Origin of the sequence: Streptomyces diastatochromogenes (assembly GCF_002242805.1) — a bacterium.
Lineage (GTDB): Bacteria > Actinomycetota > Actinomycetes > Streptomycetales > Streptomycetaceae > Streptomyces > Streptomyces diastatochromogenes.
Genome location: NZ_MCGQ01000034.1, coordinates 283,748 through 327,241 on the forward strand (window position 1 = coordinate 283,748; position 43,494 = coordinate 327,241).

General features: G+C 71.3%; 35 protein-coding genes and 1 pseudogene (1 of these 36 running past the window's edge). 23 read left to right on the forward strand and 13 right to left on the reverse strand.

Annotated elements, in window-relative coordinates; genetic code table 11:
* From BEK98_RS34390 to BEK98_RS34410, 5 genes are all read right to left on the reverse strand, one after another.
* A protein-coding gene (locus BEK98_RS34390; RefSeq protein ID WP_167444322.1) for an outer membrane protein assembly factor BamB family protein crosses the window boundary here: on the reverse strand, nucleotides 1-1,116 show its 5' portion. It extends 417 nt beyond the left edge of the window; 1,116 of the gene's 1,533 nt are visible here — the first part of the coding sequence; its start codon is at nucleotides 1,114-1,116; the stop codon falls past the left edge of the window.
* Between the two features lie 238 nt (nucleotides 1,117-1,354).
* The gene (locus tag BEK98_RS34395) at nucleotides 1,355-1,963 is read right to left on the reverse strand and encodes an ATP-binding protein (protein ID WP_208643314.1); all 609 of its coding nucleotides are present in this window, start codon (nucleotides 1,961-1,963) and stop codon (nucleotides 1,355-1,357) included.
* A gap of 194 nt (nucleotides 1,964-2,157) precedes the next feature.
* Nucleotides 2,158-2,925, reverse strand: a complete 768-nt coding sequence (locus BEK98_RS34400; protein WP_094220684.1) for an enoyl-CoA hydratase/isomerase family protein — start codon at nucleotides 2,923-2,925, stop codon at nucleotides 2,158-2,160.
* 80 nt (nucleotides 2,926-3,005) lie between these two features.
* Entirely contained in the window at nucleotides 3,006-4,247 is a 1,242-nt protein-coding gene (locus tag BEK98_RS34405) for a L,D-transpeptidase (RefSeq protein ID WP_167444324.1), read from the reverse strand.
* A gap of 157 nt (nucleotides 4,248-4,404) precedes the next feature.
* Nucleotides 4,405-5,640 (reverse strand): L,D-transpeptidase, encoded by a 1,236-nt coding sequence (locus tag BEK98_RS34410; RefSeq protein WP_244202103.1) that lies wholly within the window; start codon nucleotides 5,638-5,640, stop codon nucleotides 4,405-4,407.
* A 234-nt stretch (nucleotides 5,641-5,874) separates the two neighbouring features.
* Here BEK98_RS34410 and glgX point away from each other — a divergent pair, with 234 nt between their 5' ends.
* The 6 genes and pseudogenes from glgX to BEK98_RS34440 all read left to right on the forward strand — a co-directional run bounded on the left by glgX (nucleotide 5,875) and on the right by BEK98_RS34440 (nucleotide 12,322).
* Complete coding sequence (glgX, locus tag BEK98_RS34415; RefSeq protein ID WP_208643315.1) at nucleotides 5,875-8,121, forward strand: glycogen debranching protein GlgX; 2,247 nt, start codon at nucleotides 5,875-5,877, stop codon at nucleotides 8,119-8,121.
* A gap of 122 nt (nucleotides 8,122-8,243) precedes the next feature.
* Entirely contained in the window at nucleotides 8,244-8,750 is a 507-nt protein-coding gene (locus BEK98_RS34420; RefSeq protein WP_094220645.1) for a SigE family RNA polymerase sigma factor, read from the forward strand.
* A gap of 11 nt (nucleotides 8,751-8,761) precedes the next feature.
* A complete protein-coding gene (locus BEK98_RS34425) occupies nucleotides 8,762-9,292 on the forward strand; it encodes a hypothetical protein (protein WP_094220646.1) in 531 nt (176 codons plus the stop codon).
* Between the two features lie 122 nt (nucleotides 9,293-9,414).
* Nucleotides 9,415-10,158, forward strand: a pseudogene (locus tag BEK98_RS34430) (dolichyl-phosphate beta-glucosyltransferase); the annotation flags it as partial.
* A gap of 23 nt (nucleotides 10,159-10,181) precedes the next feature.
* The gene (locus BEK98_RS34435; protein ID WP_094220647.1) at nucleotides 10,182-11,429 is read left to right on the forward strand and encodes a glycosyltransferase family 39 protein; all 1,248 of its coding nucleotides are present in this window, start codon (nucleotides 10,182-10,184) and stop codon (nucleotides 11,427-11,429) included.
* A gap of 137 nt (nucleotides 11,430-11,566) precedes the next feature.
* The gene (locus BEK98_RS34440) at nucleotides 11,567-12,322 is read left to right on the forward strand and encodes a choice-of-anchor D domain-containing protein (RefSeq protein WP_094220648.1); all 756 of its coding nucleotides are present in this window, start codon (nucleotides 11,567-11,569) and stop codon (nucleotides 12,320-12,322) included.
* 3 nt (nucleotides 12,323-12,325) lie between these two features.
* Here BEK98_RS34440 and BEK98_RS34445 read toward each other — a convergent pair whose 3' ends face one another.
* Together BEK98_RS34445 and BEK98_RS34450 are read right to left on the reverse strand one after the other, a co-directional pair.
* Entirely contained in the window at nucleotides 12,326-14,185 is a 1,860-nt protein-coding gene (locus BEK98_RS34445) for an ABC transporter ATP-binding protein (protein WP_094220649.1), read from the reverse strand.
* On the reverse strand, nucleotides 14,182-15,990 hold the full coding sequence (locus BEK98_RS34450; RefSeq protein ID WP_094220689.1) for an ABC transporter ATP-binding protein: 1,809 nt from the start codon (nucleotides 15,988-15,990) through the stop codon (nucleotides 14,182-14,184). Before BEK98_RS34450 ends, BEK98_RS34445 begins: the two co-directional genes overlap by 4 nt.
* Before the next feature lie 217 nt (nucleotides 15,991-16,207).
* Between BEK98_RS34450 and BEK98_RS34455 the strand changes: the two genes are divergently transcribed.
* The 7 genes from BEK98_RS34455 to BEK98_RS34480 all read left to right on the forward strand — a co-directional run bounded on the left by BEK98_RS34455 (nucleotide 16,208) and on the right by BEK98_RS34480 (nucleotide 23,507).
* Entirely contained in the window at nucleotides 16,208-17,116 is a 909-nt protein-coding gene (locus BEK98_RS34455) for an ABC transporter ATP-binding protein (RefSeq protein WP_244202104.1), read from the forward strand.
* A complete protein-coding gene (locus BEK98_RS34460) occupies nucleotides 17,113-17,847 on the forward strand; it encodes an ABC transporter permease (protein WP_094220651.1) in 735 nt (244 codons plus the stop codon). Before BEK98_RS34455 ends, BEK98_RS34460 begins: the two co-directional genes overlap by 4 nt.
* Before the next feature lie 26 nt (nucleotides 17,848-17,873).
* Nucleotides 17,874-19,127: a sensor histidine kinase gene (locus BEK98_RS34465; RefSeq protein ID WP_094220652.1), complete on the forward strand. Its 1,254-nt coding sequence runs from the start codon at nucleotides 17,874-17,876 to the stop codon at nucleotides 19,125-19,127.
* Nucleotides 19,117-19,752 carry a response regulator gene (locus BEK98_RS34470; protein ID WP_094220653.1) on the forward strand — a complete coding sequence of 212 codons (636 nt, stop codon included), beginning with the start codon at nucleotides 19,117-19,119 and terminating at the stop codon, nucleotides 19,750-19,752. Before BEK98_RS34465 ends, BEK98_RS34470 begins: the two co-directional genes overlap by 11 nt.
* A 109-nt stretch (nucleotides 19,753-19,861) precedes the next feature.
* The gene (locus BEK98_RS34475) at nucleotides 19,862-21,580 is read left to right on the forward strand and encodes an ABC transporter ATP-binding protein (RefSeq protein WP_094220654.1); all 1,719 of its coding nucleotides are present in this window, start codon (nucleotides 19,862-19,864) and stop codon (nucleotides 21,578-21,580) included.
* Nucleotides 21,577-21,744, forward strand: coding sequence for a hypothetical protein (locus BEK98_RS49195; RefSeq protein WP_167444325.1), 168 nt, complete (start codon nucleotides 21,577-21,579; stop codon nucleotides 21,742-21,744). The genes BEK98_RS34475 and BEK98_RS49195 overlap by 4 nt, the downstream gene beginning before the upstream one ends.
* The gene (locus BEK98_RS34480; RefSeq protein WP_094220655.1) at nucleotides 21,741-23,507 is read left to right on the forward strand and encodes an ABC transporter ATP-binding protein; all 1,767 of its coding nucleotides are present in this window, start codon (nucleotides 21,741-21,743) and stop codon (nucleotides 23,505-23,507) included. Before BEK98_RS49195 ends, BEK98_RS34480 begins: the two co-directional genes overlap by 4 nt.
* Nucleotides 23,508-23,542: 35 nt before the next feature.
* Here the strand turns inward: BEK98_RS34480 and BEK98_RS34485 are convergent, their stop codons facing one another.
* The 3 genes from BEK98_RS34485 to BEK98_RS34495 all read right to left on the reverse strand — a co-directional run bounded on the left by BEK98_RS34485 (nucleotide 23,543) and on the right by BEK98_RS34495 (nucleotide 25,772).
* A complete protein-coding gene (locus tag BEK98_RS34485) occupies nucleotides 23,543-23,917 on the reverse strand; it encodes an SgcJ/EcaC family oxidoreductase (RefSeq protein ID WP_094220656.1) in 375 nt (124 codons plus the stop codon).
* Nucleotides 23,918-23,926: 9 nt separating this feature from the next.
* Nucleotides 23,927-24,634, reverse strand: coding sequence for an SDR family NAD(P)-dependent oxidoreductase (locus BEK98_RS34490; protein ID WP_094220657.1), 708 nt, complete (start codon nucleotides 24,632-24,634; stop codon nucleotides 23,927-23,929).
* Between the two features lie 214 nt (nucleotides 24,635-24,848).
* Nucleotides 24,849-25,772, reverse strand: a complete 924-nt coding sequence (locus tag BEK98_RS34495) for a LysR family transcriptional regulator (RefSeq protein ID WP_094220658.1) — start codon at nucleotides 25,770-25,772, stop codon at nucleotides 24,849-24,851.
* Nucleotides 25,773-25,922: 150 nt separating this feature from the next.
* On the opposite strand from BEK98_RS34495, the gene BEK98_RS34500 reads away from it, so the two are divergent.
* Nucleotides 25,923-26,213 (forward strand): muconolactone Delta-isomerase family protein, encoded by a 291-nt coding sequence (locus tag BEK98_RS34500; protein ID WP_094220659.1) that lies wholly within the window; start codon nucleotides 25,923-25,925, stop codon nucleotides 26,211-26,213.
* 168 nt (nucleotides 26,214-26,381) lie between these two features.
* Here the strand turns inward: BEK98_RS34500 and BEK98_RS34505 are convergent, their stop codons facing one another.
* Nucleotides 26,382-27,416 (reverse strand): Lrp/AsnC family transcriptional regulator, encoded by a 1,035-nt coding sequence (locus tag BEK98_RS34505; RefSeq protein ID WP_094220660.1) that lies wholly within the window; start codon nucleotides 27,414-27,416, stop codon nucleotides 26,382-26,384.
* Nucleotides 27,417-27,523: 107 nt separating this feature from the next.
* Here BEK98_RS34505 and BEK98_RS34510 point away from each other — a divergent pair, with 107 nt between their 5' ends.
* From BEK98_RS34510 to BEK98_RS34525, 4 genes are all read left to right on the forward strand, one after another.
* Nucleotides 27,524-28,684 carry an alpha-hydroxy-acid oxidizing protein gene (locus BEK98_RS34510; RefSeq protein WP_094220661.1) on the forward strand — a complete coding sequence of 387 codons (1,161 nt, stop codon included), beginning with the start codon at nucleotides 27,524-27,526 and terminating at the stop codon, nucleotides 28,682-28,684.
* A 162-nt stretch (nucleotides 28,685-28,846) separates the two neighbouring features.
* Nucleotides 28,847-30,457, forward strand: coding sequence for a benzoylformate decarboxylase (mdlC, locus tag BEK98_RS34515; RefSeq protein WP_094220662.1), 1,611 nt, complete (start codon nucleotides 28,847-28,849; stop codon nucleotides 30,455-30,457).
* Between the two features lie 53 nt (nucleotides 30,458-30,510).
* Complete coding sequence (locus BEK98_RS34520; RefSeq protein WP_094220663.1) at nucleotides 30,511-31,272, forward strand: SDR family oxidoreductase; 762 nt, start codon at nucleotides 30,511-30,513, stop codon at nucleotides 31,270-31,272.
* A gap of 19 nt (nucleotides 31,273-31,291) precedes the next feature.
* The gene (locus BEK98_RS34525) at nucleotides 31,292-31,693 is read left to right on the forward strand and encodes a tautomerase family protein (protein WP_094220664.1); all 402 of its coding nucleotides are present in this window, start codon (nucleotides 31,292-31,294) and stop codon (nucleotides 31,691-31,693) included.
* Nucleotides 31,694-31,731: 38 nt separating this feature from the next.
* Here the strand turns inward: BEK98_RS34525 and BEK98_RS34530 are convergent, their stop codons facing one another.
* Nucleotides 31,732-32,343, reverse strand: a complete 612-nt coding sequence (locus BEK98_RS34530) for a TetR/AcrR family transcriptional regulator (RefSeq protein WP_094220665.1) — start codon at nucleotides 32,341-32,343, stop codon at nucleotides 31,732-31,734.
* Between the two features lie 336 nt (nucleotides 32,344-32,679).
* On the opposite strand from BEK98_RS34530, the gene BEK98_RS34535 reads away from it, so the two are divergent.
* The 3 genes from BEK98_RS34535 (at nucleotide 32,680) to BEK98_RS34545 (ending at nucleotide 37,222) form a co-directional block, all read left to right on the forward strand.
* Nucleotides 32,680-34,719 carry a M4 family metallopeptidase gene (locus tag BEK98_RS34535; RefSeq protein ID WP_094220666.1) on the forward strand — a complete coding sequence of 680 codons (2,040 nt, stop codon included), beginning with the start codon at nucleotides 32,680-32,682 and terminating at the stop codon, nucleotides 34,717-34,719.
* 251 nt (nucleotides 34,720-34,970) lie between these two features.
* Nucleotides 34,971-36,635: a M4 family metallopeptidase gene (locus BEK98_RS34540; protein WP_094220667.1), complete on the forward strand. Its 1,665-nt coding sequence runs from the start codon at nucleotides 34,971-34,973 to the stop codon at nucleotides 36,633-36,635.
* Between the two features lie 65 nt (nucleotides 36,636-36,700).
* Complete coding sequence (locus tag BEK98_RS34545; protein WP_094220668.1) at nucleotides 36,701-37,222, forward strand: DUF1990 domain-containing protein; 522 nt, start codon at nucleotides 36,701-36,703, stop codon at nucleotides 37,220-37,222.
* A 3-nt stretch (nucleotides 37,223-37,225) separates the two neighbouring features.
* On the opposite strand, the gene BEK98_RS34550 is transcribed toward BEK98_RS34545, so the two are convergent.
* Nucleotides 37,226-39,844 (reverse strand): glycosyltransferase family 1 protein, encoded by a 2,619-nt coding sequence (locus BEK98_RS34550; RefSeq protein WP_094220669.1) that lies wholly within the window; start codon nucleotides 39,842-39,844, stop codon nucleotides 37,226-37,228.
* A gap of 337 nt (nucleotides 39,845-40,181) precedes the next feature.
* Between BEK98_RS34550 and BEK98_RS34555 the strand changes: the two genes are divergently transcribed.
* Both BEK98_RS34555 and treS read left to right on the forward strand, forming a co-directional pair.
* On the forward strand, nucleotides 40,182-42,311 hold the full coding sequence (locus tag BEK98_RS34555) for an alpha-1,4-glucan--maltose-1-phosphate maltosyltransferase (RefSeq protein WP_094220670.1): 2,130 nt from the start codon (nucleotides 40,182-40,184) through the stop codon (nucleotides 42,309-42,311).
* Nucleotides 42,308-43,494: maltose alpha-D-glucosyltransferase (treS, locus tag BEK98_RS34560; RefSeq protein ID WP_094220671.1), on the forward strand; the 1,187-nt coding region annotated here is incomplete at its 3' end. The genes BEK98_RS34555 and treS, both read left to right, overlap by 4 nt.

The following is a 43,494-nucleotide window of genomic DNA, read 5'->3' on the forward strand; positions in this document are numbered from 1 at the left end:
GCCCTGGAACGGTCCGGCCACGCTCACCGGGTTGTCCGTGCCGTTCGGCCCTTGGCCCATGCCGCCCAGATGGTCCCGGTCCAGCAGGAAGATGCGGCCGTCCTTTCCGACCTGCACCAGCAGGCGCGGGTGCGCGGTGGTGCCGAAGCTGTTCGGCAGGGCGACCGGACCGCCCGAGCCGAGGTCGGTGTCGTGCGCGTCCAGGGTCTGGTTGTTGGTCGGGCTGAAGAAGTTCCTGGCCGAGAGGCTGCCGTCGCTGTTCACGCCGAGCCGCACCACCGACTCCCCGAGGCCGGCCGGGGGCTTGTAGCCGGGTCCGGCGCTCGGCGAGGCGCCCGTTCCGGCGCCGTTGCCGGTGGCGAGGAAGATCCGCCCGTAGCCGTCCGAGACCAGCCCGCCGCCGCTCTGCCAGATGCCGGCCTCCTTGTTGTCGGAACCGGCCTCGGCGGACCACAGGGTGAGCTTGCGGCTGGTGACGTTCACGCCGACCACCTGGCCGACGTACGGGCCGTGGTCGCAGTACGAGGCGAACCCGGCGTACACCGACCCGTTCAGCAGCAGCAGGCCGGGGCGCTGATTCGCCGTGAGCGGGTTGAACGGGTGCCCTGGGCTGTTGGTCGGCGTGCCCTTGACGGTCACCGGCCAGCCCGCGCGCTCGGCGCCGGTGGAAGCGCTCAACGCGTGGATGTACCAGTGCGGGTGCATCACGTCCGGACCGTCGTTGACCTTGCTGGTGACGTAGACCGTGTTGGACGACGCGTCGTACACCGGGGTGGCGGTGATCCCGGTGGTCCCGGAGTTGCAGTTGACGGCCGAGGTGGGCCAGCCCGGACCGAGCTGGCGGGTCCAGTTGGTCTTCCCGGTCACGGCGTCGATGCCGTAGACGTAGTTGGTCTGGGTGGCGACGACCACGTTCTGGCCGGTGACCAGTGGCTGGGCCGCCACCACGCCGTTGACCGGGGTGGACCAGCGCTGTCCGAAGGCGGACGACGACACCACGGACGGCGAGAGCTTGGGCTCGTGCGAGTCCCACCCGGTGCGCAGGTTGTTCACCGAGATGGTGGACTCGACGGCCTGCGACGGACCGGCGATCCCGAGCAGCAGGAGACCCGCCATCGCCGCCGCCTTGGACCTCGGCCTCAGCAGGCCTCGTGCTCCTCTTCCTCGTCGGTGCATTCCTGAAGTGACTCGCGCCATGTGATCCGCCCTTGTCTCCGCTCGCGTGGACGCCGGCATCCGGCCAAGGGCCAGTGTGGTGACTGACAGTCACGGCACGGCGCACGCGGGGAGGGCGCGGCGGAGGATTCATTCGCAGGGAGCAAGCCGCCAGGTCCGCTCGACCCGGCCACCGGGCCTAGCGGTCGGCCACCCGCATCTCGAACCAGGTGGTCTTGCCGCGCGGCAGGAGGTCGACGCCCCAGCGGTCGGAGAGCTTGTCCACCAGGAACAGGCCGCGGCCGCTGACGTCCAGTTCCTGAACCGGCATCAGACAGGGCAGTCCGCGCGAGGGATCGCGGACCTCGACGCGGATCCAGCCGCGGCGGCGGCGCATCCGGAGGCCGAAGACCCGGGCCCCGGTGTGCCGTACGGCGTTGCCGACGAGCTCGGAGACGAGTAAGACCGCGTCCTCGGTCATCTTGGGGGTCAGCCCCCAGTGCCGCAGTACGACGACCTGGGCCAGCCGGCGTGCGGTGGCGGCGGACTCCGGGCGGGACGGCAGCGGTACTTCCGCTTCCGTGGGGTTGCCGTACAGTTCGAGCGCCTTGAGCGCCTGTTCGTCCTCCACCGCGGGCGACCAGCGCGCCGCGGCCGCACGGCTGTGTCCCCGCGGCTGTTCGATACCCTCCAGCCCCGCCATGCCCCCATGATGGCCGTCCGGAGCCGCCTCCGTGGCCGTTCCGAAGGAATACGCCCCCCGTACGCCCCCTCTGCGCTCCGGCCTCCCGGCATATGCCGAAGGCATGTCCGATCTTGGAACAGCCCGGCTGACCTGCGGCGACGGCTCACTTCCGGGCAATCGACGCACTCCCTCGACGAGGCAGGTTTAAGGGTGCCTTAAGGCTCCCATAAACCGCCCCATCGAGGGACCCGGATCAGACAACGCGTCAACTGCAAGCCCTGTCGGGGAAGTTCACCGGGGGAGTTCCCCGGTGAACGTCACAGGAACTTCGCCTTGCCCGGCCCCTCCTCGACGAAGCTGCGCATGCCCCGTTCGCGGTCCTCGGTGGCGAACAGACCCGCGAACCAGTTCCGCTCGACGGCGAGCCCGGTGTCGATGTCGGTCTCCAGACCGGTGTCGATCGACTCCTTCGCCGCACGCAGCGCGAGGGCCGGCCCCTGGGCGAGCCTGGCGGCCCAGGCGTGCGCCTGCTCGTAGACCTCGGCGGCCGGGACGACCCGGTCCACCAGGCCGATCGCGAGGGCCTCGTCGGCCTTCACCATCCGGCCCGTGAAGATCAGGTCCTTGGCCTTGGAGGGTCCGACCAGACGGGGCAGGCGCTGGGTGCCGCCCGCGCCCGGGACGAGACCGAGCAGGATCTCCGGCTGGCCGAGCTTGGCGTTGTCGGCGGCGATGCGGTAGTCCGCGCACAGGGCCAGCTCGCAGCCGCCGCCGAGCGCGTACCCGGTGACGGCCGCGACGACGGGCTTGGGGATACGGGCCACGGCGGTGAAGGAGTCCTGCAGGGCGCGGGCGCGCAGGACCATCGCGGTGTGGTCCATGTCCTGCATCTCCTTGATGTCCGCGCCCGCCGCGAACACCCGCTCGCCGCCGTAGATCACCACGGCGCGCACGTCCTCGCGGCGCGTGGCCTCCTCGGCGAGTTCCTTGAGCCGGTCCTGCGTGGCGATGTCCAGCGCGTTCATGGGCGGCCGGTCCAGACGCAGGGTTCCGACGCCTTCGGCGACTTCGAGAGAGACGGTCATGTGGAGCAGGTTAACGGCCATTAACGACGGTGGGCCCGGTGCCGTAGGTCACAGCACCGGGCCCGTCCGTCAGCGGGGGCTCACTTCTTCCAGTCGGCCCAGCTCATGTTCCAGCCGTTGAGGCCGTTGGCCGGGTCCACCGTGCGGTCGTGGGAGTTCTTGACGACGACCACGTCGCCGATGATGGAGTGGTTGAAGAACCAGGCCGCAGGCACGGACTTGCTGTAGCCGCCGCGCACGTCCCGCAGGCCCACGCAGCCGTGGCTGGCGTTGTAGTTGCCGAAGGCGCCGCCGCCCCAGTAGTTGCCGTGGATGAAGGTGCCGGAGTTGGTGAGGCGGATGGCGTGCGGGACGTCCTTGATGTCGTACTCGCCGCCGTAGCCGACGGTCTCGCCGTTCATCCGGGTCACGGTGAGCTTCTCGCTCATGACCATCTGGCCGTTCCAGGTGTCGTAGCCGGGCTTGCCGGTGGTGACCGGGATGGTCTTGATGACCTTGCCGTCCTGGGTGACCTTCATCGTGTGCTTCTTGGCGTCCACGATGGAGACCTGGTCGCGGCCGATGGTGAACTTCACCGTCTTGTGCTGCTCGCCGTAGACGCCGTCGCGGCCCTCGACGCCGTCGAGGTTGAGGTCGACGGTGACCTTCGTGCCGGCCTTCCAGTACTTCTCGGGGCGGAAGTCCAGGCGGTCGTTGCCGAACCAGTGGCCCTCGACGTCGACGGCCGGCTCGGTCTTGATGCTGATGGCCTTCTTGACGTCGTCGGGGTTGGTGATGCCCCGGGTGAAGCGGACCGAGAACGGCATGCCCACACCGACGGTGGAGCCGTCCTCGGGGGTGAAGTAGCCGACGAAGGTGTTCTTCGGGGTGAGCGTGGTGAAGCTGGAGTCCTCGGCGGCCTCGCGGCCCGCGGAGTCCTTGGCGACCGCGTGCACCGTGTACTTGGTGCCGCCGGCCAGATGCGTCGACGGCGTCCACGAGGCGCCGCCGGCGGCGATGGCGCCGTCGACCTTCGTGCCCTTGGCGTCCTTGACGGTGACCTCGGTCAGCTTGCCCTTGCTGACGTTCACCTTCAGGGCGTCGCTGGTGTCGACGCCCGTGGCACCGGACTTGGGCGAGATGCTGACGGCGGCCGTCGACTGCTTGCCCTGCTGCGCGCTGGAGTCCTTGTCCTTTCCGTCGCCGGAACCGGACCCGGACCCCGAGTCACCGCCGCCGCACGCGGTGAGGGTCACGAGCAGGGCGCCGGCTATGAGCGCCAGCCCCTTACGGCCTCTCCCCCGGCTCCCCACCGACGCCCCCGACACAGGCCGCACGTTCACTTGTTCTCCCCTCGCCGGGCCAGGTCAGGCCCGCTCCCCACCACACTTGGTGTGCGCATGTTAACCGCAGGGTTTTGAGCGAGGTGTCAGGTGAATGTCACCGTTCAGTCGCAAATTCAACCGGCCGTCCTCGCCCGAAACCCCGCCCCTCATCTGGTTACTTGACCGCGCTGCCCGCTTTCCACTCCTTCCAGGCCATGTTCCACCCTCCGAGGCCGTTGTCGGGAGAGACCGTTTTGTCCTTGCTGTTGACGACCTCGATGACGTCTCCGACCAGGCTGCGGTCGAAGAACCAGCCCGCCGGAGTGTCCGAACCGCCGCCCTTGACGTCCCGCAGCCCCACACAGCCGTGACTGACGTTCACCCGGCCGGGGGCGTCCGGGGACCAGTAGTTGCCGTGCAGGAAGGTGCCGGAGTCGGTGAGTTTCATGGCGTGCGGGACGTCGGGGATGTCGTACTCGCCGCCGAAACCGACCGTCCGGCTGTTCATGCGGGTGACCTCGAGCATCTCCATCACCACCATCTTCCCGTTGTAGGTGGTGGTCTTGGGGGCGCCCGCGGTGATCGGCACGGTGGCCAGCAGCTGCCCGTCGCGCCGCACCTCCATCATGTGCTCGGCCGCGTCCACCAGGGAGACCTGGCTGCGGCCGACGGTGAAGGTGAACGTCTTGTCCTGCAGGCCGAAGGCGCCGGGCGCCCCTTCGACGTCCCTGAGGCCGAGGTCGACGGTGACCTCGGTGCCGGGCTTCCAGTAGCGCTCGGGGCGGAAGTCCAGGCGGTTGTCGCCGAACCAGTGCGGGCGGATCTCCACGGGCGGATTCGCGGTGACCCGTACGGCGCGTTCGACGGCGGCGCGGTTGGTGATGTCCCGGCTGAAGGCGAGAGAGACGATCATCCCGGTGCCGACGGTGGAGCGGTTCTCGGGGGTGACGTAGCCGATGAACCGCTCCCCGGGGACGAGGGTGGTGAAGGTGGTGTGCCGGGCCGAGCGACTGCCGTCGGCGTCCAGCGCCACCGCGTCCACGGTGTACTTGGCGGCGAGCGCCAGCCGTTTGTCGTCCGGTTCCCAGCTGAGCCCGTCGGCGCTGATGTGCCCGGGGACCGGGGAGTCCTGCGCGTCCTGGGATCTGACGACCTTCACCTTCTCCAGGCGCCCGTCGGGCACCCGCACCCGCAGCCGGTCCCCGGGTTTGACGGCCGTTCCGCCGTCGTCGGGGGTGACCCGGATGACGTCCTCGGGGGCCGGATGTTTGCCGAGGACCCGGTCGAAGTCCAGTCCGCCGGGGCTGCCCGAGGTGCAGCCGGCCAGCAGACCCGCCCATGTCACTGCCGCGGCCAGCGCGGCCCCCGCGCGCCGTGCGCGCCCTTGTACGTGCCCTTGTACGTGCCTCACGTGGGCCTCAACGACCGGGCCCGCTCCGGGGAAACGTGAGTGCGACCCCAGGGCTGGGCAGAACAGTGGGGAGGACGACGCGAAGGGGAGCCGCCGCGCCACGTCGGAGCCGCCGGGGCGCAGCCGTACCGGGCGGCCGAGCGTGCCCGGATCCGGGAGGGTCCGGGCCACGCTCGGCCCTTCGGCGCGGCCGACTGCGCCCCGGGGGCGAGCCACTGAAAGAGGGGCCGACTGGTGACGAGCGCAGCCGAGCAGCGGGCACGGGCCGCGGGGCGGACCGCCGAGAGCGGGCATCCGGCGGCCGTGGTGGACGGCGCCCGTCGGGCCGTGCCGCCCTCCCCACCCGTGTGGCCGGGTGCGCCGACCCCGCTGGGGGCCCGGTTCCGGGTCGGTCCGGACGGGGTCGCGGGCACCAACTTCGCGCTGTGGGCGGGCGGGGCGGAGGCGGTCCGGCTGTGCCTGTTCGACGAGCGGGGCAGGGAGACGCAGGTCCCGCTGACCGAACTGACGCACGAGATCTGGCACGGCTTCGTCCCGGGCGTGATGCCGGGCCAGCGCTACGGCTACCGCGTCGACGGCCGCTGGGACCCCTGGACCGGCGCCCGCTGGAACCCGGCCAAGCTGCTGCTGGACCCGTACGCCCGGGCGGTGGACGGCGAGTTCGGGCTGCCGCCCGAGGTGTACGGGCACGTCCGGGACTGGCCGGAGCAGCATGTCGCCGACACCGTGCGCGACGACCGGGACTCGGCGCCGCACGTCCCCAAGGGTGTCGTGGTCGACGATGACGACGACTGGGAGGACGACCGCCGCCCCAAGACGCCGTGGGCGGACTCGGTGATCTACGAGCTGCACGTGCGCGGCTTCACCAAGCTGCACCCCGGCATCCCCGAGGACCTGCGCGGCACGTACGCCGGTCTGGCGCACCCGGCCGCGATCGAGCACCTGGTGAGGCTGGGCGTCACGGCCGTGGAGCTGCTCCCCGTGCACCAGTTCGCCCACGAGGACCACCTGCTGCGCCGCGGCCTGAGGAACTACTGGGGCTACAACTCCATCGGCTACTTCGCCCCGCACGCGGCCTACGCGGCCTCCGGTACGACGGGCCAGCAGGTCGGCGAGTTCAAGCGGATGGTCCGCGCGCTGCACGCGGCCGGCATCGAGGTCATCCTCGACGTGGTCTACAACCACACCGCCGAGGCGGGCGAGCTGGGTCCCACGCTCTCCCTGAAGGGCATCGACAACCGCGGCTACTACCGCCTCCAGGACGACGCCCGCAGGTTCGCCGACTACACCGGCTGCGGCAACACGCTGCACGTGGTCCAGCCCCAGGTGCTGCGCCTGATCACGGACTCGCTGCGCTACTGGGTGACGGAGATGGGCGTGGACGGCTTCCGCTTCGACCTGGCGGCGGCCCTCGCCCGCTCGATGCACGACGTCGACATGCTGTCCCCCTTTCTGGCGGTCATCGCCCAGGACCCCGTGCTGCGCCGGGTGAAGCTCATCGCCGAGCCCTGGGACATCGGCTCGGGCGGCTACCAGGTGGGCGCCTTCCCGCCGCTGTGGACGGAGTGGAACGACCGCTACCGCGACGCCGTACGGGACTTCTGGCGCCATGCGCTGCCCGACGTACGGGAGATGGGGTACCGCCTGTCCGGCTCCAGCGACCTGTACGCCTGGGGCGGCCGCCGCCCCTACGCCTCGGTCAACTTCGTCACCGCGCACGACGGTTTCACCCTGCGCGACCTGGTGTCGTACCAGACCAAGCACAACGAGGCGAACGGCGAGAACAACCGGGACGGCACCAACGACAACCGCTCCTGGAACGGCGGGACGGAGGGAGAGACGGACGACGAGCGGGTACGGGCCCTGCGGCGCGGGCAGCTCAGGAACCTCCTGACGACCCTGCTGCTCTCCACCGGCGTGCCCATGCTGGTCGCCGGCGACGAACTCGGCCGCACCCAGCGCGGCAACAACAACGCCTACTGCCAGGACAACGAGATCAGCTGGCTGGACTGGTCCCTGCTGGACGACCCGGCCTGGCGCCCCCTGTTCGACCTGACCTCCCGGCTGATCGCCCTGCGCCACCGGCACCCGGTGCTGCGCCGCCGCGCCTTCTTCTCCGGCCGCGCCCACTCGGCGGACGGACTGCGCGACCTGGCCTGGTTCACCTCCCGGGGCGAGGAGATGACCGAGGGCGACTGGTACGCACCCGCCGCCACGCTTGGCATGTATCTGTCCGGTCGGGACATCCCGGGCCGGGACGAGCGGGGCGCGCCGGTCCTGGACGACAGCTTCCTCACGGTCCTGCACGCGGGCGACCGGCCCACCGGCTTCGTGCTGCCGGGCGCGCCCTGGGCGCAGCGGTACGAGGTCGTGGTCGACACCTCCCGCGAGGAGCAGGCCGAGGCGCCGGGTACGGTCCACCCGGCCGGTACGGAGATCACGGTGCCGGCGCGGTCCGTACTGCTGCTGCGGGTGAACTGAGGCCGGCTGACGCTGTGTGACAGCTGTGCGTGACGCGGATCACGCTCGCCGAGTGCAGCGCGGCAGGGGGTCCAGAGCCTTTCCCCCTGTGAAGACAGCCGGCGAGAACGGGGACCGTGGGAATGGAGCAGGCTCGCGCCGGTGAGTACGACGCGTTCGTGGCGGCCCGCTGGTCGGTGTTGTTCCATCTCGCCCGTCTGCTCACCGGAGGGGATCGGCATCGGGCCGAGGACCTGTTGCAGGAGTCCTTGGTCAAGCTGTGGTTCGTCTGGCCGAAGGTCGCCGACGAGGCACCGGAGGCGTATGTGCGCAAGGTGCTGGCCCGGGCCGCGGCCCGCTCGGCCCGCCGGCGCTGGTGGGGCGAGCGGCCCGTCGAGGAGCTGCCCGAGGTGGCGGTGGCCGGCGACATGTCCGCGGCCGTCGCCGAGCGCTCCCGGCTGGAGGCGGCGCTCGCCCAGCTGACGCCGCAGCAGCGGGCCGCCGTCGTACTGCGCTACTACCAGGACCTGCCCGACCGGCAGGTCGCCGAGGCCCTGGGCTGCCCGGTGGGCACGGCCCGGTCCCATGCCGCGCGCGGGGTGGCCCGGCTGCGCCGGCTCCTGGCCGACGTCATCGAGCCGGTGGGGTGAGGAAAGAAGCCATGGATCACTTCGAGCGGCAGCTGACGCAGCTGATGCACAGCACCCAGGAACACAGCCCCTTCGAGGCCAGGCACCAGGACCGGCTGTACACGGGCGTGCGCACCCGGCGCCGGGTGCGAGCGGTCCGCCGGGCCGCCGGGTCCGTCCTGGCGGTCGCCGGGCTCGGCCTCGGTCTGTTCCTGTGGCCGCACGCACCGACCACGGACCGGCCCAGCGCACCCCACCCGCGGCCCGCCCTCAGCCCGGCGCCCACCCCGAGCACGTCCCCCTCGCCGGACGACTCGCCGAGCCCGCCGCCCAGTTCGACCGCGACCACGGGGGCACCGGACCCGGGCGGGACCATGGAGACCTCCGTACCGCCCGCGTCGTCGGACAGTTCCGACCCGGCCTCCGACCCGACCCCCACCGACACGGCCACCTCCACCCCCACGTTCCGGGACACGGAGACCGCGCCGCCGCCCACGGACACCGCAAGCCCGCCGGCCGACTCGTCGGACGCCCCCTCCCAGGTGGCCAGCCCGACCGGATAACGCGGCGCCCTCCTGCGTCACTTCACCGTCGCGCCTTCCTTCGGCGCGCCTCGCATCCGAGAACACAAGGGACTTACGTGATAAATCTCCGCCCGCGTCGGGCGACACCGGCGAGGACTCCCCTGCCCCGGCGCGCCCCGCTGCCGAACCGTCACGAGGAGCCCGTACTGGACCTGGCCGTGCCGGTGTTCAACGAGGAGCAGGACCTGGAGCCGAACGTCCGGCGGCTGCACGCGCACCTGCGGGACACGTTCCCCTACCCGTTCCGGATCACCGTCGCCGACAACGCCAGCACCGACGGCACCCCGCGCATCGCGACCCGGCTCGCGGACGAGCTGGCCGAGGTGGAGTGCATACGGCTGCCCGAGAAGGGGCGGGGACGGGCGCTGCGCGCGGCCTGGTCGGGTTCGCGGGCGCCCGTGCTGGCGTACACCGACGTGGACCTGTCCACCGGGCTCGCGGCGCTGCTGCCGCTGGTCGCGCCGCTCATCTCGGGCCACTCCGACCTGGCCATCGGCACCCGCCTCGCGCCCGGCGCCCGGGTGGTGCGCGGCCCGAAGCGGGAGGTCATCTCCCGCTGCTACAACGCCCTGCTGCGCTGCACGCTCTCCGTCGGCTTCTCCGACGCGCAGTGCGGGTTCAAGGCGGTACGGCGCGATGTCGCCGAGCGGCTGCTGCCGCTGGTGCGGGACGGGGAGTGGTTCTTCGACACCGAGCTGCTGGTGCTCGCCGAGCGGGCGGGGCTCAGGATCCACGAGGTGCCGGTGGACTGGGTGGACGACCCCGACAGCCGGGTCGACATCCTCGCCACCGCGCTGGCCGACCTGCGCGGGATCGCCCGGATGCGCCGCGCGCGTACCCGCGGCCGTCGTACGGGATCGAGCGCCGCATGACCACGACGACCCTGCACCACATACCCGCCCCGGCCCCTGAACAGCCGCTCCCGCTCCGCGAGCGCCTGCGCGCCGCCGCCCGTCACCACGGCCCGGTCCTCGCCTTCTACGGCGCCCTCAAACTGCTCGGCTTCTGCTCCTTCATGTACCTGCTGGACTCGGCCGGTGACTTCCGCACCAAGCACCCCCGCTTCGGCGGCGGGGCGCACGCCTGGGACGTCCTGGCCACCTGGGACGGCTGGTGGTACCAGCAGATCGCCGTGCACGGCTACGACCCGAAGCTCGTCCATGTCCCCGGCGCCACCGGCCTGATCACGCTGGAGGGCAACTCGGCGGCGTTCTTCCCGCTCTACCCGGCGCTGATGCGGCTGACCTCGGCGGTCACCGGCCTGGGCCCGTACGGCGCAGGGCTCCTGGTCTCGATCCTCGCCTCGTTCGTGGCCGCCCTCGGCGTCTACGCCGTCGCCGAGTGGTTCGGCGGCCGACGGGCCGGTCTCGCGGCGGCCGGGCTCTGGGCGGTCTGGCCCGGCTCCGGTGTGGAGTGGGCCGTCTACTCCGACTCCCTCTACGTCGCCCTCGCCGCCTGGGTCTGCTACGCGGTCATGACCCGCCGCTGGCTCACCGCGGGCGTCCTCACCTTCGCGGCCGGCCTCAACCGCCCCACGGCCGCGGCCCTGATCGCCGCGCTCGCCGTCGCCGCGCTCCTCGCCCTGCGCGACCGCCGCGACGGCGTCCTGCGCCCGCTGCTCGCCATGGCCCTGGCCCCGCTCGGCCTGCTCGGCTACCTCGGCTGGGTGGGCCACCGGATGGGCGACTACGGCGGCTACTTCAAGCTCCAGTCGGGCGCGTGGGCGCACAGCTTCGACTACGGCAAGCAGACCTTCGACGTGCTGACGTCCGTACCGGTGGGCCACTTCACGTACCTGTTCGCCTGGCCCTTCGCGGACGTCATCGGCGTCGGGGTCGTCCTGCTGGCCTTCGCCCTCCTCCCCCTCCTCCTGCGGCTGCGCCCCCCGGCTGTCCTGGTGATCCACACGGTCCTCACCCTCGCCCTGGTCCTCGGCAGCCAGCAGATCTTCGCCAACGTCTCCCGCTATCTGCTGCCCTGCTTCCCCCTGTTCATCCCCCTGGCCGTCGCCATGCGCCGCGTCAGCCTGCGCGTCCAGTGCGCGGTGCTCGGCCTCGCGGCCCTGGCCTCCGGCTCGTACGCGGGGTACGCGTTGTTCGAACTCGGGGTGCCGTAGGTCTGATCATTGAGCCTTCCGCATGATGGTGAGCCGAGCCGCTCGTGCCAATGGCCGGGCGCGGTGACGACACGTGTTCCATCGGCGGCATGACCAACAGACTCGCTTCGCTGTGCCGACCCGCCCGAGTATGAGCCGTGGCCGCTCTGGCGGTCCTCGCCCTCGCCGGTACGGCGACGAACGGAAACGCCGCCCCTGGGCCTCATCAGGCTGTCCTGCCGCAGGCTGCCACCCGCCGCGCCCAGCCTCAGCTCGAACTGATCCCGACCTCCGCGAACTTCGGGGTCAAGCAGGGAGTGATCGAACCTGGGGCCACACACGTGTTCGTCCTGGTCAACCACGCAGGCCCGGACGCCACCTTCGTCTCGACCGAGATCGACGGCCAGTACTCGGTCAGCGGAGGCACCTGCACCGTCGGTCTGGTCCTGGCGGCAGGCCAGACCTGCACGCTGAGCGTGACCTTCTCGCCGAGCGGCACCAGCGGACTCCGGCCGGGAACACTGCGGGTCCGGACCGACACACAGTCCCTCAGTGCGTCTTTGTTCGGTGAGTGGGACGCGGAGGACGGCGATCCGACGATCACGGTGGACGCCCCGGCGGCGGTACGCGTCGACAGCACCTACACCTACACCGTGACCATCACCAACAACGGTCCCGGCCACACCGACATCAGCACGTTCGTCACCCTGGACGTCCAGGGCCAGAACCCGCGCCATGTGCGGTGGCCGATCGGCAACACACTTGCCGCGGGTAGGTCGTTCCCCCTTGAGCTGACGGTCACGGCTCCCACCAGGCCGACCACCATCACCGCCACGGCCACCGTCAACGATCAGGCCGACCCCAACCCGAACAACAACACGGCCACTGCGATCACCCGGGTCACCCGACACTGAGCGCTACGCCAGACTGTCCCGCCACGCCCGGTGCAGGTCCGCGAACCTGCCCGTGCCCGCGATCAGTTCGTCCGGTCCCCCGTCCTCGACGATGCGGCCGTGTTCCATGACCAGGACCCGGTCGGCGATCTCCACGGTGGAGAGGCGGTGTGCGATCACCACCGCGGTGCGGCCGCGCAGCACCGTCGACATCGCTCGCTGGACGGCTCGTTCACCCGGGATGTCCAGGGAACTGGTCGCCTCGTCCAGGATCAGGACCGCCGGGTCGGCGAGCAACGCCCGGGCGAAGGAGACCAGTTGGCGCTGGCCGGCCGAGATGCGGCCGCCGCGTTTGCGTACGTCGGTGTCGTAGCCGTCGGGCAGTGCGCTGATGAACTCGTGCGCGCCGATCGCCTTCGCGGCCTGCTCGATCTCCTCGCGGGTGGCGTCGGGCCGGCCGATCGCGATGTTGTCCGCGACCGTGCCGGAGAACAGGAAGGCCTCCTGCGTCACCATGACCACCCCGCGGCGCAGTTCCGGCATGGCCAGTTCGCGCAGGTCGACGCCGTCCAGCAGGACCCGGCCGTCGGAGGGGTCGTAGAAGCGGGCGAGCAGCTTGGCCAGGGTCGACTTGCCCGCGCCCGTGGAGCCGACGACGGCGACGGTCTGCCCGGCGGGGAGGGTCAGGTCGAAGCGGGGCAGTACCTCGCCGCCGGTGCGGTAGGCGAAGCGGACGCCGTCGAAGACGACCTCACGGCCGGGGAACTCGGACTTCAGTGGCGGGAGTTCACGGGGCGCCGACGGCTCCGGCACGGACGGCGTCTGCGCCAGCAGCCCGGCGATCTTCTCCAGGGAGGCGGCCGCCGACTGGTAGGAGTTCAGGAACATGCCGAGCCGGTCGATCGGGTCGTACAGCCGCCGCAGGTACAGCACCGCGGCCGCCAGCACACCCAGCGCCAGCGAACCGGACGCCACCCGGTAGGCGCCCCACAGCACGATCGCCGCGACCGCCGTGTTGGCCACCAGCCGGGAGCCGACCACGTACCGGGCCATCTCCAGCAGCGCGTCCCCGTTGGTCCGCTCGTGCCGCTTGTTGAGTACGGCGAACTCGGCGTCGTTCGCCGCCTCGCGCCGGAAGGCGCGCACCGGGCGGATGCCGTTCATCGTCTCCACGAACTTCACGATCACCACCGCGATCGCCGTGGACCGGATCCGGTACACCCGTCCCGCGCGCCGCTGGTAGATCCGTACGAGCAGGTACAGCGGCACGAAGGAGGCCACCGCGACCGCGCCGAGGCCGAGATCCAGCCACAGCAGCATCGCCGAGATATAGACGAAGGAGAGGATGACGGTCACCAGCTCCTGGAGCCCCTCGTTGAGGAGTTCGCGCAGTGACTCGACGTCCGTCGTGGAGCGGGAGATCAGCCGGCCCGAGGTGTACCGCTCGTGGAAGTCGACGCTCAGCGCCTGCGCGTGCCGGAAGATCCGGCCGCGCAGGTCCAGCAGCACGTCCTGGCTCACCCGGGCGGAGGCCTCGATGAACGCGAACTGCAGCCCGCCGGAGACCAGCGCGCACAGCAGATAGGCGACGGCGACCGCGATCAGCGGACCGTGGTCGTGGTCCCGGAGCGCCGGTACGGCGGTGTCGAGGGCGTACGCCACCAGCAGCGGGCCCGCCTGCACCGCCGCCTGCTGGAGCAGCAGGAGGACGGTGGTGAGGGCGACCCGGGCCCGCAGGGGCGCGAGCAGCGAGCGCAGGAGGGAGGCCGTGGCGCCGGGCGGGGTGGGCAGGACGTCCTGGTCGAAGGGGTCGCCGCCGGTGTCCTGGGGGCGGGGCCGTTCGTCGTCGTCCGTGGTGGGGGCGGCGGTCGTGGTGGTGGTCATCGGTGGTCCCCTCGATCCCTTTCTTCGCCTGGTTCGCCTTCTTCGCCGGACATCAGGTGCGCGTACTCGGCGTTGGTGCGCAGCAGTTCCTGGTGGGTGCCGACGGCGGCGATCCGGCCGCCCGACAGCAGGGCGACCCGGTCGGCGAGCAGCACCGTGGACGGGCGGTGGGCCACGATCAGCGCGGTGGTGTCCGCCAGGACGTGCCGCAGCGCGGCCTCCACGGCGGCCTCCGTGTGCACGTCCAGGGCGGACAGCGGGTCGTCCAGCACGAGGAAGTCCGGCCGGCCGACGACCGCGCGGGCCAGCGCGAGGCGTTGGCGCTGGCCGCCGGACAGGCTCAGGCCCTGTTCGCCGACCTGGGTGGCGGTGCCCTGCGGCAGCGCGTGCGCGAACTCGGCCTGCGCCACGGCGAGGGCGCGGTCGAGGTCCGCCTCTCCCGCGCCGTCCGCGGCTCCCATGAGCACGTTCTCGCCGACGCTCGCCGAGAACAGGGTGGGTTCCTCGAAGGCGACGGCGACCTTGGCGCGCAGCTCCTCGCGGGGCATCGCGGCGATGTCGACGCCGTCCAGGGTGATGTGGCCGGAGGTCAGCTCGTGGAGGCGGGGGATGAGCGCGGTCAGGGTCGTCTTTCCGCTGCCGGTGGCTCCCACGAGGGCCATGGACTCGCCGGGGCGCACGTGGAGGTCGATACGGTCGAGGAGGGGCGCGGAGTCGGGCGGGGCGTCGGGGTAGCGGAACCGGACGTTCTCGAAGCGCAGTCCACGTACCTTTTCGGTGCCGGCCCGCTGCTCCGTGACCACGCCGGTGCTTTCCGGCTCCTCGTCCATCACCTCGAAGTACCGCTCGGTCGCCGTCGCCGCCTCCTGACTCATCGCCAGCAGGAACCCGATGGAGTCCACCGGCCACCGAAGGGCGAGTGCCGTACTCAGAAAGGCGACCAGCGTGCCCGCGGACAGCTGACCGTCGGCCACCCGCAGGGCGCCCAGCACCAGCGCCGCCCCGATCGCCACCTCGGGAAGCGTCACGATGACGCCCCAGATGGTCGCGAGCAGCCGCGCCTTGCGCAGCTCCGTGCCGCGCAGGGTGCCCGACAGCTCCCGGAACGCTCGTGCCTGGCTGCGGTGCCGGCCGAAGCCCTTGATGATGCGGATGCCGAGCACGCTCTCCTCGACCACCGTGGTCAGGTCCCCGACCTGGTCCTGGGCGCGCCGCGCCACCTCGGCGTAGCGCCGCTCGAAGACCACGCAGGTCCACATCACCGGGACGGCCGGACCGAGGATGACCAGCCCGAGCACCCAGTCCTGCATCAGCATGATCACCACACCGACGAAGATCGTCACCCCGTTGACCAGCAGGAAGGTCAGCGGGAAGGCGAGGAACATGCGCAGCAGCATCAGGTCGGTGGTGCCCCGGGAGAGCAACTGGCCGGACGCCCAGCGGTCGTGGAAGGACACGGGCAGCCGCTGCAGACGCCGGTACAGACCCGCCCGCATCTCCGCCTCGACGTGCGACAGCGGACGGGCCACCAGCAAGCGCCGTATGCCGAACAGGACGGCCTCGGCGATGCCGAGCAGGAACAGGTACAGCGCGCCGAGCCACACCCCGGCCGGGTCCCGGTCGGCGACCGGCCCGTCGACCATCCACTTCAGGACGAGCGGGATCACCAGTCCGGTACAGGAGGCGACGATCGCGACGAACGCGGCCGTGAACAGCCGGGCCCGCACGGGGCGGACGTACGGCCACAGCCGCAGAAGGGTGCGTACGGCGGAGCGGTCCTCGGTGGTTGCACGTGTCGTGGGCATCATCGCGAGCCTACGGATCCGCACTGACATCGCCCACCGAGTTTTGGCCGGACCCGCGTCCGCCGCTGGTCCTACGACCTGGGCGTTCGAGGAGTCGTACCAGGGAGTCGAGGAGCCGTGCACCGGGAGTCGTAGCCCGCCATCAACCGATCGGCTGATGCCGCTTCGAGCGCGATGGCCGATGTGCCGTACCCCGCCCGCCCGGGATCCTCGATCCATGGCACCCGTCATCGAAGTCACCGATCTGCGCAAGTCCTACGGCGGCCGGGCCGCCGTGGACGGCGTCTCGTTCGCCGTCGAGGAAGGCGAGATCTTCGGCATCCTCGGCCCCAACGGCGCCGGCAAGACCACCACCGTCGAGTGCGTCGAGGGGCTGCGGGTCCCCGACGCCGGGCGAGTCCGGGTCGCCGGCCTGGATCCCGTCGCCGACCAGGAGCAGGTGGCGAGGGTCCTCGGCGCGCAGCTCCAGCAGAGCGAACTCCAGCCCAAGCTCACCGTGCGGGAGGCGCTGGAGCTGTACGCCGCCTTCTACCCGCGCCCGGCGGACTGGCGGCCGCTGGCCGAACGGCTGGGCCTGACCCCGAAGCTGGACAGCCGGTTCGCCAGGCTCTCCGGAGGCCAGCAGCAGCGGTTGTTCATCGCGCTGGCGCTGATCGGCGATCCGCGGATCGTCGTCCTGGACGAGCTGACCACCGGCCTCGATCCGCGTGCCCGCCGTGACACCTGGCATCTCATCGAGGACGTCCGCACGAGCGGGGTCACCGTCCTCCTCGTCACGCACTTCATGGAGGAGGCGCAGCGGCTCTGCGACCGCATCGCGGTCATCGACAAGGGTCAAGTGGCCGCGCTGGACACCCCGACCGGTCTCATCCGGCGCTCGGCGGGCGCCACCGTAGTCTCCTTCACCCCGTCGGCGCCGCTGGCCGAGCCGGACCTGTACGCGCTGCCCGCGCTCGCCTCGGTCGAGCACCGGGACGGCCGGATCACCCTCACCGGCACCGACGAGACCGTGAACGCCGTCATCTCCCTGCTCGCCCGCCACCACGTCACCGCGCACCAGCTGCGGGTCACCGACGCCACCCTGGACGACGCCTTCCTCGACCTGACCAAGGAGGAAGCGGTATGAACACCGCCGTACTGCGCACCGAGATCCGCCTCTTCCGCCGCGAACCCGGCGGCATCTTCTGGATCCTGCTCTTCCCCACCCTGCTGCTGGTGATCCTGGGTTCGATCCCGTCGTTCCGGCGGCCCGACGACTCCTTGGGCGGTCTGCGGACCATCGACGTCTACGTGCCGGTGGCCGTGCTGCTCGGTCTGATCGTCGGCGGCCTTCAGTCGATGCCCCAGACCCTCACCGGCTACCGCGAGCGCGGCATCCTGCGCCGGATGGCCACCACTCCCGTCCGGCCGGCCGCCCTGCTGTCCGCGCAGATGGTGGTGTACGGCGGAGCCGCCCTGGGATCGGCGCTCCTGTCCCTCGCGGTGGGCCGGCTCGGCTTCGACGTACGACTGCCGGAGCAGCCCTTCGGATACGCGCTCGCCCTCGTCCTGGCCGTGCTGGTGGCGCTCGCGCTCGGCGCGGTGATCTCCGCGCTGTCCCGGACGACGAAGATCGCCGGCGCCATCGGCTCCGCGGTGTTCTTCCCGGCCATGTTCTGCGCCGGCGTGTGGCTGCCGGTCCAGGCCATGCCCGACGTGCTGGCCCGGATCGTCGGCTGCACGCCCTTCGGTGCGGCGGCACAGGCCCTGAACCAGGCGGCCGCCGGGCACTGGCCGGGCTGGACCCACCTGGGCGTCCTTTCGGTGTGGATCCTGCTGCTCACGGGCGCGGCGGGCCGCTGGTTCCGCTGGGAGTGAGCACCCAGGTGCCCGAGACTTGGCCCATGGACCAGGACGTGGCGGGGGTCGAGCGCCGGTGGGCGGCGGTCAACCACCGCGGGCCGTATCTGTTGTTGCTGGTGGGCGCGCTCCTCTCGGTGCCGACCGCGGGCATGGTCGGCATGGGGCGGGGCGACTGGTACGCGGCCGGTGGCCTGGTCGCCGCCGGGCTGGCGCTGCAGGTGTGGTGGGGGGCCGTCGCCGACGTACCGTCCCGGCCGTCCGCCACGAGCATCTGCTACTACGCGGCCCGCTGGGTCATCGCCTTCGCCCTCACCTGGATCAACCCGTTCTTCTGCTTCTACGCGTTCACCGGCTACAGCGCCCGTCGGATGCTGCCGCGTCCGCTGGCGAAGGTCGGACTGTGCGCCACCGCCGCCACCATGGCCGGTGCGCAGTCCGGTGGGCTGCCTCCGCGCGGGGGGACGCAGTGGCTGCTCTTCGGGGCGATTCTGGTGATCACCCTCGTCCTCGTCGCCGTCTTCGACCGGCTGGCCGCCACCGAGGGCGAACGCGCCCGCGTCCAGGCCGAGACCATCTCCGAACTCGAGCGGACCAACACGGCGTTGCAGCAGGCCCTCGACGAGAACGCCGCCCTGCACGCCCAACTCCTCGTCCAGGCACGGGAGGCCGGGGTCGCCGACGAGCGCCGCCGGCTTGCCGCGGAGATCCACGACACCCTCGCCCAGGGGCTGACCGGCATCATCGCCCAGCTCCAGGTCGTCGCGAACGCACCCGACCTGGACGTCGCCCGCACCCACCTCGAACGCGCCTCCGCGCTCGCCCGGCACAGCCTCGGCGAGGCCCGCCGCTCGGTGCACAACCTGGCCCCGGTGGCGCTGGAGCACGACGGGCTGCCGCAGGCCCTGAAGAAGACCGTCGCCGAATGGGGCGAACGCGTGGGCGTGCGCGCCGAGTTCACGGTCACGGGCACCGCGGAGCAGCTGCACGAGGAGGTTTCGGCCACGCTGCTGCGCATAGCCCAGGAGGCGCTGTCCAACACGTCCCGGCACGCGCGCGCCACCCGGGCCGGCGTCACCCTGTCCTTCCTGGGCGACGAGGTCATCCTGGACATCCGGGACGACGGCCGCGGCTTCGACCCGCTCGCCGTCCGCGAACGCACCCGTTCCGGCGGCTTCGGCCTCGACGGCATGCGGGCCCGTGCCGAACGCATCGCTGGTTCCCTCACGGTGGAGTCCGAGCCCGGCCACGGCACGGCGCTGTCGGCCCGCGTACCGTTGGTCCGCCATGAACAGTGACCCGGGTATCACTCTGCTGATCGTCGACGACCATCCCGTCGTACGCGACGGCCTGCGCGGCATGTTCGAGTCCGCGCCGGGCTTCACCGTGCTCGGCGAGGCCGCGGGCGGCGTCGAGGCCGTCGAACGGGCCGCCACCCTGGACCCGGACGTCATCCTCATGGACCTGCGGATGCCGGGCGGCGGCGGAGTCGAGGCGATCGCCGAACTGACCCGGCGCGGCGCCCGTGCCAAGGTCCTGGTGCTGACGACGTACGACACGGACTCCGACACCCTCCCGGCGATCGAGGCGGGCGCCACCGGCTACCTCCTCAAGGACGCCCCGCGCGACGAGCTGTTCACCGCGGTCCGGGCCGCCGCTCAGGGCCGTACGGTGCTCTCCCCGGCCGTCGCCTCCCGCCTGGTCCACGCCGTCCGCACCCCCGGCAACGATCCCCTGTCGGCCCGCGAGCGCGAGGTGCTGGCCCTGGTCGCCAAGGGCACGTCCAACCGCGAGATCGCCCGCGAACTGTTCATCAGCGAGGCCACCGTGAAGACCCATCTCACCCACCTGTACGCCAAGTTGGGCGTGAAGGACCGGGCGGCCGCGGTGGCGGTGGCGTACGACCGGGGGATCCTCGGCTGACGCCTCGGGCCCGGTTTATTCGATGGAGCAACCATCCTTACGCTGAGTACGTTCGACGTCTCCGGTCAGGGCCGCTGTCCCGGTGAACGTCGAGCGGAACGGGGGACGGATGATCGACGCGTACGAGGATCCAGGCACGCCCGACACCCGTGGCGGCTGGCACTACCTGTGGTGGCTGGTGCTGCGTCAGCCGGTGCGGTCGCTGGCCGGGGCGTTGCTGGGCAGTACGTGGATGGTGCTGATGGCGGCGCAGCCGTACATGATGGCGCGGGCCGTGGACGACGGGCTGGTGCCGGGGCGGTTGGACGTGCTCGGCTGGTGGACCGCCGTGATGTTCGGGGTCGGGGCGCTGAACGCCTGGCTGAGCATCATGCGGCACCGCACGATGACCCGGGTGCGGATGGACGCCAACTTCCGTACGGTCAAGCTGGTCGTCGGCCACGCGACCCGGCTGGGGGCGGTGCTGCCGCGCCGGGCCGGGGCCGGGGAGGTCGTCACCATCGGGGTCGGCGACGTGGCGACCCTCGCGCAGGCGCTGACGGTGGTCGGGCCCGGGGTGGGCTCGATCGTGGTGTACATCGTCGTGGCCGGGCTGCTGCTGGCCATCTCGGCGCCGCTCGCCGCCGTGGTGCTGCTCGGGGTGCCGGTGATCGCGCTGCTCACCGGGCCGCTGACGCTGCGGCTCCAGGGCGCGGAGAGCGAGTACCGGGAGCGGCAGGGCGTGCTGGCGGCGCGCATCGGAGACCTCGCGGGCGGGCTGCGCGTCCTCAACGGCCTGGGCGGCAAGGGGCTGTTCTCGGACGCCTTCCGGAAGGACTCGCAGCGGCTGCGCGCGCAGGGCTACCGGGTGGGCGCGGTGGCCAGCTGGGTGCAGGCGCTCGGGGTCGGCCTGCCCACGCTGTTCCTGGCCGTGGTGACCTGGCTGGCGGCCCGGCTGGCGGCCGAGAAGTCCATCAGCGTCGGCGAGTTGGTGGCGGTCTACGGCTATGTGGCGGTGCTGATCGGGCCGGTGGCGTTCTTCGTGCAGATGGCCTACGAACTGAACCGGGGCGTGGTGGCCGCGCGCCGGGTCGTACGGCTGCTGCGCCTTGAGCCGGAGCCGGACACGGGCACCCTGGCCGCACCGGACGGGCCGGCCGAGCTGTGCGATCCGGCGTCCGGGGTGCGGGTGGCGCCGGGCCGGCTGGTCGCGCTGGCCGCCGTCCGCCCCGCGGAGGCCGCCGCCGTGGTCGACCGCCTGGGCCGGTACGGCCCCACCGAGGCCACCTGGGGCGGGGTACGGCTCGACGCCGTCCCGCTCGCCGACGTGCGGGCCCGGATCCTGGTCGCGGACAACGAGGCGGACCTGTTCGCCGGACCGCTGAGGGAGGTCGTTGCCGCCGAGCACCCGGCCGAGGAGGCCGCGCTGCGCCGGGCGGTGTACGCGGCCGCCGCCGAGGATGTCGTACGAGGTCTGCCGGACGGGCTGGACTCGGCGGTGACCGGGCAGGGGCGAAGCCTCTCCGGCGGGCAGCGGCAGCGCGTCCGGCTGGTGCGGGCGCTGCTGGCGGACCCCGAGGTACTGCTCGCCGTCGAGCCGACCTCGGCGCTGGACGCCCACACGGAGTCCACGGTCGCCGAGCGGCTGCGGGAGGCCCGGGAGGGCCGTACGACGGTGGTGGTGAGCACCTCGCCGCTGGTACTGGACCGCGCCGACACGGTGCTGTTCCTGACCGACGGCAAGGTGACGGCGAGCGGCCCGCATCGACGGCTGCTCGTGGAAGAGCCCGGCTATCGGGCGCTGGTGGCACGAGACGCCGATGACACTGCCGAGGAGGCCGTACGGTGACGGACACGGGACTGCTGCCGGTCGCGGACCGGGCCGGGGTGCGGCCGACGGGACGACCGTCACGGGCCGACGGACGGCTGCTCGACGGTGCCGGGTTGCTGCGGGCGACGGCCGGGCGGCTGCCACGCACCGCCGGGCGGGCGTTCGAGGAGGCCGCACGGTGACCAGCGACACGGGACTGCTGCCGGTCGCCGACCGGGCCGGGGTGCGGCGGGCGACCGGGCGGCTGGTGCTGGCCGATCGGCGGGCGTTCGCCGCCGCGTTGGTGCTCAACGCGTTGTCGGCCGGGGCGGGGCTCGCCGGGCCGTGGCTGGTCGGGCGGATCATCGACGAGGTGCGGGCGGGACACGGGGTCGGGGCGGTGGACCGGCTGGCGCTGTGGATCCTGGTCTGCTCGCTGGCCCAGCTGCTGCTGGCGCGCTGGGCGCGGTACGTGGGGCACCGGTTCGGGGAGCGGACGCTGGCCCGGGTGCGCGAGGAGTACGTCGACCGGGTGCTGGCGCTGCCCGCGTCGACGGTGGAGCGGGCCGGCACCGGCGACCTGACCGCGCGCGGTACGGCCGACGTGGCGACCGTCGGCACCACGCTGCGGGACGTCGGACCGGAGCTGCTGGTGTGCACCGTGCAGGCGCTGTTCGTGCTCGGTGCGGTGTTCGCGCTCGACCCGGTGCTGGGGCTGTTCGGCGTGCTGGGTCTGACCCCGATCTGGCTGGCGCTGCGCTGGTATCTGCGCCGGGCGCGGGACGGTTACCTCGCCGAGGGCGCGGCCACCTCGGAGGTCGCCGAGATCGTGGCGGCGACCGCGGCCGGGGCGCGGACGGTCGAGGCGTTCCGGCTCCGGCGGCGGCGGATCACGGCGAGCCGGGACACGCTGGAGAAGTCCCGCCGCACCCGCTTCTACACCCTCCACCTGCGCACGGTGTTCTTCCCCGCGGTCGAGGTGACGTACAGCGTCCCGGTGGTGGGGGTGCTGCTGCTCGGCGGATGGCTGCACGAGCGGGGCGCGGTGGGCGTCGGGGCGGTGGTGGCCGCGGCGCTGTATCTGCGGCAGTTCACCGAGCCGCTGGACCAGATCCTGATGCGGGTGGAGCAACTGCAGAGCAGCGGTGCCTCGTTCGCGCGGGTGGAGGGGCTGGCGCAGGCGCCCCGGGCGGAGGCGGAGGACGGCTCTCCGGAGCCGGCGGACGACCGGATCGACGTGCGCGGGGTGCGGTACGCGTACGAGCGCGGCGGTGAGGTGCTGCGCGGGGTGGACCTGACGGTACGCCCCGGCGAACGCCTCGCCGTGGTGGGCCCGTCGGGCGCCGGCAAGACCACCCTCAGCAGGCTGCTGGCGGGCATCGACACCCCGAGGGCGGGCACGGTGACGGTCGGCGGCGTACCGATCGCGTCCCTGGAACCGGAACGCCTGCGCCGTCAGGTCGTCCTGGTCACCCAGGAACACCACGTGTTCCTCGGCACGGTCCGCGACAACCTCCTGATCGCCGAACCCACGGCCACCGACGCCGACCTGTGGGCGGCGCTGACGGCGGTGGGCGCCGACGACTGGGTCCGCGCCCTGCCCTCCGCCCTCGACAGCCCGCTGGGCCCGAACGGCCACCCCACCGACGGCTCCCAGGCCCAGCAACTCGCCCTGGCCCGGGTCGTGCTGGCCGACCCGCACACCCTCATCCTCGACGAGGCCACCGCCCTGCTGGACCCCACCACGGCCCGCCACACCGAACGCGCCCTGGCCGCGGTCCTGGAGTCCCGCACGGTCATCGCCATCGCCCACCGCCTCCACACGGCCCACGACGCGGACCGGGTGGCGGTGATGGAGGACGGCCTCCTGACAGAGCTGGGCACCCACGAGGAACTGGTGGCCGCGAACGGGGCCTACGCGGCCCTGTGGCGAACCTGGCACGGGGACGCGCCCGCCGAGGACTAGGGCCTGTCCGGCGGATCACGCCGGCGGATCGGGCGCTACTCGAGGCGGGAGACCTGGTAGTGGTCGATGCGCCAGTCGTCGTCCGACCGCTTCAGCAGGACGCAGAGGCTGACGGTCAGCGTGGGACGGTCGGTGAAGGAGAAGTCGACCTTCAGGTAGCCGAGTACGAGGTCGTCGGTAAGGCGCCGGCTCTCCTGGACGCGGTACTCGGCCGACAGGCCCAGGGGTTGGGACGCGTAGTAGTCGGCGACGCCCTGCGGTCCGACGCTGTAGGGGTGCAGCCCCTGGAAGATCGCGTCCTCGGTGAAGAGGGCGGCGACCCGCTGCGGCTCATGGTGGTCGACGCCCGCTTTCCACCGGTCGAGGACGCTGTGCAGGATCGCTTCGGTATCGGTCTTGGTGTGCGTCATGGTTCTCCTTCAGTGGCCGGCGCTGACGCCGCCGTCGACGTGGAGGATCTCGCCCGTGACGAACGGGGCGTTCTCCAGGTAGATCACCGCGTCCACGATGTCGCTCTGCTCGCCCATCCGGCCGACCGGCTGCAGGCCGGCGAGCACCTCATGGGTCTCCTCCGCGTGCATCGGCGTCTTGATGGTGCCCGGGGAGACCGCGTTGGCGCGGATGCCCCGGGTGGCGTACTCGATGGCCAGTGACTTGGTGGCGGACTGCAGTCCGCCCTTGGTCAGCGAGGCCAGTACCGAGGGGACGCGGGAGTCCGCGTGGTCGACCAGGCTGGTGGTGACGTTGACGAGGTGACCGCCGCCCTGGGTGAGCATCTGCTCGACGGCCAGCTGGGTGACGCGGAAGAAGCCGGCGAGGTTCACCCCGGTCACGGCGGCGTAGTCGTCCTGGGTGTAGTCGGTGAAGGGCTTGGCGACGAAGATTCCCGCGTTGTTGACCAGGGTGTCGATACGGCCGAACCGCTCCACGCCGGCGGCGATGACGCGTTCGGCCGTGGCGGGGTCGGTGATGTCGCCCTGGACGGTCAGGACGTCCGGGTCGCCGGAGGACGCGATGCCGCGCGAGGTGGCGACGACGGCGTAGCCGAGCTTGCGGTAGGCGTCGACGAGTCCGGCGCCGATGCCCTGGGAGGCGCCGGTGATGACTGCGACCTTCTGCGTGCTCATGAGGATGTTCTCCAGAGTGGGGTGGGACCGAGGGATTCCGCGACCTGACGTCCAGTTACTAGCCGACCGGTCGACTATGTGACCGTAGGCCGACTCGTCGGAGGGCGTCAAAGGTCGAGAGGGCCCCGGCCGGGACCCGCTTCCTAGCAACTGAGAGGCGCGGGCTCCCAGTGCACGTCAGCGGGACAGCGCCCCCGCTCGCCGCCGGAAGTCGCTAGCGCTGGTACGGGTCCCCGTCGGGCAGCCAGCTGTCCGGGCCGTGGATGCCCAGGTCGCCGACGCCCTCGCAGAGGGCCTCGACGACGGCGAGGACCGCCGTACGGACTTCGTCGCGGCGCCGCACCAGGGACCAGGTCCAGTGGATCCGCGGGGCGACGACAGGGCGTTGGACGAGGTCGGGAGGGAGCGGAGTCGTCTGGCCCTTGGGCGAGTTGATGACGGGGCGGCCGCTGCGGCGGACGTGGTCGAAGAAGGCGGGGCCGGTGATGCCGCCGTCGGAGATGCGCAGCGCGCGGGCCCCGGTGTCCCGGGCCAGTTGCTCGGCGTAGGCGTTCCAGGACGACCAGGAGGTGGCGTCGTCGTCCAGGAGTACGGCGGTCTCCCCGGCGGTCACCTCGCTCGTGTCCTTGCCGGTGGCGACGGCGTAGAGCCGGTCGGCGCCGATGAGCCGGGCGCACAGGTCGCGCCGCTCCAGGTCCTCGGTGCGCACCCAGCACACCGCGAGGTCCAGGCCGCCGTCGGCGACCCGGGCGGCCTGGGCGTGCGAGGGGGCGACCCATGCGTCGATGTGGACCTGGGCCACGGCGGAGGTACGGGCGATCAGGTCCGCGGGCAGCCAGTTGACGTAGCCGAGCCGGACCGGTTCCGAACCCGCCAGCCCACGCGCGCGTCGCTGCAGGTCGTCGGCCTGTTCCAGCAGGGCGCGGGTGTGCGGGAGCAGCGCCGAGCCGGCCGGGGTGAGGGCCACCGAACGGCGGTCGCGGTCGAACAGCCGCACCCCCAGGTCGCGTTCGAGCGCCTTGATCTGCTGGGACAGGGACGGCCCGGCGATCAGGAGCCGTTTGGCGGCCCGGCCGAAGTTGAGTTCCTCGGCCACCGCGACGAAGTAGCGAAGTTGGCGCAGCTCCACGCCCGTCATGCTACGTCGGTGAGAGGCGGCGCCTCCCAGGAGCGAGGAAGCCTGTCGTGGCGTGCCCGCCGGGGCGGGCGGACGATGAGGACATGGAGGCCCGGCGAGAAGTGACCGCGGCGGGCCCGGCCGTACGCCCCACCGAAGCGGAGCAGGACCATGCGAGAGTTCCTGGTCGAGATCACGACCACCGTCCCCGACGGCACCAGCCAGGACGAGGTCGACAGGCGGCGGGCCGCCGAGGCGGTCCGCGCGCGGGAACTGGCCGCCACCGGCAACCTGGCGCGGCTGTGGCGCCCGGTCGGCGAGCTGCGCAGCATCGGCGTCTGGCGGGCCGCGGACGAGGCGGAACTCCACGAGAAGGTGCTCGGCACCCTGCCCCTGCGCCCGTGGATGACCGTGACCGTCACCCCGCTCGAACCCCACCCCAACGACCCGGGCAGCCACTGACGGCACAGCCGCCGCCCGCACCCCGTTCCACCCGCACCACGGGGTGGAGGTGCGGCAGGGCGCTCCGGTACGACGGCCCGCACCTGCGGAGGCCACGGCGGACCCTGACAGGGGCGAAGCCTGAGGGAGCGGAGCCGAGTTCAGGGCTCGGAGCAAGCCGACGGCACCTCAAGTCGCCGGCTCCGCCCAGAGGTCGGGCGGGATGACGCCGACGGAGCGGCCATGGGGGTCCAGGAGGTGCCCGAGCAGTTTGTCCTGGCGCAGGGCGATGACGCGGTCGACGATGTCGAGGCTCGGGTGAGCGGTGGCAAGTTGGGTTTCCAGGCGCAGGACGTCACTGACGGAGTGCAGGCTCGCCTGGAGGATGAGGTTGTGGGGACCGCTGACGGCGGCGCAGTTGCGGGTTTCGGGCAGGCGGATGAGGGCCGGACCGATCTCGGGGAGGTCGGCGGGCGGGACTTTGGCCCAGAGGGTGACCGAGACGGGCCAGCCGCCGAGGGGCCGGGCGAAGTCGCAGCGGAACCGCAGGAGGCCGCGTCGGGTGAGGTGTTCGGTGCGGCGTTTGGCGGTGTTGAGGCTGACGCCGAGGTCGTTGGCCAGGCTCTGGTAGGGAGCGCGGCCGTCGTGGGCGAGCCGGGTGATGAGGGCGCGGTCGAAGGGGGTGATCTCGCCCGGGGCGACCGGGGTGTGGGCCGGTGGCGGGCCGGTCAGCTGGGCGCGCTGGTCGGGGGCCAGGGCGGCGATGCGCCATCGGCCGCCCTCGGTGAACATGTGGGTGACGATCCGGGCCTGCACGGTGGCGACACCGGGGAGGTGCGGGAGCAGGTCGAGGGTGTAGCGGGAGAGGGCCGGCAGGTCGCGGGTGGCGACGACGGCGAGGATGTCGTGGCCGGCGGCGGCACGCTCGATCGTGAGCATGTGGGGGTGTGCGCCCAGGGTCCGCGCGACCTCGGCGGTGGTTCCCGGGGAGCAGTCGATCACGACGAAGGCCACGCAGATCTGCTCGAACAGGCGTGGGCCGGGCGAGAAGCCCACCCAGGCGGTGCCCTGGTCGGCCAGGCGGCCGAAGCGGCGCGCGACGGTGACCGGGTCGACGCCCAGGGCGCGCCCCAGCTCGGTCCATGAGGCCCGCGGCTGCAACTGCAAGGCGTTGATCAGTGCCAGCTCGCCCTCTGTCAGCAGCGGCGGTGCATCATCCTGCACGTTCCTGTCCTGTGAGCCAGAATCCTGCGTTTGGCGGCTTTCGTCCGTCACTCTCCCATTGTGGACTTCAGGGGCCCGCACCCGGCGAGCGTGAAGGAGGGCCGATCATGGCGTACGGCGACTATCAGGACGAGATCTACCTGGACGGGCTGCGCGGGGTGGTGCCGCGCTTCCCGATGACCTACGACGAGCTGGAGCCGCTGGCTCAGGCCGCGATGCCCGCTTCGGTCCGCTCCTATGTCGCGGGCGGCGCCGGCGACGAGCGGACCCAGCGGGCGAACGTCACGGCGTTCGAACGCTGGGGCCTGGTCCCCCGCATGATGGTCGGGGCCACCGACCGGGATCTGTCCGTCGACCTGTTCGGGATGCGCCTGCCCTCGCCGCTGTTCATGGCCCCGGTCGGCGTGATCGGGCTGTGCGCGCAGGACGGCCACGGCGATCTCGCCACCGCCCGCGCCGCCGCCCGCACCGGCGTCCCGATGGTCGCCTCCACCCTGACCGTCGATCCGCTGGAGCAGGTCGCCGCCGAACTCGGCGACACCCCGGGCTTCTTCCAGCTCTACACCCCCACCGACCGGGAGCTGGCCGAGAGCCTGATCCACCGTGCCGAGAAGGCCGGCTTCAAGGGCATCGTGATCACACTGGACACCTGGATCACCGGCTGGCGCCCCCGCGACCTCGCTGTCAGCAACTTCCCTCAGCTGCGCGGGAACTGCCTGGCCAACTACACCAGCGACCCCGTGTTCCGCTCCCGCCTCGCCGGCAGCCCGGAAGACGACCCGAAGGCAGCGGTCACCGAGTGGGCGCGGATCTTCGGCAACCCCCTCACCTGGGACGACCTGCCGTGGCTGCGCTCGACCACCGGCCTGCCGCTGCTCCTCAAGGGCATCTGCCACCCCGATGACGTCCGCCGCGCCAAGGACGGCGGCGTGGACGGCATCTACTGCTCCAACCACGGCGGACGCCAGGCCAACGGTGGCCTGCCCGCCCTGGACGCCCTGCCCGGCGTGGTCGACGCGGCCGACGGCATGCCGGTCCTGTTCGACTCGGGTGTCCGCACGGGAGCCGACATCGTCAAGGCGGTCGCCCTGGGCGCCACCGCCGTCGGCGTCGGCCGCCCCTACACATACGGTCTCGCCCACGGCGGCGAGGCCGGCGTCGTCCACGTCCTGCGAGCCCTGCTCGCCGAGGCCGACCTGATCATGGCCGTCGACGGCTACCCCTCCCTCGCCGACCTCACCCCCGACGCCCTCCGCCGCCTCGGCTGACACCCGTCGACCGGTCGGGGCCGGATGCTGCAGGCCCATCCCCGAACAGATCATATTTCAGGACATACACCTATTAGTCGAGCAGGATCAGACTGGCGCGCCGGCCACGGCATCCCCCACGACGCCCGAAACCCAGCCCCAGCAAGAAAGTCGATGGCAACCATGACCGAGCAATCCACCGTCCGCAGCGTGACCTACGACCTGCTGCGCACCCTGAACCTCACCACGGTCTTCGGAAATCCCGGCTCCACCGAACAGCCCTTCCTTCAGGAGTTCCCCGAGGACTTCACCTATGTGCTGGCGCTGCAGGAGGCGTCCGTCATCGCGATGGCCGACACCTTCGCCCAGGTGACCGGACGCCCCGCGCTGGTCAACCTGCACTCCTCGGCCGGGATGGGAAACGCGGTGGGCAACCTGGTGGCGGCCTACCACGGAAGCACGCCCCTGATCATCACCTCCGGCCAGCAGCACCGGGAACTGGTGATCGGTGAGCCGTACCTCGGCAACCGCGAGGCCACCACACTCCCGAAGCCGTGGGTGAAATGGTCCTACGAACCGGCCCGCGCCGAAGACGTCCCCGAGGCCTTCATGCGGGCCTACGCGGAGGCGTTGCAGCCGCCGACAGGACCTGTCTACCTGTCGATTCCGATGGACGACTGGAAGCGGCCCCTGTCCGGTTTCAGCCGGGTGCGCACGGTGAGCGACCGCGTGGCCCCCGACACCGGGCGACTGCGCGGATTCGCCGAACGCATCTCCGCGAGCCGCCGTCCCGCGCTGGTCTTCGGGCCGGAGGTCGACCGCAGCGGCGGCTGGGACGCGGCCGTCGCACTGGCGGAGAAGCTGCGCGCGGCCGTCTACGGCGCCCCGCTGCTGGACCGCGCCTCCTTCCCCGAGGACCACCCGCTCTTCTGCGGTCCGCTCGGCATGTCGGTGAAGACCATCAGCGACCGGCTGACCGGGCACGACCTGGTCGTCGCGATCGGCGCGGAGGTGTTCCGCTACTACCCCTACGTGCCCGGCGACTACCTCCCCGAAGGCACCGAACTGCTGCAGATCACCGGCAATCCGGGGGTGGCCGCCGCGGCGCGGGTGGGCGACAGCATCCTGGGCGATCCCAGGACGGCGATCGAACTGCTCCTGGACATGGTCACGGAGGGATCGGCACGGACCGCTCCGGAACCGATGCGGCGCCCGCGTGAGCTGCCGCAGGCGCCGAACACCCCGCTCACTCCGCCGGAGGTGTATGCCGCCCTGAACAGGGTCCGGCCGTCGGACGCGGTCATCGTCAACGAATCGACCTCCACGATGGCGCAGCAGATCGAGTGGCTCCCCACCACCCGGACCGGATCGTTCTTCGCGACGGCCAGCGGCGGCATCGGCTGGGGCACCCCGGCCGCGGTGGGCGTCGCGCTCGGCGACCGGGACCGGGGCGTCGAACGGCCGGTGATCGGCCTGATCGGCGACGGCTCCTTCCAGTACTCCGTGCAGGCCATCTACACGGCGGCCCAGCATGACCTCCCGATCGTCTATGTGGTGATGCGCAACCAGGAGTACTCCATCCTCAAGTCGTTCGCGGTGCTGGAGGAGACGCCGGGCGTGCCGGGGCTCGACCTGCCGGGGCTCGACATCGCCGCCGTGGCCCGCGGCTTCGGATGCCGCGGGGTCGACGTGGAGACCACCGACGACCTGGAGCGGGAGTTCAAGACGGCCCTGTCCGCCGGCACCACCACGGTCATCGTCGTCACCACGCAACCGCAGAAGGCGATGTTGTAGGCCGCGCAGCTCACACGATCGGGAAAGAGACCAGCGGAGAGAGGGCAGCGAGCATGGATTTCGGACTGAAGGACCGGGTGTACATAGTCACCGGTGGCACCCGGGGGCTGGGCATGGCCGCCGCGCGCGAGCTGGTGGCCGACGGGGCGAGGGTGGTCGTCAGCGGCCGCAGTGAGAAGTCGGTGGCCGCCGCACAGGCGGAACTCGGCGGCCCGGGGCAGGCGGTCGGCGTCGTGGCCGACAACGCCGACACGGACGCTCCGGAGCGGCTGATCGCCGCGGCCCGCGATGCCTTCAAGCGGTTGGACGGGGTGCTCATCAGTGTCGGCGGGCCTCCGGCAGGCACGTCGGACACCGTCGACGACGACCAGTGGCGCGCCGCCTTCGAGTCGGTCTTCCTCGGCGCGGTGCGGCTCTCCCGCGCCGTCGCGGCGGAGCTGGGCGAGGGAGGCGTCATCGGCTTCGTCCTCTCCAGCTCCGTGTACGAACCGATTCCCGGCCTCGCGATCTCCAATGCCCTGCGGCCGGGCCTGGCCGGTTACGCGAAGAACCTCGCGAACGAGCTGGGCCCGAGGGGCATCCGCGTCGTCGGCCTCGTGCCCGCCCACATCGAGACCGACCGCGTACGCGAACTCGACGCGCGGGCCGGCGATCCCGCCGCGGCCCGCGAGCGCGCGACCGCCGGCGTCCCGCTGCGCCGCTACGGAACCCCCGACGAGTTCGGCCGCAGCGCCGCCTTCCTGCTGTCGCCGGCCGCGTCGTACCTCACCGGTGTGATGGTGTCGATCGACGGCGGCGTACGCAAAGGCTTCTAGCGGTTTCCGAGGAGGCAAAATGCCCGTTTACACCTGCACGGCCGCCCAGGGGTCTCTGACAAGCGACTTGAAGGCCCGACTGGCAGCCGAGATCACCCGGATTCACGCGGACATCAACCATGTGCCGCCGGCCTACGTCAACGTGGTCTTCTCCGACCTGCCCGCGGACAGTGTCTTCGCGGGCGGTCGACCGGCGACACCGCTGATCCTGACCGGCTGGGTACGGCGCGGCCATCCGCAGGAGGAGGCGACAAGACTGGCCCTGGAACTTTCTTCGGCGACCGCACGGATCTCCGGCGTGGACGAGAGCCGGATCATGGTGGTGCTCCAGGACAGTCCTGCCCGGTCCGCTGTCGAAGGCGGTCATGTGCTGCCCGAGCCGGGCGAGGAAAGGGAGTGGCTGCGCCGGACCGAGGCATGAACGCGACCGTCTGAACGGCGTGGAGCGGCGGGCGCGCCTCACACCCCCGCCACAGCCTCCCGCGCGCCCAGCAGCGCAAGGCAGTTGGCCCACAGGGCGCCCAGCCGACGCGGGCTGTTGTACAGCTTGGCGAACAGCACCTGACCCTCGAGCTGGGCGACCACGGCCCGCGCCGCCTCCCTCGGGTCGGCCACGTCGACCTCCCGCCGCTCAAGCGCCTCGGCGATGACCGAGTCGACCATCTCGACCTGGGCGTCGAAGATCTCCTGCAGCCGGGCGCGGATCGCCTCGGTCTGGTTGCTCATCTCCAGGGCGAGGTTCCCGAACAGGCAGCCCGAGACGGTGCCGCAGCTCTGCTGGCCGGCCCGCTGGGCGGCCTCGGTCTCCTCGAACAGCCGGCGCAGTCGGTGCAGCGGTTCCGCGTCGCCGGCCAGAGCGGCGCTCCAGGTGCGTTTCTGGCCGGCCCAGTGCTCGTCGATGACGGCCAGCGCGAGCGCTTCCTTGGACTCGAAGAAGTAGTAGAAGCTCCCCTTGGGCACGCCGGCCGCCTTGCAGATCTCGGCCACGCCCAGGGCGGAGTAACCACGCGCCTCGATCAGAGACCACGCGGCGCCGAGGATCTTCTCCCGGGCATCACTGGTACGTCCCATGGGGCCATTTTACGACCGGTCGACTATTCCGAGCTGGACCGATCGCCGGACGACCGACAGCCCGACCAACCCAGCCAACAATCCGCATATCGAACATGAACAACCGGTCAACGGACCATTTCCAGCCAAGTTTCTGACGCGGTCCTGACAGACACCGTGATCCCCTGCCACTCTTCCCACGGCCGACCCACAGCAACCCCACAGTTCCCCATGCTCGCGTGGGCCCGGCTCCGCACCTGCACGTGGTTCCGCGTAACGCCCTGTTCTGCCCGGACGTCCCAACCCACCGTCCGGTCTCCCCTGGCCGCGCGACCCGCGGTCACGCAGAAGGAGTCAGTGTTGAGTAGCACCTCTCGCAGACGCACCTCCCACGTCTCGCACCGCCGCACCGCCACCGTCGCCCTCGCGGGTGTCGCCGCCCTGATCGCCGCGGCCGTCCAGTCGGGCGCCGCGTCCGCCGCCCCGGCGAAGCCGCAGGCCGGCAAGGTCAACCCCGCCCATGTGGCGGTCAAGCTCTCGCCCTCGCAGCGCGCCGAGCTGATCCGGCACGCGGATGCCGGGAAGGCCGCCACGGCGCGGTCCATAGGCCTCGGGGCCAAGGAGAAGCTGGTCGTCCACGACGTCGTCAAGGACGCCGACGGGACCGTGCACACCCGCTACGAGCGGACGTACGCGGGTCTGCCGGTGCTCGGCGGCGACCTCGTCGTGGACACCGCCAAGTCCGGCGCGACGAAGTCCGTCATCAAGGCCACCAACGCCTCGCTGAAGGTCGCCGACCTCACCCCGGCCGTGTCGAAGGCCTCGGTCGAGAAGCAGGCCGTCCAGCGGGCCAAGGCCCTCGGTGGCAGCAAGTCGGCCGCGGACAGCGTGCGCAGGGTGATCTGGGCGGGCAGCGGCAAGCCCGTCCTCGCCTACGAGACGATCGTCGGCGGGCTCCAGGACGACGGCACCCCGAACCAGCTGCACGTCGTCACCGACGCCGCCACCGGCAAGAAGCTCTTCGAGTACCAGGGCATCAAGACGGGCATCGGCAACACCCAGTACAGCGGCCAGGTGACGCTGACGAGCACCCAGTCGGGCTCGAACTACACGCTGAACGACGGGGCGCGCGGCGGCCACAAGACGTACAACCTGAACCGCGGCACCTCGGGCACCGGCACCCTGTTCTCCCAGACCAACGACACTTGGGGCAACGGCACCACGTCCAACGCCGCCACCGCGGGCGCGGACGCCCACTACGGCGCCGCGGTCACCTGGGACTTCTACAAGAACGTCTTCGGGCGCAGCGGCATCAAGAACAACGGCGTCGGCGCCTACTCCCGCGTCCACTACGGCAACGCGTACGTGAACGCCTTCTGGGACGACAGCTGCTTCTGCATGACCTACGGCGACGGCTCCGGCAACGCCGACCCGCTGACCTCCCTCGACGTCGCGGGCCACGAGATGAGCCACGGTGTCACCGCCAACACCGCGGGCCTCAACTACAGCGGTGAGTCCGGCGGCCTGAACGAGGCCACCTCCGACATCATGGGCACCGGCGTGGAGTTCTACGCCAACAACTCGACCGACGTCGGCGACTACCTCATCGGCGAGAAGATCGACATCAACGGCGACGGCACCCCGCTGCGCTACATGGACAAGCCGAGCAAGGACGGCGCGTCCAAGGACAGCTGGTACTCGGGGCTCGGCAACCTCGACGTGCACTACTCCTCGGGCCCCGCGAACCACTTCTTCTACCTGCTGAGCGAGGGCAGCGGCACCAAGGTCATCAACGGTGTCACCTACAACTCGCCGACGGCGGACGGCCTTCCGGTCACCGGCATCGGCCGGGACAAGGCGCTGCAGATCTGGTACCGGGCGCTGACCACCAAGTGGACGTCCACCACCAACTACGCGGGCGCCCGCACCGGCACACTCGCGGCGGCCGGCGAGCTGTACGGCACCACCAGCGCCGAGTACAAGGCGGTGCAGGACGCCTGGGCGGGCGTGGCGGTCGGTGCGCGCTCCGGTGGCGGCGGGGGCGGCGGCACCTCGTACGAGAACACCTCGCCGGTGTCGATCCCGGACAACGGGCCCGCGGTCACCTCGAACATCACCGTCTCCGGCAGGAGCGGAAACGCGCCGAGCAACCTCTCGGTGAGCGTGGACATCACGCACACCTGGCGCGGTGACCTGGTGATCGATCTGGTCGGCCCCTCGGGCACCTCGTACCGCCTGAAGAACTTCTCCTCCTCCGACTCGGCGGACAACGTCAGCGAGACCTACACGGTCAACGCCTCCTCCGAATCGGCCAATGGCACCTGGAAGTTGAAGGTCCAGGACCAGGCCGCGCAGGACGTCGGCACGATCAACAGCTGGAAGCTGACGTTCCCGTAAACCGCACCCCACCAGCGCGAGAACAGGGCGCCGTCCGGGGGTTCGAGCCCCTCGGGCGGCGCCCGTTTACATTGCTGAAACGTTAACCGGACAGTCGATTTTCGGCCAACATCACTTCCGGGTCCTGACATGTACGCGTCCCTGATGTCACTCTCTCTCCACCCGCCGCAGCAGCACAGCAACTTCACAACGCCACACACTCCGGCCAGTAACCCCACACTGCCCGGACTCCCCCACGAGAAGGAGCTTCTGTGAGCCCCCTCTACGCGCGTCACAAGCGCACCACTCTGGCCGTCGCCACCGCTGTCGCCGCCGGAGCCCTGCTCTCCACCGGGCTGGCCACCAGCGCCAACGCCCAGACCCCGGCCGAGGCCGCCGCCACCAAGACGCTGGCTGCCGCCCCGACCTCGCTGTCCGCCGCTGCCCGTACCACCCTGATCCAGCAGGCCCAGGCCGGCGCTGCCCGGACCGCGCAGCAGATAGGCCTCGGCGCCAAGGAGAACCTGGTCGTCAAGGACGTCGTCAAGGACGTCGACGGCACCGTCCACACCCGCTACGAGCGCACCTACGCCGGCCTGCCGGTGCTCGGCGGCGACCTGGTCGTCCACACCGCCAAGTCGGGCAAGGCCGAGGGCGTCACCAAGGCGACCAAGGCGACCATCAAGGTGGCCTCGCTCAAGCCGCAGATCACCGCCGCCAAGGCCGAGAAGCAGGCCGTGGGCGCCGCCAAGACCCTGGGCTCCGCCAAGACCTCCGCGGACGGCGCGCGCAAGGTGATCTGGGCCGGCTCCGGCAAGCCCGTCCTCGCCTACGAGACGGTCGTCGGCGGTCTGCAGGACGACGGCACCCCGAACCAGCTGCACGTCATCACCGACGCCGCCACGGGCAAGAAGCTCTTCGAGTACCAGGGCATCGAGAACGCGACCGGCACCGGCAAGACGCTGTACTCGGGCACCGTCAGCCTCACCACCACCCTGTCGGGCTCGACGTACAACCTGACCGACGCCTCGCGCGGCAGCCACAAGACCTACAACCTGGCCCGCAAGACGTCCGGCAAGGGCACCCTGGTCAGCAGCTCGACCAACACCTTCGGCACCGGCACCGCCTCCACGTCCTCCTCCGACCAGACCGCCGCGGCCGACGCCGCGTACGGCGCGGCGGAGACCTGGGACTTCTACAAGAGCACCTTCGGCCGCAGCGGTATCAAGAACGACGGCGTCGGCGCCTACTCCCGCGTCCACTACGGCAACGCCTACGTCAACGCGTTCTGGGACGACAGCTGCTTCTGCATGACCTACGGCGACGGTGACGGCAACGCCGACCCGCTGACCTCCCTCGACGTCGCCGGCCACGAGATGAGCCACGGCGTCACCGCCAACACCGCGGGCCTGGACTACTCGGACGAGTCGGGCGGCCTGAACGAGGCCACCTCCGACATCTTCGGCACCGGCGTGGAGTTCTTCGCGAACAACGCCTCGGACCCCGGTGACTACCTCATCGGCGAGAAGATCAACATCAACGGCGACGGCACCCCGCTGCGCTACATGGACAAGCCCAGCAAGGACGGCGGCTCGGCGGACTACTGGTCCTCCTCCGTCGGCAACCTCGACGTGCACTACTCGTCGGGTGTGGCGAACCACTTCTTCTACCTGCTGTCGGAGGGCAGCGGCGCGAAGACGATCAACGGGGTGAGCTACAACTCCCCGACGAAGACCGGCTCGACGGTCACCGGCATCGGCCGCGCCAAGGCGCTGCAGATCTGGTACAAGGCGCTGACGACGTACTTCACGTCCACGACCGACTACTCGGGCGCCCGCGCGGGCACCCTGTCGGCCGCGGCGGACCTCTACGGCTCCGGCAGCACCGAGTACAACGCGGTGAAGGCGGCCTGGACCGGGGTCAACGTCACCAGCTGACCCAGCGCTTGACGGGCGGTACCCGGGCGGAAGGCGTCCCGGGTACCGCCCTACTCTTGTGACCCATGTCCTCGGCGCCCTTCACCTACGAGCCGGTCGGCGCGACCCGCGACGACCTGACCTTCTGCCCGCCCGGCTTCCACCCCCTGTTCGAACGCACCCGCCTAGGCGAGGGCCCCGAGGTCTTCCGACAGGCCGCCGAGGCGGTCCTGACCTGGGAGATGCACCGCGCGATGGGCGTGGGCATCGACGCCACCGCCGACCGCGCGGCCCCCGACGTCGACGTCACGGTCACCCTCGCCGGCCTCATCAAGGCCCCCTGCCGCATCGTCTGGACCGTAGAGGAACCCCGCCGCGCCGGCTGGGCCTACGGCACCCTGGAAGGCCACCCCGAGTGCGGCGAGGAGGCCTTCGTCGTCGACCGGACCGGCGACGGCACCGTCTGGCTGACGGTGGCCGCCTTCAGCCGCGCCCGCAAGTGGTACGCCCGCGCGGGCGGGGCCGCGACCCGCGGACTGCAGCACGCGTACGCCCGCAGGTGCGGCAAGGTGCTCAGGGAACTGGCCACCCGGGGCCTCGAGGACTGACGCTCACCGCATCAGCACCCCGGCCCCCTCCACCGCCTCCTCCGACGGCACCGTCACCAGGCCCAGTTCCGCGCCCGCGGCGAGCAGGCGGTGGGCCGGGAGGATGCGGATCGTGTAGCCGTAGGGGCCGGTGCGGTCCAGGGAGAGCGGGCCCTCGTAGACACGGCGGCCCTCCAGGTCCGGGGCGCCGGTCGGCTTCAGCGGGACCACCGTGGCGTCGGTGATGCGGTCCTGCGCGTCGACCCGGCCGGAGACCGCCTGCACCTCCACGTCGTCCGGCCCGAGGTCGCCGAGCCCCACCCGCACCCGCAGCCCCACGGTCGAGCCCAGTTCCGCGGTGGCCGTCGCGGCCGTCGTCTCCACGTGGTCGACGCTCACGCCGGACCAGGCGGCGCGCACCCTGGCCTTCCACACGGCCAGTTCACGGGCCGTGTCCCCGGTCAGCGCCCGATGGGACTGGGCGGCGGGCGCGTACAGGCGCTCGACGTACTCGCGGACCATGCGGCCCGCCAGCACCTTCGGGCCCAGCAGGGTGAGGGTCTGGCGGACCATGTCGATCCACCGGTCCGGCAGCCCGCCCCGGCCGCCCTCGTAGAAGCGCGGCGTGACCCGCTGTTCGAGGAGGTCGTACAGGGCCGCGGCCTCGATGTCGTCACGGCGGTCCGGGTCGGTGCCCGCGCCGTCGGCGGTCGGGATGGCCCAGCCGAAGTCCGGCTGGAACCACTCGTCCCACCAGCCGTCCAGGACCGAGAGGTTGAGGCAGCCGTTCAGCGCCGCCTTCATCCCGCTCGTGCCGCAGGCCTCCAGCGGGCGCAGCGGGTTGTTCAGCCAGACGTCACAGCCGGGGTAGAGCTTCTGCGCCATCGCCATGCCGTAGTCGGGCAGGAAGACGACGCGGTGGCGGACCCGCGGGTCGTCCGCGAAGCGCACCAGCTCCTGGACCAGGCGCTTGCCGCCGTCGTCCGCCGGATGCGCCTTGCCGGCGACCACGATCTGGATCGGCCGCTCCGGGTGCAGCAGCAGCTCCATCAGCCGGTCCCGGTCGCGCAGCATCAGCGTAAGCCGCTTGTAGGAGGGGACGCGGCGGGCGAAGCCGATGGTCAGGACGTCGGGGTCGAGGACACCGTCGATCCAGCCCAACTCGGCGTCCCCGGCGCCACGCTGCCGCCAGGAGACACGCAGCCGCTCCCGTACCTCCAGCACCAGCTGTTCGCGCAGGGTGCGGCGCAGCTCCCAGATCTCCTGGTCCGGGATGTCCGCGACCGAGTCCCAGCGCTCGGAGCCGCCGACGCTCAGCGCGTCCTCGGCCCGCTGGGCGCCGACCTCCCGGGCGCCGAGCCTGAGCACCTCCGGGGCCACCCAGGTCGGGGCGTGCACCCCGTTGGTCACGGAGGTGATCGGCACCTCCTCGGCGTCGAATCCCGGCCACAGACCCGCGAACATCTCCCGGCTGACCTGCCCGTGCAGCAGCGACACCCCGTTCGCCCGCTGGGCCAGCCTGAGCCCCATCACGGCCATGTTGAACAGGTTCGGCTCGCCGCCCGGGTAGGTCTCCATGCCGAGCGCCAGGATCCGCTGCACGTCGATGCGCGGGAGTTCGGCGTCCGCCCCGAAGTGCCGGGCGACCAGCTCCCGGTCGAACCGGTCGATCCCGGCCGGGACCGGGGTGTGCGTGGTGAACACGGTCCCGCCCCGCACGGCCTCCAGCGCCGAGTCGAATTCCAGTCCCGTGTCGCACAGTTCGGCGATCCGCTCAAGCCCGAGGAAGCCGGCGTGCCCCTCGTTGGTGTGGAACACCTCGGGCCCCGGGTGCCCGGTGAGCCGGCAGTACGTCCGCACGGCCCGGACACCCCCTATCCCCAGCAGCATCTCCTGCAGCAGCCGGTGTTCGCTGCCACCGCCGTACAGCCGGTCGGTCACCCCGCGTTCGCCGAAGTCGTTCTCCTCCACGTCCGAGTCGAGCATCAGCAGCGGCACCCGGCCCACCTGCGCCAGCCAGATCCGGGCGTGCAGCGCCCTGCCGCCGGGCAGCGCGAGGGAGACCTGGGCGGGGGTGCCGTCGGCCTCCTTCAGCAGGCTGACGGGCAGCTCATGGGGATCGAGCACCGGGTAGTGCTCCTGCTGCCAGCCGTCCCGGGACAGGGTCTGGCGGAAGTATCCGTGCCGGTAGAGCAGGCCGACACCGATGAGCGGGACCCCGAGGTCGCTGGCCGCCTTGAGATGGTCGCCGGCCAGGATGCCGAGGCCGCCGGAGTACTGGGGCAGCGCGGCCGTGATACCGAACTCGGGCGAGAAGTAGGCGACGGCGGCGGGCAGCCCGTCGTCCTGCTGCTGGTACCAGCGGTCGCCGGTCACGTAGTCGCCCAGGTCGTCGGCGGCCGCGGTCAGCCGGCGCAGGAACCGCCGGTCCCCGGCCAGCTCGGTGAGCCGGTCCGGGCTCACCCCGCCCAGCAGCCGCACCGGGTCGCCCCCGGCGCCGGCCCAGCGTTCGGGGTCGACGGACTGGAACAGGTCGCGCGTTTCCGCATGCCAGGACCAGCGCAGATTGCGTGCCAGGTCGCTCAGCGGCCGGAGGGGTTCGGGGAGAACGGGACGGACGGTGAACCGACGGATCGCCTTCACATTCCACCTCGACGCGTTGCGGGGTGAGACGCACGGCGCTGTACGTCTCGTCGTCAGGGTCGACGTTAGTGGTTACCGGGGGGTCGGTGGGGACGTGGCAGGGGCGGGTGTCGGGGCGCGGCGGGGGCGTGACGGCCGCCCCGGTGGGAAACCGGAAAAGGGGCCGGTCTTGTGCGTAGACATACGCGTGAGTAGTTAACAAAGTGCCGGATTGCCCACCCGAATAGGGTGGGAAGGCTCCTCCGGTACGCCCCACAGCCGCACCACAGCTCACCTGCAGGACCCACCTCCCCACACCCATCCGCCCACACCCACGTTGAAGCGGACAGGAGCGGTCATGCCCGCCACGCACCACTCGTCAGCACCCACGACAACCAGCAAGGCAGCCGGAAGGAAAACTTCTGGCAAGAAATCCGGAAAGCCGGCCGAGGACGTCCAGGACGCGGCCCCGGTGCCGCCCCGGCAGCGCGCCGCCCCGGCCGAACCCACCACCCTCGGCCGTATCCCCGTCCTCGACGTGCGCCCCGTGGTCCAGCATGGGCGCAGGCCCGCCAAGGCGGTGGCCGGTGAGTCGTTCGAGGTGTCGGCCACCGTGTTCCGCGAGGGACACGACGCCGTCGCCGCGAACGTCGTCCTGCGGGACCCCCAGGGCCGCCCGGGCCCCTGGACCCCGATGCGCGAACTGGCCCCGGGCACCGACCGTTACGGCGCCACCGTGACCGCCGGCGAGCCCGGCCACTGGACGTACACGGTGGAGGCCTGGTCGGACCCGGTCGCCACCTGGCGGCACCACGCACAGATCAAGATCCCGGCGGGCATCGACACCGGCCTGGTCCTGGAGGAGGGCGCCCGGCTGTACGAACGGACGGCCGCCGAAGTCCCCGAGGAACGGCGGGACGTCGTCCTGGAGGCCGCCGCCGCGCTGCGGGACGAGGACCGCCCGGCCGCCTGGCGGCTCGCGGCGGCACTGGCGCCCGAGGTGGAGGCGGTGGTGTCCCGTTATCCGCTGCGGGAGTTGGTCACCGCGTCCGACGCGATGCCGCTGCTGGTCGAGCGGGAGCGGGCGTTGTACGGCTCCTGGTACGAGTTCTTCCCGCGTTCGGAGGGCACGCCCGAGCAGCCGCACGGCACCTTCCGGTCGGCCGCCCAGCGGTTGAAGGCGATCGCGGAGATGGGCTTCGACGTCGTCTACCTCCCGCCGATCCACCCGATCGGTACGACGTTCCGCAAGGGCCGCAACAACACCCTCACCGCCGGCCCGGACGACGTCGGGGTGCCGTGGGCGATCGGTTCGCCCGAGGGCGGGCACGACACCGTCCACCCCGACCTGGGCACCCTGGAGGACTTCGACCATTTCGTCGCCCGCGCGCGGGAGCTGGGCCTGGAGGTGGCCCTGGACTTCGCCCTGCAGTGCTCCCCGGACCACCCCTGGGTGGACAAGCACCCGGAGTGGTTCCACCACCGCCCGGACGGGACGATCGCCTACGCGGAGAACCCGCCGAAGAAGTACCAGGACATCTACCCCATCGCCTTCGACGCCGACCTGGACGGCCTGATCACCGAAACCGTGCGCATCCTGCGGCACTGGATGGGACACGGGGTGCGGATCTTCCGCGTCGACAACCCGCACACCAAACCGGTCGTGTTCTGGGAGCGCGTGATCGGGGAGGTCAACCGCGCCGACCCCGATGTCATCTTCCTGGCGGAGGCTTTCACCCGCCCGGCGATGATGCACACCCTGGCGCAGGTCGGATTCCAGCAGTCGTACACGTACTTCACCTGGCGCAACACCAAGCGGGAACTGACGGAGTACCTGACCGAACTCTCGGGTGAGGCCGCCTCCTACATGCGGCCGAACCTCTTCGCCAACACCCCCGACATCCTGCACGCCTACCTCCAGCACGGCGGCCGTCCCGCCTTCGAGACCCGCGCCGTGCTCGCCGCCACCCTCTCCCCGACCTGGGGCATCTACAGCGGCTACGAACTCTGCGAGAACACCCCACTGCGCCAGGGCGGCGAGGAGTACCTCGACTCGGAGAAGTACCAGCTCAAACCCCGCGACTGGGCGTCCGCCGCACGCGAGGGCCGCACCCTCGCCCCCCTCATCACCCAGCTCAACGAGATCAGGCGCCACAATCCCGCTCTGCGGCAGCTGCGCGACCTCCACTTCCACCACGCCGACAAGGACGAGGTGATCGTCTACTCGAAGCGGAGCGGATCGAACACGGTTCTGGTGGTCGCCAACCTCGACCCCCACCACACCCAGGAAGCCACGGTCTCGTTGGACATGCCGCAACTCGGCCTGAACTGGCACGAGTCGGTGCCGGTGCGCGATCTGCTCACCGGCGAGACCTATCACTGGGGCAGGGCCAACTATGTGCGCCTCGAACCGGGCCATAGGCCCGCGCATGTCTTCTCGGTTCTGCGACCGTCCACCCCGCAGATCGGAGGGTCACCCACAATATGATCGTCAACGAGCCCGTCCCGGACACCTTCGGGGACACACCCGCCCAGGACCGGGACCCGGAGTGGTTCAAACGCGCCGTCTTCTACGAGGTGCTGGTCCGCTCCTTCCAGGACAGCAACGGTGACGGCGTCGGCGACCTCAAGGGTCTGACCGCCAAGCTCGACTACCTGCAGTGGCTCGGCGTCGACTGCCTCTGGCTGCCACCGTTCTTCAAGTCACCCCTGCGTGACGGCGGCTACGACGTCTCCGACTACACCGCCGTACTCCCCGAATTCGGTGACCTGGCCGACTTCGTGGAGTTCGTGGACGCCGCCCACCAGCGCGGCATGCGCGTCATCATCGACTTCGTCATGAACCACACCAGCGACCAGCACCCGTGGTTCCAGGAGTCCAGGCGGGATCCGGACGGTCCGTACGGCGACTACTACGTCTGGGCCGACGACGACAAGCAGTTCCAGGACGCCCGGATCATCTTCGTCGACACCGAGGCCTCCAACTGGACGTACGACCCCGTACGCAAGCAGTACTACTGGCACCGCTTCTTCTCGCACCAGCCGGACCTCAACTACGAGAACCCGGCGGTGCAGGAGGAGATGATCTCCGCGCTGAAGTTCTGGCTGGACCTGGGTATCGACGGGTTCCGGCTGGACGCCGTGCCGTACCTGTACCAGCAGGAGGGCACGAACTGCGAGAACCTGCCGGCGACCCACGAGTTCCTGAAGCGGGTGCGCAAGGAGATCGACGCCCAGTACCCCGACACCGTCCTGCTGGCGGAAGCCAACCAGTGGCCCGAGGACGTCGTCGACTACTTCGGCGACTACCAGGCCGGCGGCGACGAATGCCACATGGCCTTCCACTTCCCCGTCATGCCCCGCATCTTCATGGCCGTCCGACGCGAGTCGCGTTATCCGGTCTCGGAGATCCTCGCCAAGACCCCGGCCATCCCCTCGAACTGCCAGTGGGGCATCTTCCTGCGCAACCACGACGAGCTGACCCTCGAAATGGTCACCGACGAGGAACGCGACTACATGTGGGCCGAATACGCGAAAGACCCGCGTATGCGCGCCAACATCGGCATCCGCCGCCGCCTCGCACCCCTGCTCGACAACGACCGCAACCAGATCGAACTGTTCACCGCCCTGCTGCTCTCCCTGCCCGGCTCACCGATCCTCTACTACGGCGA

Bases quoted from the DNA above. Each gene is read 5' to 3' on its own strand.
- BEK98_RS34465 (WP_094220652.1), top strand. From the start codon at position 17,874: ATGGACCAGGACGTGGCGGGGGTCGAGCGCCGGTGGGCGGCGGTCAAC.
- BEK98_RS34495 (WP_094220658.1), bottom strand. From the start codon at position 25,772: ATGACGGGCGTGGAGCTGCGCCAACTTCGCTACTTCGTCGCGGTGGCC.
- BEK98_RS34530 (WP_094220665.1), bottom strand. From the start codon at position 32,343: ATGGGACGTACCAGTGATGCCCGGGAGAAGATCCTCGGCGCCGCGTGG.
- BEK98_RS34520 (WP_094220663.1), top strand. From the start codon at position 30,511: ATGGATTTCGGACTGAAGGACCGGGTGTACATAGTCACCGGTGGCACC.
- BEK98_RS34435 (WP_094220647.1), top strand. From the start codon at position 10,182: ATGACCACGACGACCCTGCACCACATACCCGCCCCGGCCCCTGAACAG.
- mdlC (WP_094220662.1), top strand. From the start codon at position 28,847: ATGACCGAGCAATCCACCGTCCGCAGCGTGACCTACGACCTGCTGCGC.
- BEK98_RS34460 (WP_094220651.1), top strand. From the start codon at position 17,113: ATGAACACCGCCGTACTGCGCACCGAGATCCGCCTCTTCCGCCGCGAA.
- BEK98_RS34490 (WP_094220657.1), bottom strand. From the start codon at position 24,634: ATGAGCACGCAGAAGGTCGCAGTCATCACCGGCGCCTCCCAGGGCATC.
- BEK98_RS34470 (WP_094220653.1), top strand. From the start codon at position 19,117: ATGAACAGTGACCCGGGTATCACTCTGCTGATCGTCGACGACCATCCC.
- BEK98_RS34475 (WP_094220654.1), top strand. From the start codon at position 19,862: ATGATCGACGCGTACGAGGATCCAGGCACGCCCGACACCCGTGGCGGC.
- BEK98_RS34400 (WP_094220684.1), bottom strand. From the start codon at position 2,925: ATGACCGTCTCTCTCGAAGTCGCCGAAGGCGTCGGAACCCTGCGTCTG.
- BEK98_RS34485 (WP_094220656.1), bottom strand. From the start codon at position 23,917: ATGACGCACACCAAGACCGATACCGAAGCGATCCTGCACAGCGTCCTC.
- BEK98_RS34455 (WP_244202104.1), top strand. From the start codon at position 16,208: ATGGCACCCGTCATCGAAGTCACCGATCTGCGCAAGTCCTACGGCGGC.
- BEK98_RS34445 (WP_094220649.1), bottom strand. From the start codon at position 14,185: ATGACCACCACCACGACCGCCGCCCCCACCACGGACGACGACGAACGG.
- BEK98_RS34450 (WP_094220689.1), bottom strand. From the start codon at position 15,990: ATGCCCACGACACGTGCAACCACCGAGGACCGCTCCGCCGTACGCACC.
- BEK98_RS34425 (WP_094220646.1), top strand. From the start codon at position 8,762: ATGGATCACTTCGAGCGGCAGCTGACGCAGCTGATGCACAGCACCCAG.
- BEK98_RS34555 (WP_094220670.1), top strand. From the start codon at position 40,182: ATGCCCGCCACGCACCACTCGTCAGCACCCACGACAACCAGCAAGGCA.
- BEK98_RS34420 (WP_094220645.1), top strand. From the start codon at position 8,244: ATGGAGCAGGCTCGCGCCGGTGAGTACGACGCGTTCGTGGCGGCCCGC.
- BEK98_RS34395 (WP_208643314.1), bottom strand. From the start codon at position 1,963: ATGCCTTCGGCATATGCCGGGAGGCCGGAGCGCAGAGGGGGCGTACGG.
- BEK98_RS34545 (WP_094220668.1), top strand. From the start codon at position 36,701: ATGTCCTCGGCGCCCTTCACCTACGAGCCGGTCGGCGCGACCCGCGAC.
- BEK98_RS34525 (WP_094220664.1), top strand. From the start codon at position 31,292: ATGCCCGTTTACACCTGCACGGCCGCCCAGGGGTCTCTGACAAGCGAC.
- BEK98_RS34500 (WP_094220659.1), top strand. From the start codon at position 25,923: ATGCGAGAGTTCCTGGTCGAGATCACGACCACCGTCCCCGACGGCACC.
- BEK98_RS34510 (WP_094220661.1), top strand. From the start codon at position 27,524: ATGGCGTACGGCGACTATCAGGACGAGATCTACCTGGACGGGCTGCGC.